At 63.5% G+C, this 56,583-nt stretch carries 54 protein-coding genes (1 of these 54 cut by a window edge); 16 read left to right on the top strand and 38 right to left on the bottom strand.

What is annotated here, in order from left to right:
* The 3 genes from C8K18_RS24345 to C8K18_RS24335 all read right to left on the bottom strand — a co-directional run.
* On the bottom strand, positions 1 to 803 hold the 5' portion of the coding sequence (locus C8K18_RS24345) for an ABC transporter ATP-binding protein (protein WP_006048304.1). It extends 316 nt beyond the left edge of the window; only the first 803 of its 1,119 coding nucleotides appear in the window; its start codon is at positions 801 to 803; the stop codon falls past the left edge of the window.
* Between the two features lie 2 nt (positions 804 to 805).
* Complete coding sequence (locus C8K18_RS24340) at positions 806 to 1,531, bottom strand: ABC transporter permease (RefSeq protein ID WP_029969901.1); 726 nt, start codon at positions 1,529 to 1,531, stop codon at positions 806 to 808.
* 315 nt (positions 1,532 to 1,846) lie between these two features.
* A complete protein-coding gene (locus C8K18_RS24335; RefSeq protein ID WP_244230973.1) occupies positions 1,847 to 3,013 on the bottom strand; it encodes an MFS transporter in 1,167 nt (388 codons plus the stop codon).
* A 541-nt stretch (positions 3,014 to 3,554) separates the two neighbouring features.
* Between C8K18_RS24335 and C8K18_RS24330 the strand changes: the two genes are divergently transcribed.
* Entirely contained in the window at positions 3,555 to 4,322 is a 768-nt protein-coding gene (locus tag C8K18_RS24330; RefSeq protein WP_107710214.1) for a transposase, read from the top strand.
* A 59-nt stretch (positions 4,323 to 4,381) separates the two neighbouring features.
* Here the strand turns inward: C8K18_RS24330 and C8K18_RS24325 are convergent, their stop codons facing one another.
* Together C8K18_RS24325 and C8K18_RS24320 are read right to left on the bottom strand one after the other, a co-directional pair.
* Positions 4,382 to 4,669 carry a DUF1330 domain-containing protein gene (locus C8K18_RS24325; RefSeq protein WP_107710216.1) on the bottom strand — a complete coding sequence of 96 codons (288 nt, stop codon included), beginning with the start codon at positions 4,667 to 4,669 and terminating at the stop codon, positions 4,382 to 4,384.
* Positions 4,670 to 5,445: 776 nt separating this feature from the next.
* Positions 5,446 to 5,727 carry a hypothetical protein gene (locus tag C8K18_RS24320; RefSeq protein ID WP_006047326.1) on the bottom strand — a complete coding sequence of 94 codons (282 nt, stop codon included), beginning with the start codon at positions 5,725 to 5,727 and terminating at the stop codon, positions 5,446 to 5,448.
* A gap of 375 nt (positions 5,728 to 6,102) precedes the next feature.
* On the opposite strand from C8K18_RS24320, the gene C8K18_RS24315 reads away from it, so the two are divergent.
* The 3 genes from C8K18_RS24315 (at position 6,103) to C8K18_RS24300 (ending at position 8,301) form a co-directional block, all read left to right on the top strand.
* Positions 6,103 to 6,351, top strand: coding sequence for a hypothetical protein (locus C8K18_RS24315; protein WP_044020269.1), 249 nt, complete (start codon positions 6,103 to 6,105; stop codon positions 6,349 to 6,351).
* Between the two features lie 107 nt (positions 6,352 to 6,458).
* Entirely contained in the window at positions 6,459 to 6,770 is a 312-nt protein-coding gene (locus C8K18_RS24310) for a hypothetical protein (protein ID WP_006047327.1), read from the top strand.
* A 790-nt stretch (positions 6,771 to 7,560) separates the two neighbouring features.
* Positions 7,561 to 8,301 carry an ABC transporter substrate-binding protein gene (locus tag C8K18_RS24300; protein ID WP_107710218.1) on the top strand — a complete coding sequence of 247 codons (741 nt, stop codon included), beginning with the start codon at positions 7,561 to 7,563 and terminating at the stop codon, positions 8,299 to 8,301.
* A 32-nt stretch (positions 8,302 to 8,333) separates the two neighbouring features.
* Here the strand turns inward: C8K18_RS24300 and C8K18_RS24295 are convergent, their stop codons facing one another.
* Positions 8,334 to 9,308, bottom strand: a complete 975-nt coding sequence (locus C8K18_RS24295) for a LysR substrate-binding domain-containing protein (RefSeq protein ID WP_006048313.1) — start codon at positions 9,306 to 9,308, stop codon at positions 8,334 to 8,336.
* A gap of 136 nt (positions 9,309 to 9,444) precedes the next feature.
* Between C8K18_RS24295 and C8K18_RS24290 the strand changes: the two genes are divergently transcribed.
* Complete coding sequence (locus C8K18_RS24290) at positions 9,445 to 10,659, top strand: MFS transporter (RefSeq protein WP_181324944.1); 1,215 nt, start codon at positions 9,445 to 9,447, stop codon at positions 10,657 to 10,659.
* Positions 10,660 to 10,673: 14 nt separating this feature from the next.
* Here the strand turns inward: C8K18_RS24290 and C8K18_RS24285 are convergent, their stop codons facing one another.
* Positions 10,674 to 10,856 (bottom strand): hypothetical protein, encoded by a 183-nt coding sequence (locus tag C8K18_RS24285; protein ID WP_107710222.1) that lies wholly within the window; start codon positions 10,854 to 10,856, stop codon positions 10,674 to 10,676.
* A gap of 169 nt (positions 10,857 to 11,025) precedes the next feature.
* Here C8K18_RS24285 and C8K18_RS24280 point away from each other — a divergent pair, with 169 nt between their 5' ends.
* Positions 11,026 to 11,928 carry a LysR family transcriptional regulator gene (locus tag C8K18_RS24280; RefSeq protein ID WP_107710224.1) on the top strand — a complete coding sequence of 301 codons (903 nt, stop codon included), beginning with the start codon at positions 11,026 to 11,028 and terminating at the stop codon, positions 11,926 to 11,928.
* On the opposite strand, the gene C8K18_RS24275 is transcribed toward C8K18_RS24280, so the two are convergent.
* Positions 11,894 to 12,292, bottom strand: a complete 399-nt coding sequence (locus tag C8K18_RS24275) for a RidA family protein (protein ID WP_006048317.1) — start codon at positions 12,290 to 12,292, stop codon at positions 11,894 to 11,896. The two genes, C8K18_RS24280 and C8K18_RS24275, sit on opposite strands and share 35 nt — an antisense overlap.
* Positions 12,293 to 12,421: 129 nt before the next feature.
* On the opposite strand from C8K18_RS24275, the gene C8K18_RS24270 reads away from it, so the two are divergent.
* A complete protein-coding gene (locus C8K18_RS24270; RefSeq protein WP_029969921.1) occupies positions 12,422 to 13,327 on the top strand; it encodes a LysR family transcriptional regulator in 906 nt (301 codons plus the stop codon).
* Positions 13,328 to 13,413: 86 nt separating this feature from the next.
* On the opposite strand, the gene C8K18_RS24265 is transcribed toward C8K18_RS24270, so the two are convergent.
* From C8K18_RS24265 to C8K18_RS24245, 4 genes are all read right to left on the bottom strand, one after another.
* Positions 13,414 to 13,866, bottom strand: coding sequence for a helix-turn-helix domain-containing protein (locus tag C8K18_RS24265; RefSeq protein ID WP_107710225.1), 453 nt, complete (start codon positions 13,864 to 13,866; stop codon positions 13,414 to 13,416).
* A gap of 71 nt (positions 13,867 to 13,937) precedes the next feature.
* Positions 13,938 to 14,333: a hypothetical protein gene (locus C8K18_RS24260; RefSeq protein ID WP_181324945.1), complete on the bottom strand. Its 396-nt coding sequence runs from the start codon at positions 14,331 to 14,333 to the stop codon at positions 13,938 to 13,940.
* Between the two features lie 157 nt (positions 14,334 to 14,490).
* Entirely contained in the window at positions 14,491 to 15,003 is a 513-nt protein-coding gene (locus tag C8K18_RS24250; protein ID WP_107710229.1) for a GNAT family N-acetyltransferase, read from the bottom strand.
* Between the two features lie 24 nt (positions 15,004 to 15,027).
* Positions 15,028 to 15,927: a LysR family transcriptional regulator gene (locus C8K18_RS24245; RefSeq protein WP_006048322.1), complete on the bottom strand. Its 900-nt coding sequence runs from the start codon at positions 15,925 to 15,927 to the stop codon at positions 15,028 to 15,030.
* Positions 15,928 to 16,047: 120 nt separating this feature from the next.
* Between C8K18_RS24245 and C8K18_RS24240 the strand changes: the two genes are divergently transcribed.
* Positions 16,048 to 17,634 (top strand): MFS transporter, encoded by a 1,587-nt coding sequence (locus C8K18_RS24240; RefSeq protein WP_258196189.1) that lies wholly within the window; start codon positions 16,048 to 16,050, stop codon positions 17,632 to 17,634.
* Positions 17,635 to 17,657: 23 nt separating this feature from the next.
* Here the strand turns inward: C8K18_RS24240 and C8K18_RS24235 are convergent, their stop codons facing one another.
* On the bottom strand, positions 17,658 to 17,864 hold the full coding sequence (locus C8K18_RS24235) for a hypothetical protein (protein ID WP_132384614.1): 207 nt from the start codon (positions 17,862 to 17,864) through the stop codon (positions 17,658 to 17,660).
* Positions 17,865 to 18,173: 309 nt separating this feature from the next.
* On the opposite strand from C8K18_RS24235, the gene C8K18_RS24230 reads away from it, so the two are divergent.
* Positions 18,174 to 18,368, top strand: coding sequence for a hypothetical protein (locus C8K18_RS24230; RefSeq protein ID WP_107710236.1), 195 nt, complete (start codon positions 18,174 to 18,176; stop codon positions 18,366 to 18,368).
* A 115-nt stretch (positions 18,369 to 18,483) separates the two neighbouring features.
* Positions 18,484 to 18,954 carry a YaiI/YqxD family protein gene (locus C8K18_RS24225; RefSeq protein WP_006048326.1) on the top strand — a complete coding sequence of 157 codons (471 nt, stop codon included), beginning with the start codon at positions 18,484 to 18,486 and terminating at the stop codon, positions 18,952 to 18,954.
* Between the two features lie 21 nt (positions 18,955 to 18,975).
* Here C8K18_RS24225 and C8K18_RS24220 read toward each other — a convergent pair whose 3' ends face one another.
* From C8K18_RS24220 to C8K18_RS24145, 16 genes are all read right to left on the bottom strand, one after another.
* On the bottom strand, positions 18,976 to 19,851 hold the full coding sequence (locus C8K18_RS24220) for a lipid A biosynthesis lauroyl acyltransferase (protein ID WP_006048327.1): 876 nt from the start codon (positions 19,849 to 19,851) through the stop codon (positions 18,976 to 18,978).
* A gap of 285 nt (positions 19,852 to 20,136) precedes the next feature.
* Complete coding sequence (locus C8K18_RS24215; protein WP_258196190.1) at positions 20,137 to 20,583, bottom strand: cytochrome c family protein; 447 nt, start codon at positions 20,581 to 20,583, stop codon at positions 20,137 to 20,139.
* Positions 20,580 to 20,909: a hypothetical protein gene (locus C8K18_RS24210; protein ID WP_006048329.1), complete on the bottom strand. Its 330-nt coding sequence runs from the start codon at positions 20,907 to 20,909 to the stop codon at positions 20,580 to 20,582. The genes C8K18_RS24215 and C8K18_RS24210 overlap by 4 nt, the downstream gene beginning before the upstream one ends.
* A gap of 10 nt (positions 20,910 to 20,919) precedes the next feature.
* Positions 20,920 to 21,558 (bottom strand): cytochrome c oxidase subunit 3, encoded by a 639-nt coding sequence (locus C8K18_RS24205; RefSeq protein ID WP_181324946.1) that lies wholly within the window; start codon positions 21,556 to 21,558, stop codon positions 20,920 to 20,922.
* Positions 21,555 to 23,480, bottom strand: a complete 1,926-nt coding sequence (ctaD, locus tag C8K18_RS24200) for a cytochrome c oxidase subunit I (RefSeq protein ID WP_053858979.1) — start codon at positions 23,478 to 23,480, stop codon at positions 21,555 to 21,557. Before ctaD ends, C8K18_RS24205 begins: the two co-directional genes overlap by 4 nt.
* Positions 23,481 to 23,491: 11 nt before the next feature.
* Positions 23,492 to 24,559, bottom strand: a complete 1,068-nt coding sequence (gene coxB / locus C8K18_RS24195) for a cytochrome c oxidase subunit II (protein ID WP_181324947.1) — start codon at positions 24,557 to 24,559, stop codon at positions 23,492 to 23,494.
* 1 nt (position 24,560) lies between these two features.
* On the bottom strand, positions 24,561 to 25,181 hold the full coding sequence (locus C8K18_RS24190) for a c-type cytochrome (RefSeq protein ID WP_053857758.1): 621 nt from the start codon (positions 25,179 to 25,181) through the stop codon (positions 24,561 to 24,563).
* Positions 25,178 to 26,005, bottom strand: a complete 828-nt coding sequence (locus C8K18_RS24185; protein WP_258196191.1) for a substrate-binding domain-containing protein — start codon at positions 26,003 to 26,005, stop codon at positions 25,178 to 25,180. The genes C8K18_RS24190 and C8K18_RS24185 overlap by 4 nt, the downstream gene beginning before the upstream one ends.
* 52 nt (positions 26,006 to 26,057) lie before the next feature.
* Positions 26,058 to 27,833 carry a methanol/ethanol family PQQ-dependent dehydrogenase gene (locus C8K18_RS24180; protein ID WP_029969950.1) on the bottom strand — a complete coding sequence of 592 codons (1,776 nt, stop codon included), beginning with the start codon at positions 27,831 to 27,833 and terminating at the stop codon, positions 26,058 to 26,060.
* 194 nt (positions 27,834 to 28,027) lie between these two features.
* Entirely contained in the window at positions 28,028 to 29,047 is a 1,020-nt protein-coding gene (locus C8K18_RS24175) for a chemotaxis protein CheB (protein ID WP_053857755.1), read from the bottom strand.
* A 189-nt stretch (positions 29,048 to 29,236) separates the two neighbouring features.
* Entirely contained in the window at positions 29,237 to 29,614 is a 378-nt protein-coding gene (locus tag C8K18_RS24170) for a response regulator (RefSeq protein WP_006048337.1), read from the bottom strand.
* A gap of 2 nt (positions 29,615 to 29,616) precedes the next feature.
* On the bottom strand, positions 29,617 to 32,763 hold the full coding sequence (locus C8K18_RS24165; RefSeq protein WP_107710245.1) for a CheR family methyltransferase: 3,147 nt from the start codon (positions 32,761 to 32,763) through the stop codon (positions 29,617 to 29,619).
* The gene (locus C8K18_RS24160; protein WP_029969953.1) at positions 32,760 to 32,999 is read right to left on the bottom strand and encodes a type II toxin-antitoxin system ParD family antitoxin; all 240 of its coding nucleotides are present in this window, start codon (positions 32,997 to 32,999) and stop codon (positions 32,760 to 32,762) included. The genes C8K18_RS24165 and C8K18_RS24160 overlap by 4 nt, the downstream gene beginning before the upstream one ends.
* A 103-nt stretch (positions 33,000 to 33,102) precedes the next feature.
* Entirely contained in the window at positions 33,103 to 34,833 is a 1,731-nt protein-coding gene (locus C8K18_RS24155; protein ID WP_107710247.1) for a bifunctional diguanylate cyclase/phosphodiesterase, read from the bottom strand.
* A gap of 21 nt (positions 34,834 to 34,854) precedes the next feature.
* Positions 34,855 to 35,355 carry a GAF domain-containing protein gene (locus C8K18_RS24150; RefSeq protein WP_107710249.1) on the bottom strand — a complete coding sequence of 167 codons (501 nt, stop codon included), beginning with the start codon at positions 35,353 to 35,355 and terminating at the stop codon, positions 34,855 to 34,857.
* A gap of 87 nt (positions 35,356 to 35,442) precedes the next feature.
* Positions 35,443 to 35,868 (bottom strand): molybdopterin-binding protein, encoded by a 426-nt coding sequence (locus C8K18_RS24145; protein ID WP_107710251.1) that lies wholly within the window; start codon positions 35,866 to 35,868, stop codon positions 35,443 to 35,445.
* Between the two features lie 204 nt (positions 35,869 to 36,072).
* Between C8K18_RS24145 and C8K18_RS24140 the strand changes: the two genes are divergently transcribed.
* Together C8K18_RS24140 and C8K18_RS24135 are read left to right on the top strand one after the other, a co-directional pair.
* Positions 36,073 to 37,749 (top strand): SH3 domain-containing C40 family peptidase, encoded by a 1,677-nt coding sequence (locus C8K18_RS24140; RefSeq protein WP_107710253.1) that lies wholly within the window; start codon positions 36,073 to 36,075, stop codon positions 37,747 to 37,749.
* Positions 37,750 to 37,938: 189 nt separating this feature from the next.
* Entirely contained in the window at positions 37,939 to 38,403 is a 465-nt protein-coding gene (locus tag C8K18_RS24135) for a VOC family protein (protein WP_006048344.1), read from the top strand.
* Positions 38,404 to 38,595: 192 nt separating this feature from the next.
* On the opposite strand, the gene C8K18_RS24130 is transcribed toward C8K18_RS24135, so the two are convergent.
* A complete protein-coding gene (locus C8K18_RS24130) occupies positions 38,596 to 39,513 on the bottom strand; it encodes a recombination-associated protein RdgC (protein ID WP_029969958.1) in 918 nt (305 codons plus the stop codon).
* Between the two features lie 249 nt (positions 39,514 to 39,762).
* Here C8K18_RS24130 and C8K18_RS24125 point away from each other — a divergent pair, with 249 nt between their 5' ends.
* A complete protein-coding gene (locus C8K18_RS24125; protein WP_006048346.1) occupies positions 39,763 to 40,095 on the top strand; it encodes a hypothetical protein in 333 nt (110 codons plus the stop codon).
* A 147-nt stretch (positions 40,096 to 40,242) separates the two neighbouring features.
* Here the strand turns inward: C8K18_RS24125 and msbA are convergent, their stop codons facing one another.
* The gene (msbA, locus tag C8K18_RS24120) at positions 40,243 to 42,036 is read right to left on the bottom strand and encodes a lipid A export permease/ATP-binding protein MsbA (protein WP_006048347.1); all 1,794 of its coding nucleotides are present in this window, start codon (positions 42,034 to 42,036) and stop codon (positions 40,243 to 40,245) included.
* A gap of 237 nt (positions 42,037 to 42,273) precedes the next feature.
* Between msbA and C8K18_RS24115 the strand changes: the two genes are divergently transcribed.
* Positions 42,274 to 43,059, top strand: a complete 786-nt coding sequence (locus C8K18_RS24115; protein ID WP_006048348.1) for a glycosyltransferase family 2 protein — start codon at positions 42,274 to 42,276, stop codon at positions 43,057 to 43,059.
* Positions 43,060 to 43,072: 13 nt separating this feature from the next.
* On the opposite strand, the gene dnaE is transcribed toward C8K18_RS24115, so the two are convergent.
* Entirely contained in the window at positions 43,073 to 46,663 is a 3,591-nt protein-coding gene (gene dnaE, locus C8K18_RS24110) for a DNA polymerase III subunit alpha (protein ID WP_006048349.1), read from the bottom strand.
* A 402-nt stretch (positions 46,664 to 47,065) separates the two neighbouring features.
* On the opposite strand from dnaE, the gene C8K18_RS24105 reads away from it, so the two are divergent.
* Positions 47,066 to 47,929, top strand: coding sequence for a sulfurtransferase (locus tag C8K18_RS24105; protein WP_107710319.1), 864 nt, complete (start codon positions 47,066 to 47,068; stop codon positions 47,927 to 47,929).
* Positions 47,930 to 48,003: 74 nt separating this feature from the next.
* Positions 48,004 to 48,903, top strand: coding sequence for a tRNA glutamyl-Q(34) synthetase GluQRS (gene gluQRS / locus C8K18_RS24100; RefSeq protein ID WP_107710255.1), 900 nt, complete (start codon positions 48,004 to 48,006; stop codon positions 48,901 to 48,903).
* 132 nt (positions 48,904 to 49,035) lie between these two features.
* Here gluQRS and C8K18_RS24095 read toward each other — a convergent pair whose 3' ends face one another.
* The 6 genes from C8K18_RS24095 to purT all read right to left on the bottom strand — a co-directional run bounded on the left by C8K18_RS24095 (position 49,036) and on the right by purT (position 56,422).
* Complete coding sequence (locus tag C8K18_RS24095) at positions 49,036 to 50,517, bottom strand: DEAD/DEAH box helicase (protein WP_006048352.1); 1,482 nt, start codon at positions 50,515 to 50,517, stop codon at positions 49,036 to 49,038.
* Positions 50,518 to 51,027: 510 nt separating this feature from the next.
* Complete coding sequence (locus tag C8K18_RS24085) at positions 51,028 to 52,464, bottom strand: aldehyde dehydrogenase family protein (RefSeq protein ID WP_107710257.1); 1,437 nt, start codon at positions 52,462 to 52,464, stop codon at positions 51,028 to 51,030.
* Positions 52,465 to 52,540: 76 nt separating this feature from the next.
* A complete protein-coding gene (locus C8K18_RS24080; protein ID WP_053857748.1) occupies positions 52,541 to 54,193 on the bottom strand; it encodes an acetolactate synthase large subunit in 1,653 nt (550 codons plus the stop codon).
* A gap of 291 nt (positions 54,194 to 54,484) precedes the next feature.
* Entirely contained in the window at positions 54,485 to 54,841 is a 357-nt protein-coding gene (locus tag C8K18_RS24075; protein WP_029969966.1) for an MliC family protein, read from the bottom strand.
* Between the two features lie 22 nt (positions 54,842 to 54,863).
* Positions 54,864 to 55,112, bottom strand: coding sequence for a DUF6726 family protein (locus C8K18_RS24070; RefSeq protein ID WP_258196192.1), 249 nt, complete (start codon positions 55,110 to 55,112; stop codon positions 54,864 to 54,866).
* 86 nt (positions 55,113 to 55,198) lie between these two features.
* The gene (gene purT, locus C8K18_RS24065) at positions 55,199 to 56,422 is read right to left on the bottom strand and encodes a formate-dependent phosphoribosylglycinamide formyltransferase (protein WP_107710259.1); all 1,224 of its coding nucleotides are present in this window, start codon (positions 56,420 to 56,422) and stop codon (positions 55,199 to 55,201) included.
* Positions 56,423 to 56,583: the final 161 nt, after the last annotated feature.

Here is a 56,583-nt window from a genome sequence, read left to right as displayed (position 1 = left end):
CTGTCGCCTACCCGCGCGGCGCACTCGCAGGCCGACAAAGCGTCTTTTGCACGCACGAGGCGCAGCCGCTTCAATGCCCGGTCCGCGCCGACGAAGCCGGCGACGAACGGACTAGCGGGCCTCGCGAGAATCGTGTCCGGCGTATCGAACTGTTCGAGCCGGCCTGCGCGAAAGATCGCGATGCGGTCGGCCATCTTCACGGCTTCGTCGATGTCGTGGCTCACGAACATGATCGTCTTCTTGACCTGCTGCTGGATGCGCAGAAACTCGTCCTGGATCAGCTCCCGATTGATCGGGTCGATCGCGCCGAACGGTTCGTCCATCAGCATGACGGGCGGATCGGTTGCCAGTGCGCGCGCGACGCCGACGCGCTGCTGCTGCCCGCCGGACAGATCCTTCGGATAGCGCGACAAATAGATCGACGGATCGAGTGCGACGATCTCCAGCAATTCGGCCGCGCGGCGCTTCGCTTTCGTCTTGTCCCAGCCGAGCAGACGCGGCACCACGCTGATGTTTTCCTCGACCGTCATGTTGGGAAAGAGCCCGATCTGCTGGATCACATAGCCGATCTGACGGCGCAATTCGACGACTTCGAACTCGTCCGTATCGCGGCCGTCGATGAAAATCTTTCCCGACGTCGGCTGGATCAGACGGTTGATCATTTTCAGCGTGGTCGTCTTGCCGCAGCCCGACGGGCCGAGCAAAACGCAGATTTCACCCGCGCCGACTTCCATGTCGATGCCGTCGACCACCGGGGCGCTGGCGCCTTCATAGCGCTTCGAGATGCTGGAGAGCTTGATCATGGTTATTGCGCGTGATGAGGAGATTTACGGAACGACGCCCACGCGCCGAGACGCACTGCAAGCCTGCCGGTACGCGACGGGCTGCGAAGGCCCTTCGGCGTCAACAGGCGCTGCACCCAGCCGAGGCCATAGTCGGCGGCGATCGCCAGAACGCTCACGAGAATCGCGCCGGCAATCAGCTGACGCGGGTCCGACTGCGAGATGCCGCGACTGATCAGCTTGCCGAGGCCGCCCGCGCCGATATAGGCGGCGACGGCGGCAATGCCCACATTGATCACCACGGCCATGCGCACGCCCGCCATGATGATGGGCAGCGCAATCGGGATCTCGACTTTCCACAGACGCTGGCGCGTGGTCATGCCGATGCCGCGCGCCGCTTCGCGCAGCGCCGGATCGATGTTAGTGATCGCCGTGTACGTGTTGCGCACGATCGGCAGTTGCGAATAAAGGAAGAGCGCGATGACCGTCGGCAGAAAGCCGATGCCCTGGCCGATCAACGACAGGACCGGAATCATCAGACCGAATAGCGCGACTGACGGAATAGTCATCAGGATCGCCGCGAGGTACAACACCACTCTCGCGGCGCGCTCATTGGCCGTGATCGCGATGCCGAGCGGCACGCCGGTGAGGATGGCAAAACCGACGCCCACCCCGACGATCTCGATGTGCTCAACGGTGAGCCTGATGATCGACGCAAGGTTGTCGATCATGAAAGCAAGGGTATCCACGTTGTCTCCGTTCCGCTGTTGCGTGTCCGTGTGCTTCGCCACCGGGCAAAGATATCCGGACAAAACCCGGAACCCTTCATCTGCATTCGACGTCGTTTGTCACGGAAGCGACATCGCGATTGAGCCGTGGTGCGTTTCCCTTGCGGCACGGGGAACGGGCTATGCATCGCTAAGGGTTATCCCCGTCCTTTAAGCGACAGGTCGGTGCGGTGACTGAATCAGGAAGAAGCGAGAAGAGGCGCTGGCGGCGGGCAAATCGGCGGGCAACTAAGCGCATGGTTGGCGAGGTCGCCCATGACCAGGCGCGGCTTTGCGTTACCTTCCCTGCTGGCGCCAGACGCTGCGCAGCGTGAACGTGGCAAGCGCGCCTGTGACGAGCGCGGTGAACAGATAAAGCCCCGCCGGACCCGCGAGCGCCATCGTCGCGGAAGCGAGAGTCGGGCCGGCGCTCGCGCCGACGGAGAAGATCAGCAGAAGGCCGGCGCTCACGGCGATGCGCTGATCGGCGGGAATGCAGTCGTTCACATACGAGGTCACGACGCCGTACATGGAAAAAGCCACCGCGACATAGAGGTAGCCGAAGGCCCGGACCAGAGCGCCGTCGCGCAGCAGAAACAACAGCACGCTCAGCAATCCGGCGATGACCGCGAGACACAACAACACCTTGCGCCGATCGAAGCGGTCGGCGAGCCGTGCGACGGGCCATTGCGGCACCAGCGCGGCCAGCAGCGCGAAGCCCATGAAATGCGACACCTCCGGCACCGGATAGCCGAGGCGCCGCATGAACACCGGCTGCATCGTATAGAACGCGCTATTGAGCACACCCGCCGACAGGCACGCGAGCACGCCGAGCGGCGCCCAACGGTAGATGGTCTGCAGCCCCGACAGTCCGCGCGCGAGGCGAGAGCCGCAGGACGCAGCGGCCGCCTCGAGCGCGTGGCCGGGTGCGGGCGCGGTGCCTGCCAGCGCGACGGGAATCAGGGACGCCGCGAACAACGCGGCGACCGCGCTGAAGAGTTCGAAGCCGCCGGGGTCCGCGAGTCCGATCAGGAACTGTCCGGTGCCGACGCCGAGATAATTGGTGATCAGATAAGCCGAAAATACGCGGCCGCGTTGAGCGTTCGTCGCGACCTGATGCAACCAGCTTTCGACGATCGTAAAGATGCCGACGAGACAGAAGCCCGTTACGAAGCGCAAGGCCACCCACATCGAGGCCGCGCTCCACACCGCATAGCCGAGCGCGCAGCATGCCGACGACGCAGCCAATGTCACGAATGCGCGGTGATGACCGACCCGCGCGATGAGCGCGCCACCGTACAGCGCGCCGAACAGGAAGCCGACGTAATACGCCGACTGCACCACGCCCATCACGATCGACGGCGCCTGCTGCTGCGAGAGGCGCAGCGAGATGAGCGTGCCCAGCAGGCCGTTGCCGGTGATGAGAATCGCGTAGCCGAGAAGCAGGACCGCGGTGGAGCGCAAGCTTCCAAAGGCCGGCTCGCGTGACTCGACAGCGGCAGCGAGGGGCGCGGCCCTTTCTCCGCAATCGGCGAGCGGTAGCAAGTCCGTTAAAGAGGACGTGCCCGTTGGTTGACACACAGCCGGTTCCGGTGCCTGTTTCATTCGTGCTGAGTCTCGTTCGTCCTGCGCGGCACCGTTTAGCGACGTTGGGGCTTTCGAGTTCCGAATGTAGCGGTCCGCCGCCTCGCCGGCATATCGCGAATGCGACGTCGGTTAGCAGCATAACGACATTATGTTTTGCGCTTCATCGCGCTGCGCGCCTTCGGGTCCAAACACCGGAGCGTCAAGCGGTGTGAAACGCGGCGCCGCTCTTCCGCGGTGGCACAAAAGGGACACCGGCTGCGATCGGCAAATCAATGAAAAGAGGCCGGAAAAAAGGCCTGTTCGCCACGTAACGCGCGCACACCGCCGATAGAATTTCGTCCTATAGGCAGTTACACACCGCCACACGTTCGACTCCGGTCGGATCGCTTTTTCACATCGGATTTCCGGTTAATTCAGCATGACACGGCTTGCACGGCACTACGTCCCAGAACAACCGCAGCACGTTATCTTGCAGGGGTTCACGGGGCACGCGTTTTTGGATGAAGGCGACTATCTGTACTTCATCGCCTGCCTCGCAGACGCAGCGCGCGTCGCCGGTCTGGCCGTCCACGCGTGGGTCCTGATGCCCGACGCGGTACAGCTGCTCGTCACGCCTTCCTATGAGTCGAGCCTGGCGATGGCGATGCAAGCGGTCAGCCGCCGCTATGCCGAGACCTTCAACCGACGCCACGGACGCCGCGGCATGATCTGGCGTGGCGGGTACTCGGCGACAGTGATCGAGCCCGAGCGATACTTTCTGCTCGCGAGCCACGTCATCGATCATGCGCCGGTGCGCAACCGCCTTGCGGCTGAGCCAGGACAATACCCGTGGTCGAGCTATGCGCACCACGTCGGGCTGCGCATCGACAGGTTCATCAAGGAGCATCCGGTCTACCGGGCGCTCGGCGATACGCCGATCGAGCGCCACGAGGCTTACCGCAATCTGGCCGCGCAGCGTCTTGACGATCACGACGTCGATAACCTGATGCAGTCGACCCTCGAAGGCTGGGTGCTCGGCGGCGCCGCGTACTGCGAATGGGCGGCGCAGACCGCGAATCGGCGTTTGATGCCGCTGTTGCTACGCGACCGGCAGCCGAAGGTGCGCGCGACGCGCGCCGTCGCGCATCGGACGAATGAAAAGAAACAGGAGCGAGGAGCGAGCGTCGAACTATCGCAGCCAACGTGAGGCCGCGATTGTGGTGATCGCCCGCTGAGGTCCACGACCCCGCGCGTCGCCGCCCTTTCTTACACGCCTTCCACTAGAACGGCGCGATACTTGGCGCCCTTGAATCGATGCTGTGCGACTTCCTGATACGCAGGGCTGTCGTACCACGCACGCGCGGTCTCAGTCGACGGAAACTCGACAATCACGACGCCCTCCGGCGCGTCACCCTCGAGGACCTGCTGAGGTCCGTATGCGGCGAGAATCTTCACGGGATGACCTTTGAAGGTCTCGCCCACCTTGCTTTGGTAGATGTCGAGCTCGTCCTGAGCCTGCGTGCTTTCCCTCGTGAAGACAATATAAGTCGTCATGGCTACGCTCCTGAGCGTGGAATAGAGGCGGATACGATGATGCCATGGAATTGTGGCGGGGCTCGGGGCGCGGGGCGCGGCGGGGGTGGTGGCGGTGGCGGTGGTTGGGGTGGAGGGATGCCGGGGGTTCGCAGACGGATGGTCGTGTGGCGGTAGGAGGCGAGGCGTCATACGATGTCTGTGCTGGCGGCGGACGCATATCGACCCACTCCGGTCAGACGATTCTCTCTAAAGCGGTCAGTCAGTCTAGCCAGCGTTTTGCAGACCGGAGCACTATGAAGCGGACGTTGACGAGCTCACCCGATCGGCCAGTTCCGGACGCTCGACATCTCCTTCAAGATCGTCAACAATCAATCGAACCGACACTCCAGCGCATGCACAGTCCTTACTGTTCCGCACCGCTCGTTGAAGCCACTGGGGGAGAGCTCCAATGCTCATCGGCGGGCTCATTATTTAGCATCTCCGTTCGAGAGCAATTCGAGAAGCTCAGGTTGGAGGTCCCCGTTTTACCTTGCGAGTTGACACGGTTCAATCTGGGTAGATGGTTTTGTCCTTGCTGCGGGAAGGCAACCAACAACGGAGTCTGCGCCAAATGCGGTCCGGTGATCACCAGTCGGCTAGCACGCCAACTGCTGGAATTGAATCCGCACGAGCGCAACCAAATCTCTCGACAAAATGACGATAGACAGTCCGGACCGGCGTCAGCCAGTTTCGGCCGTTCGAGGTCGATACGCGAACTGCCAACAATTGTCTCGACCTATGCGGTATGGACGGCGTTATTTCCATTCGAACGATGCTGCCCGCACAAACTGCGCGCGTGCCTTCTCGGGGAGCCATGAAAATCGATTTTTGAGCTCGCGATCGCACGAATCGCAGCATTCAGCTAGTTCGACGTGTTCCCAGTGTTCCAGACGACACGCTTCGGCCCAGATTTGCTCGAAGATGGCTCGGTCGTCGGAATCGTGACAAATCTGGTCCAATGCAGTCGGATAGAACGTCCATGGCTGTTCCCAATCCGTGAACTTAATCGCAACCGCAATGAGGTCCGGCTTGGCCATGATGCTGATGATCCTGATGGATTCGAATTGTGGAGTGGAACGATATCACGTCGAATGGCCGCTATCGGTCGACCCGACGGTCGGCTGTGGGTCGGGCTGAGTCCATCGGCGCTTCGAGTTCATCGCCGCGAAGCGGTCATTGGTGTTTCGCATCCCGAAAGCGGCCGGTCGTCAACGCGTATTTCCGACCCAAACCGGTCCTCCGCAGCCTGGCGGACGGGACGGCGGCTATCGACCGCTGAGCGGTCATCCGTTGGCTGATCCTGGCGACTGGCTAACATCACGAACCGCCCGCGATTCTGCATACTTGCAAACGGTCATTCGAGATGGGGCATCATTGATGCTTCATCGACTATACCGGCCGAAGACTAACCGATGACCGCTGACGACATCAACGCTGGATGCGCGCAACTGTTCGATATTTGGTGCGAACGCCGCTCTGCACGCCCTTTACGGCATCTACTGAGCGCATGGCCGCTAACCAACGGGTTGACGGACGACTGGGGTAACCTGTACGAAGCCTTACGCGGACTCCGAGCAAACTGTCGAGAGGACATTTCGGAAGCCGAACTGGTCCACGTTGAAGACCTGATTCGCGCCATCGCGGCCTTCCTTCAGCAATGAGCGGCGACCGTCACCCCGCTCCACCGGAATCACAAGCCACGTTTATCGCGGAGCTGCAATCTCGCTATGCTGAGACCGGCCCGGGTCGACTTGTTTCGGAAGCTGACATGGAGCGCTGGACCGAGATCGTCGGAGCGACAAGGCGTGACGCATATGACGTGCTAGCTCGGCATCTCGCGATCGGCTTTCACAAAGGTCAATTCTCCTTCGGGTTTTGCGACGCGCTCGCGATCGCCGTAGTCGGCTTTGTGTACGACGATTTCATCTCACTGGGCGAGGAATCGTGGCCCTCGTTCTTTAATGAAGTCTATCTAGCCTTTGACGCAGGTGAGGTCGGTCAACCTGGCACGGATGCGGTTGAGGCCTTTGCGCGCCCCATGATTGCGAAAATCGTTGAAGATTTGGCCGATGACGCTTGAATGTCGCGGCCGAGATTCCGGCGAGTCGCTCATGCTGGCCGAACAACGCCCCATGAGTGTTCAAGGTATCAATTGTTGATATTCTTGCGGACCGATGCGGAGTCTCTAGGCTCCCAGTTACCACCGCTGCCGTGATACGTTTCCGCGTGCAGCCAAAAAGCTTCATTGCAATGCATGCAGCGAAAATGGTATTCGACATAGTCGTCCCACGCTGCGCTTTTCGCTAGCTCGACAAACGGAACGAAGACGCAATGGTCGTCCGGGACCACCTCAACGAGCGTTCTATCGGCAATATTCTCTGCCGCGATCTGTATCGCCTTGCGCAATTCACGAGGGGATCTGATTGCATAGCGAACGCACAGGTCCGCACATCGATCGCATGCCACAGAAATCCTTCACCGGGAGAGTGGATTCGGTGCATTGATGATATCAGGCGAGCGGCCGCTTTCAGGCTACTGCCGTCGCCAGAACGACCGAGAGAGGTTTCCCGCGACCGTCCCATGATGGCCGCCTTGAGGCAATACCGCTGTCAATTCGCTCGCCCGAAACCGGCCATTGCGCGGGGGCGGACGAGAGCTCGGCCATGCAAATTGGATCGACACCTCGACCGGCGGCTACTGGCCGATCTCAGCCTAAGACGTCAACCCACCTGACCCTCTTCCAACAATCACCCGCCAACCTTCGTCCGACAGCGACTACAGTGCCCAAAACCAAACAGTACGATATTGTGCTGATGTAGTTCAAACCGAACGACTTCACGCCGGCGCTCATCTTCCCGCGAGACAACACCATGACCCTCACCCAACCCGTCATTTCCGCATTCACCCCGACCGGCAAACTACGCGCGTCGATCAACCTAGGCAATCCGATCCTCGCCAACAAGGACCCGCAAACCGGCGAGCCGTTCGGCGTTTCCGTCGATCTCGCGCGAGCGTTCGCGAGGCAACTCGGCGTCGAACTCGAACTGGTGGTGTTCGACGCCGCGGGCAAATCGGTGCAGGCCGTCAGCGAAGAGCGCGCCGACTTCGGCTTTTTCGCCGTCGATCCGTTGCGTGGCGAGACCATCGCATTCACGGCGCCGTATGTGCTGATCGAAGGCTTCTATCTGGTGCGCGACGACTCGCCTGTGCGGACCAACGCGGACGTCGATCAGCCGCATAACCGCGTCGCGGTCGGCAAAGGCAGCGCTTACGATCTCTTTCTCACGCGAGAGTTGAAGGCCGCGCAAATCGTTCGCGCGCCGACGTCGCCGACGGTCGTGCAAACGTTCCTCGAACAGGGGCTGGAAGTCGCCGCGGGCGTGAAGCAGCAACTTGAAGCCGATGCGCGAGCCGCTTCCGGCCTGCGCCTGCTCGACGAGCGCTTCATGGTGATTCAACAGGCGATGGGCACGCCGAAAAGCCGCGGCGAAGCGGCCGCAGCCGCGCTGCGCAGCTTCGTCGAGGAAATGAAAGCGTCCGGGTTCGTCGCCGAAGCACTGGCGCGACATCGGATTGCGGGAGCGTCGGTCGCGCCGGCATCGCCGGATTGATCGATAAGTCGGGGCGTCGCGTGGCGAAGTAACTAGCGCCGCGCCCCTTTCCTGCGCGATGTGCGTCGAGCCGGCACCACCGAACTGCGCGCCGCGGCCGCGAGAATCCATTTCTCGAATGCGATGACCGCGTCGTCGCGGGCCCGGTCGGTGTTCACGACCAGGGTGTAATCGGGTCCGCGCCCCGCGGGCTCGGATATCGGACACACAAGACGCCCGGTCGCGATGTCGCGCTCGATCAGCGGCAGCGATGCCAACGTCACGCCGAGCCCTTCCGCCGCCGCGCCGAGTTGCAGAAAGACATGATCGAAGTCGAGATGGCCCGCGCCCTGCAAGCCCGGCGCGCCGGCCTCGCGTAACCAGTCGGACCATGCCGTGCGCGTGCTCATCGAGTGAAGCAGCGTGTGATTTCGCAAATCGGCAACCGTCCTGATCGGATGGCTTTGCAGCACCGCTGGACTACAGGCGGGCAGGCGCAGGTCGGGCATCAGCGGCGTCGACGTGAGGCCCGCTGCGTCCTCGGGCCCCGAACGCACGCCGATGTCGAATGCGCCGCCGACATAACGCAGCTTGCGTGAGGTTGTCGAAAGCCGGACATCGATGTCCGGATAAAGAGCGCGGAAATCGGTCAGGCGCGGTATGAGCCAGCACAACGCGAAGCTCGCCAGCGTATTCACGCGCACGACGCCCGTTACGCGACGCGTAATCGATTCGTGGCGCAGCCGCGTGACCGAACTGCTCAGCCGCGAAAACGCACCTTTGACATCATTGAGCAGAGCGGCGCCCTCGTCGGTCGGGACGACGCCGCGCGAGCGGCGCTCAAAGAGAGGCACGCCGAACCAGTCTTCCAGCATTCGGATCTGTTTGCCGACCGCCCAGTGCGTGACGTGCAGATCGCTCGCCGCCGCGGCGAAACTGCCCAACCGCGCGACCGCCTCGAAGTGCCGCAATGCATTCAACGGAGGCAGGTTTCCGGCGTGTTTACCCGTGCGTTCGTCTGTGTCCATGTGGTGACTTTTTCTCCCGGCTGACGCTATTTTACGTCAGTTGTGCGCCGCTCCCGACGACCCATAGACTATGGGTGCGCTTCAACAAACGCTCGAACTGTCGCCAGGCCGCGCGCTTTCACCACTCGATTGAACCATGAGACCTTTCTCTTCCTCGTTGCCAACGACGGCGGCGGCCAACGCATCCGGTAACTCGTCCTCCGTGTCACGCACGCGCGTGCTCTGGCTGTCATGCACGGCGCACGCGCTGCACGACGGCTACACCGACATGATCTACGCGTTGCTGCCGGTCTGGCAGACGGACTTCGGACTGGGTTATGGCGCGCTCGCTATCGTGCGCGGCGTCTATGCGGGCACGATGGCGACGCTTCAATTGCCCGCTGGGCGCCTCGCGCGCGCTTGGGGCACGCCTCTGACGCTCGCGTTGGGTACGTTGCTGGCCGCGCTGGGCTACGCCGTCGCCGGGATGTCGGGAACGCTCTTGGGTTTGTGCGTCGCGCTCGCCATCTCGGGAAGCGGTTCGAGCACGCAACATCCACTGGCTTCGGGAGCAGTTGCGCGCGCGTATGGGCGCAACGCTCGCGGGCCGCTGAGCGTCTACAACTTTGCAGGCGACCTTGGAAAATCCGCGCTTCCTGCGGCTATCTCGCTTCTGATCACCGTCATGCCGTGGCGCCATGCGCTCTGGGCAATGTCGACCATCGGAATTTTAGTCGCGGCCGTGATTGCACTTTTTCTCCCTTCGATACCAGCAAGCGAGCCGTCCGCAGCCGAAGCGCCGAGCCAGAACAGCAACGGTTCGCGCTCGGGCTTCTCACTGCTGTTCACGATCGGCGTACTCGACACCGCCGTGCGCATGGGCTTGTTGACCTTTCTGCCATTCCTGCTGAAAGCGAAAGGCATCTCGCCGCCGATGATGGGCACCGCGCTCGCGCTCGTCTTCATCGGAGGCGCGGCGGGCAAGTTCGTGTGCGGCTGGCTCGGCGCACGCATGGGCGTCATCGGCACTGTGTTTGCAACCGAAGGCGGCACGGCCGCGCTGATTCTTGCCGTGCTTTACCTGCCATTGACGCCCGCCCTCGTCTTGTTGCCGTTGCTCGGCGCGATGCTCAACGGCACATCGTCGGTGCTTTATGGAACGGTGCCCGAACTGACTTCGGTCGAGCGGACAGAGAGGGCATTTGCGCTCTTCTATACCGGCACTATCGCTTCTGGCGCGCTGTCTCCGGTGGCTTATGGTTTTCTCGGCGACGGCATCGGCGCACACGGCGCCACGCTTGCAACCGCGGCCACGGCGCTGGCGGTCTTGCCACTCGCGCTTGCGCTCCGTCCGCATTTGCGCAAGACGTGAGCTTGCGCGCGGTCTCACAGCAAATGCATTACCTCGCACACCACTGCGGTCGTCGCGAGAATGATCAATGCGCCGCAACACAAACCCGTTAGGTACGCGAACAATGCCTGCTGCGCGTCGAACGTAACGGGGTCGCCATCCGGCGGAATCCGCGGATAAATAGCGTCGTCATAGTAAGCCTGTTCAATGTCGGACATGGCGTCTCTTCGTGATCGATCCATCGTGGACCATGCATCGAACGGCAGACGCCGGGAAGCCGCACGTCTGCTTGCGCAATGCAACGGATGACGTTAGCGTGTCACGAAACGTGCTGCTTTCAAACCGGCTGCCGCGTATTTCTGTGATGACATAATCGAATGGATCGTCATGAAAACACTCGATTTCGAAGCGGTACAAGCTTTCGTGCTGGTCGCCGATCTACGCAGCTTCACGCGCGCGGCCGATGCGCTGAACAGCACGCAATCGGCAATCAGCATCAAGCTCAAACGGCTCGAAGAACGGCTCGGCCACCGCCTGATCGAACGCACGCCGCGCATGGTGCGTCTGTCGCCGAAGGGCGAAATCTTTCTGCAGGCCGCGCGCAATCTGCTCGGCGCGCACGACGACGCGCTCAGCGCGCTGGCGCGCGAGCGCATCACGCTCAAAGTCGGCATTAGTCATCACATCGTCGGCAGCGAATTGCCGCTGCTGCTGCGGCATATGCATCGCGCCGATCCGGGTCTGCTGGTTGAGATGCGCGTATCGAGTTCGCGCGATATCGAAGCGCAATTCGACAGCGGCGCACTGGATGCCGCGCTCGTCCTGCGGCATGACGACAGCCGGCGCGACGGCGAAACGCTGCTCGACGAACCGTTCGGCTGGATAGCGACACCCGACTGGGTTCATCACGCAGGGCAGCCGCTGCGGCTCGCGACTCAGGCTCACCCGTGCCGTGTGCGGGCAATGGCCGTGAGCGCGCTCGATGAAGCACGCGTGCCGTGGGTCGAAGTATTCGTCGGCGGCGGCATTGGGACGATCGGCGCGGCTACGCAAGCCGGGCTCGCGGTCGCCGCGCTCGCGTTGCGCGTCGCGCCGCCGGGCACGGTCGATGTCGGCCCGCGCCTCGGCTTGCCGCCGCTGCCGTCGCGCGAAGTCGTGTTGTATTCGTCGACGTCTGACGCGCAGGTCCGCGCGGCGTTGCGCACGCTGGTCAGCGCTTTCCGCTCGACGCCGGCCAACGCGCCTGACCGGCACATCAGTCGTTCAGAGGAAGCTTCGCAATTACCTTGATCTCGAAGTCGAAGCCGTAAAGCCATGTCACTCCGACGGCGGTGAGCGCCGGATGCGGCGCGTCGCCCCAGAATTCGGGAACGACCTGCCACACGCGCTCGAATGTCGATTGCGGGTCGACCATGAACACGGTCACGTCGACCACATCGTCGAATGTGCATCCGGCCTCGTGCAGGATCGCATTCAGGTTTCTAAACGCGAGACGCACCTGCTCCTGCAGGTCCGGTTCAGGCGTCCCGTCGTCGCGGCTGCCGACCTGACCCGATACGAACAGCAACCCGTTCGCCCTCACGGCCGGTGAATACCGGTTACGCTCGTAAAGCGCCCGACGTCCCGGCGGAAATACCACATCGCGCTTCGCCACGTTTGCCTCCGTTGATCAATCGCTGGTTTCGATCAGCCACTCTACCGATCGACGCGTGCACGATAAACCGTCAACGCTGTCCATGACTATTTGTAGAATGCAAACAATCTGATCACGAGGCAAACGTTCATGGACCGCTTCGACGCAATGCGCGCTTTCGTCCGGGTCGTCGAGGCAGGCAGCTTCACGAAAGCGGCCGAAACGCTGCATATGAGCAAGACCACGGTGACGCATCTGGTCCAGCAACTGGAAGCGCGCTTACGCGTCCGTCTGCTGAACCGGACGACGCGCAGGATCAACGTCACGCCGGACGGCATCGCGTATTACGAACGGGTGACGCGGCTGCTCGCCGACATGGACGACGCCGAGACGAGTCTCTCGAGCGCATCGGCGGCACCGCGAGGCCGCCTTCGCGTGGACGTGCCGAGTCCGCTCGCCCGCCTGATCCTCATCCCGGCGCTTCCGGCATTTCTCGCCCGCTATCCGGACATTCAACTCGACATGGGCGTCAGCGACCGCACCGTCGATATGATCGGCGAGAACGTGGATTGCGTCGTGCGTGGCGGCGAGCCGAACGACCAGTCGATGGTGGCGCGGCGCGTGGCGGATCTTGCGCTCGGCGTGTTCGCTTCGCCTGGATATCTTGCGTTGGCGGGTGTGCCTTCGCATCCCGCGGAGCTTGAAAACTCGCATCACCGTATTGTCGGGTTTTCGTGGGGACGCGCGGGCAATCTCTATCCGGCCGTCATGCGTCGTGCAGGGGAAACGGCAAAGGTGCAAGGCCGCTACGCGCTCGCGGTGGATGACGGCAACGCCTATCTCGCGGCCGGAGTCGCGGGGCTCGGCATCATGTGGCTGCCGCGTTATATGTCGAAAGCGCATCTGAAACGACGCGAACTGGTCGCACTATTCGAGGACTGGCAGCTCGATCCGATGCCGCTTTACATCGCGTATCCGCCGAACCGCCACGTCAGCGCGAAGCTGCGCGTGTTTATTGATTGGGTGGTGGAACTGATGAATGAACGGGACGTGTGATGGGAAGCTATCTGAGCACCGTCGATGCGATAGTGAATGATGGACGCAACGATGCCGTCACTGTCCCGTCGCGGACTGCCTCCCGCTCACTCCCTACTCTCAGGAAAAATACATCCGCCATTGCGGACCAGTTCCTTCACTTCTTCGCTCACCTGCACCGGGCTTGCCTTCAAACGTGCAACGAAGTCCTTGCGGCGCCTCACGTACGACTTCGAATCGTGCCTGGCGCTCCAAACGACTATGCTAAGCACGATCGGAATCAGGTCGAGACCCTTCTCGGTCAGCGTGTAGAAGTCCTTGCGCCTGTCCTCGGGGCTGGGCGCCTTCGAGAGAATGCCTTGCTCTTCAAGAAACGCAAGGCGCGTAGCCAGCACGTTGGTCGCGATTCCCTCTTCCGATTTCAGGAATTCGCCATACGTCTTCTTGCCGGCAAACACGATGTCGCGAATGATCAGCAGCGACCACCGGTCGCCGAAGATCTCCACGCCGTAATTGACCGCGCAATGGGACCGAAGGTCTTCTGTACACGTCGTCTTCATGGCTGGATTCTAACATCGCTTGCATGTCGCAAGTTAATTTCGGTCGTTGACTTCCAGGTTGAGGGGACCGGTTATCGACTGATCTGCGTATCGACGTGGCCGGAGATGCGTTTCTGACGAACCGTCCATTGATATCGCTCCACCAGCTTTTCCGCAGCGGCGACCGCCTTCTCATTCCACAATTTCTCGGCAGCATCAATACGGACGTCCTCACGTTCCAGCGCATCTGCCGCCCAGTACGCACGGACGCTGCCAACCGGAAGATCATCGGTCGCCGATGCAATCGCGCGGAACAGTAGAAACTCCGGCTCGCCCTCAACCTTGGTCCAATACGCCAATTGAAGCATGGCGCGAGCGGCTTCAATGACGCCGAGGCGACCTTCGAGCAAGTCCAGCGCTCGGGCGCGAATCTTCCGGCAATGCTTGCGCCAAAGCTCTTCGTTCGTGACTCCAGGCGGGATCTTCATTTTTTTATGCATCGCGTGTGCTGACGCCGAATCGTGCAAATGTCAGTTTTCAAGTCGAGGAGCAGTCCGGCCGCAGGGCATTGCTAAGGTCGGCGATGAGTTCATCGGCGTCTTCCTGGCCAACTGAAACTCTGACAAGGCCAACTGAACACGTCGATCACAACTTTTCCATCGACGCATACCGAACCATCTTCCTTCCGTGCCCCACGACATCCCCTCGCCGCACCAACCCAAGCTTCTCCGCAACGCGAATAGACGCCAGGTTCAACGGATCGATTTCAGCCACCACTTCCGCCAAACGCAGCGTTGCGAAAGCATGCTGCAGCACCGCTGTTGCAGCCTCCGTCGCTATGCCCGAGCCCCACGCTTTTCGCGGCAAGCGCCACCCAATTTCAATCTCCGGTCCAACAGCATCCGCGGGAATCAGGAGAACCCACCCAAGAAAATCCGCCGCATCATTCCGGCTTCTGATCGTCCAATAGCCCATGCCCGCCGGGTACGGGCCGAGCGTGCGCGCTTCGACGAATGCGCGATGCTTCCGTGCGTCCGACCAGGGCCCATCGACGAAGCGCGTGACCAGCGGATCTCGATCCATCGCAAGACATTCATCCGTATCCGCTAGCGTCCGCGGTCGCAATATCAAGCGAGGCGTTGCGAAAACAGGTTGCATATAAGAGCCTTCCTCCGGTTGCCGCTAACCCTCGCGACCGCCAAACAGCCGTTCAGCAAGGAAATCGACGAACACGCGCAGCTTCGGCGACAGTTGCCTGCTCGACGGCCACAGCACCGAGAACTGGCCTTCGTGTTTCAGATGCGCGTCGAGTACGGTTCGCAGCGTGCCGGCGGCGAGATCGTCGCGCACGAGGAAGTCGGGCATATAGCCGATGCCGAGTCCGAGCACAGTCGCGCCGCGCAGCGCCTCCATGTTATTGCAGGTGAGCACCGTCGGAAACGACGCCACGAAGTTCGCGGGCTGGTCGCGGAACTGCCAGTCGTGCAGCTTGCCGGTGGTCGGAAAGCGAAAGCGGATGCAAGCGTGCCGCGCGAGATCGGCGGGCACGCGCGGCACGCCGTGTTGCGCAAAGTAAGCGGGCGTCGCGCACAACACGAAGCGAAAAGGTCCGAGACGGCGCGCGGTCAACTGTGAATCGGCGAGATCGCCGCTGCGGATGGCCGCGTCGAAGCCGCCTGCGATCACGTCGACGATGCGGTCGTTGAAATCCAGTTCCAGCTCGACGTCGGGATAACGCTGCATGAACTCGGGGACGACCGGCAGCAGGAAGCGATAGCCGATGGTCGGCAACGTCACGCGCAGGCGGCCGCGCGGCGCGGCGTTGGCCTGCAGCATCATCGTCTCCGCATCGGTGAGCGCGTCGAGGATACGACGGCAGCGTTCATAGAAGCGCTCGCCGTCTTCGGTCACGCTGACGCGCCGCGTGCTCCGCTGCAGCAGACGCACGCCGAGCCGCGTTTCCAGCCGAACCACGCTCTTGCCGACCGCCGACGCGGACAGCCCGAGCCGCCGCGCAGCGCCGACGAAGCTCTGCGCTTCGACCGTATGAACGAACGCCACGATACCGGTGAGATTTTCCATGGAAGGCGCTCAGCAGATTACGGAATTAAAGTCCGCATTGATTGTACCTGTCGGGCATTTATCGATTGCATGTCCGCAACTAGACTGCCCGGCATCACGTCACGCCTGGATGGACACATCATGACTTCTTCAATCGATCGATCCGCGTCAGCGCGCTGGATGGTGCTGCTCGGAGTGTGCTCGGCAGCCGTCGTGCTGCCGCTCAGTTTCTCGGCGGGAGCGATAGCAACGCCCGCGATCGGCCGCGCGATCGGCGGCGGCCCTGTCGCGCTGAACTGGATCACGAACGCGTTCATGCTGTCGTTCGGCAGTTGCCTGATGGCAGCCGGCGCGCTGTCGGATCAGTTCGGCCGGCGCCGCGTGTTCCTCGCGGGCATCGCCGCGTTCGCGCTTTTTTCGCTGCTGCTGACGATCGCGCCAGACATCGTCTGGATCGACGTGCTGCGCGGCGCGCAAGGCATCGCGGCAGCCGGCGCGCTCGCGGGCGGCTCGGCCGCGCTCGCGCAGGAGTTCGACGGCCACGCGCAAACGCGCGCGTTCAGCCTGCTCGGGACGACCTTCGGCGTGGGACTCGCATTCGGCCCGGTACTCGCGGGCGGCTTGATCGAAGCAGCGGGTTGGCGTGCGGTGTTTGCGTCGACGGCGGTCATCGGCGTGATCGCCCTGCTACTCGCGGCGCCGTGGATGCGCGAGACGCGCAATCCATCGGCGGGCCGGATCGACTGGCCGGGCATCGTCAGCTTCACCGCGATGCTGTGCCTGTTCACGGTTGCCATTCTCGAAGCGCCCGCGCGCGGCTGGTCGGACCCGGCGATCCGCGCGTTGTTCGTGGCGGCAGCGTTCGCGCTCGCGGCATTCGTCGCGATCGAGCGGCGCAGCGCCCATCCGATGCTCGACCTGTCGCTGCTCCGCTATCGCCGCTTTATCGGCGTGCAGATGCTGCCGATCGCGACCTGCTATTGCTTCGTTGTGCTGCTGGTGCTGCTGCCGATCCGCTTCGTCGGCATCGACGGTCATACGCCGTTGATCTCCGGCCTGATGATGCTCGCGCTGTGCGGTCCGATGCTGTTCGTTCCTTCACTCGCGGTGTGGCTCACGCGTCACGCGTCGCCGGGCGTCGTGTCGGCGGCGGGCTTGCTGGTGTCGGCGGCGGCGCTTGTGTGGCTCGGCAGACTGCCCGCCGACGCCACGCCGTTCGCGATGCTCGCGCCGATGGCCGCGATCGGCATCGGCGCGGGACTGCCGTGGGGCTTGATGGATGGACTGTCGGTGAGCGTCGTGCCGAAGGAGCGCGCGGGCATGGCCACAGGCATCTTCAGCACGACACGCGTGGCCGGCGAAGGGCTCGCGCTCGCGATGGTCAGTGCGGCGCTCTCGGCGTTGGTCAGTGCACGGTTGCGCGCGGCGCTGTCGTCGTTGTCGTCGTTGTCGTCATTGCCGTCGTTGCCCGGCATCGACCGGGACCGGCTTGCGGCCGCCGCTCAGCAGCTCGCGACCGGCGATCTCGCCGGCGCCGCGGCGCGACTGCCAGGCGTTCACGCAGCGTTCTTACGCGAACAATACGTCGACGCGTTCTCGTTGCTCGCAGATGGACTCGCCATCGTGACCGTGCTCGCCGCGCTCGCGACGCTGCATTACCTTCGGCCCGATCCGCAGACCGCAACGCGCATCACGAACGCACCAGTGCCGGAAGCCGCAGACCGATAGACGCCTCGCTAAAAAGCACGCACTCAACTGCGTCCTTTCGCCTGACTGGTTCCCGGTCCGAGCGAGTTGCCGCTGCCGCTCGTCGGGGACTTTCCGGACACCTCCGTTTGCTGCCGCTCGCGTCGTGCGTCTTCGCGCGCCTGCTCGGAGGGCTCGCGGCGAACGCCGCTTGCCTGTTGCCTATCGGCTTCGCCGCGGCTCGGCATGGATGATTGCTTGGTTCGATTCATTGCGCCTCCTTTTTTGCGCCGGACTACAAAATACCGCTACGCCGCAAGCGCGATACCCGAGCGCGATTTCCGCGGCACATGCAGGGGCAGTCAGCGTAATAGCGGCGGCAATCAGCACTGTTGAACCGCGCAATTGAAGGATTTACGAGTCGACGTGTACTTGCTACACCGCATCGGTTGCGTCATCCAGCAAGCGTCGGCGTGCGCGTGGCATACCGGTTGCGACGACAAATCAGCCGGAAGCGCTCGCTGCAATTCGACGGCGAACCGGCAACGCCAAGTCATCCACGATCCAGCCTGGAGATTTTCATGAGCACAGGAAGACACGCCAATAGCCCGTCGGGGCCGGGGAAACCGACCGCGGTTGAAACGTCGATCGTCAAGGAAGAGGAAGGAATAGTCGAACTAACGAACGAGGACGATGCGCCTGGCGGCGCCGAAGGTGTCCAGCCACAGCAGCAAGATGAGCAACGCCGCGACGACGATTCCGCCGCCAGGCCGTAGACCACGACAGCCGACCGAAGTACACCGAAGCAACACCGAAGCAACACCGACACAACAACAGGACCGCTGCCACCGTTGATATATGATCGCGTTTTAACCTGCTGGAATGGCCTTCATGCAAGTCCTGGTCGACGCCGACGCTTGTCCCGCCGTCATCAAAGACATGTTGTTTCGGGCCGCGCGGCGTGCCGAAATACTCGTGACGCTGGTCGCAAACCAATATCTGCGCACGCCGCCGTCGCCGTTTATCAGGTCGATCCAGGTGCCGGCCGGTTTCGACGTGGCCGATGCGCGCATCGTCGAACTCGCCGCGTCAGGCGATCTCGTGATTACCGCTGACATACCGCTCGCCGCCGCGGTACTCGACAAGGGCGCGCATGTGCTTGATCCGCGCGGCAACCGGTTCACACGCGAAAACATCCAGGAGCGTCTGACGATGCGCGACGTGATGGATCAATTGCGCAATACGGGTATCGATACGGGCGGCCCTGCGCCCTTCACCGCACGCGACAGCAAAGCGTTTGCCGGCGAACTCGACCGCTTCCTCGCGCGTCACGGCACGCCGCCTCGCGCGCCAGGTGGATAGGCCGCAAGCGAGTCAAACGCTTCAATACACCGGTGCCATGCCCGGCGGCCGGTGCTTGAAGCGCCGGTGCACCCAGTAATATTGCTCCGGAAACCTAACGACCTGCTCCTCGAGAAACGCGTTCATCCGACGCGCATCGACCTCATCGCTGTCCGAGGGAAAGTCGGCGAGCGGCTCGAAGATCGTCAGCTTGTAGCCTTCGTAATCCGGCAGCACCTCGGTCACGAACGGCACGACGCGCGCGCGCCCAAGTCGCGCGAGACGCGAAACAGCCGTCAGCGTGCAGGCGGGAACGCCGAAGAAAGGCACGAAAACAGAGTTGTCGACGCCGTGGTCCATATCCGCCGCGAGCATCACGTCTTTGCCCGAACGCAATAACGCGACGATCCTTTTGGCGCTCGACCCGCGCTCGATCATCTCGGCGCCGAACCGGCCGCGTTGCCGCTTTGCCAGCTCACATAGACCTGCGTTCGACATGCGCGTGTACAGCGACGCAATCGGCAGGCGCGTCGAGTACAGCATGCAGCCGACCTCAATGCCCACGAAGTGAAAGCCCATGAAAATAGTAGGCGGCGCGGACTCGTCGTCGAGATCGATTCTGCTTTCGATCTGCACGATGTCCCGGATCGATTGCGCACTGCCGAACCACTGAATGCCTCGCTCGAGATAGCTTCGGACAACGTGGCGAAAGTGCGCTTTCGCAAGCTGTTGATGTTCGTGCGCCGTCTTCTCGGGGAAGCAAAGCCGCAAGTTCACCAGCACGATGTGCTTGCGGCGGCCGGGAAGCGCATACAGCAGCGTGCCGATAACGATTCCAAGCCGTGCGACGAATTTATAAGGAAGTACGGAAAGCGTGCGTAGCAACGCCACGATGAGCGCAAGGCTGAGGCGTTTCAAAGGTTGTCCCCTACCGGTGGTAAGTGTTGGAAAGCGAAGTGCAGCAGCGGCCGTCCGACCGTTGCGACGGCCGCCGATTGCCTAAGAACAGGAATGTCTTCGCTCGAAATACCAACCGTGGACCGCACAGCCCAAGCGTGATTACCGAATGACTGGGACGACTCGCGAATCCCGGCAGTGTAACAGGCGGCTCAGTGGCGACTCACTTCACGATCGAGCCCCGAATCTTTGCGAGCGCATCGACGCCGGCGCGCCACGATGCAAACCGGCGCACCTGTAGCCCCTTCAATGCAGATAGAGATAAGCGGCAATGTCGCGCGCCTGATCCTCGGTGAGGCCGAGATCGGGCATCGCGGTGCGCGGGCTGAACGCTTGCGGATGCATCAGCCAGCGCTCGAGGTTGGTCGCCGAATTGGCCGCGACTCCGCCGATATATGTCCGTTGACGAAGGCCCATGAGCGGCGGCCCGACCAGGCTGTTGGCGCCTTCCACGCCCTCGATCGTGTGGCACGAGCCGCAACCGGCGTGCACGATCAAGGCCTGGCCTCGAGCCGGATCGCCGCCGGTCAACGGCTCGCGTTGCGGCGTCTGTTGTCCGCACGCGCTCAGCGTGAGGACGGCGAGACCCGTCATCGTGTAAGCGACGACCGCTTTAGTGACCGTGGCTCGCCGCGCCGCCAGCCCGCTCGCGCATCCACCGATGCGTGCGAATGGAAACCGCCGAGTCATCATTGCGCGCATGGCTGAAGCACCCATTGCGGCACATACTGCGCGAACAGCACGAAGGTCGACAGCAGACCGACCAGCGTCGCGACCTGCGCGAGAAAATGCGCGCGCGCGGTGCTTTCCGCGGTGGCATCCGGTGGAAACAGGCCGCCCATCCAATGCCGCCACGCGCCGACCGTCGCCGCCGCGCTCAACACCGCACTCGCAAGCGTCACGGCGTGCAGCATCCAGGTCGTGCCGGCATCGCACGATCGCGGCACCAGCGCATAGGTCAGCGACAGATTCGAGAGCGTCAGGAAAGGCGCGAGCAATAGCGCGGACCATACTGCCATGTCGATCTCCTCACAAACGCGGCGCCCAGTAGACGACTGCATAAATCGGCAGCCAGCTAAGCACGACGAAGTACCAGTAGGCGGCGTTCTCGCTGACGTCGACATAGCGCTTGCCTTCCACTGGCCCCGTGAACAGCAGGACGTCGAGCACGGCTGTGTCGAACGTATCGGTGATCAGGTGAACGGTATGCAAGCCCATCAGCATCCACAGCACGGACCCATAAGCGTTGTCGTACCAGGTCACGTTGAGCGCCTTGAACTCCAGCGCCCGCACGCCGAGAAAGGCGAGCGAAAACGCGAGGCACACCAGCAGCCAGAGCCGCGAGGCTGCGCGATCCTCCCGCTCGGCCGCGCGCTTCGCGAGATGATTCGGCAGCATGCTCACGACGAGGATCGCCGTATTCACGCTGCCCCATAGCAGGCCGGGGCCTGGCGCGTTCATCGGCCAGACGGAGGCGAGCGTGCGCAGATAGAAGTACATCATGACGGCGATGGCGAACACCGTCCCTTCTATCACCATCAGTCCCATCGTTCCCCACCACATCAGGCTGCGATGGCTGAAGCCATACGTCGGCAGCTCTCCGACGTGGATCGCCTTGCGGGCCGCGCGCGGCCGACCCTCGGCATAGCGCTCGTCAACGGTAGTCACGGGCGTTTCTCCAGCGCGAGATGCTGATCGGTTTCGCGCCGCCGCGGCCAGAACCACGCGGTCATCGCGATAGCGACGGGCACCGTGCCCCACACCACCGCCCACGGCGTGAAGATTGAGCCAATGAACAACACGGTCGTCGCCACGGCGCTCACGAACGGCCAGATGTTGGGCATCGGAAAGACCGGCCGATGATCCGGCATCGCGTCGAGAACGCTCGTCACCAGCACCTGCCGGCTATTCGAATCCAGTCCGCTGACGGTGGAAGGTTCGCGCGGCGCGTCCCACAGCGGATAGCCGCTATGCACGACCGGCACCTTCACGAAATTGCCCGCGTGCGGCGGCGACGCGGTGCTCCATTCGAGCGTTCCGGCGCCCCACGGATCGTCGCCGGCAACGAGTCCTCGTCGACGGCTATGCAGCACGTTGACGATAAACAGCAGCACGCTCACGGCGATAATCGACGCGCCGATCGTCGCGGTCAGATTCATCGTGTCCCATCCCATTCCGGACGGATACGTGTACACCCTGCGCGGCATGCCATGCAGCCCGAGCAGATGCATCGGAAAGAATGCGACGTTAAAGCCGATGAAGAACAGCCAGAAATTCCAGCGCCCGAGCGTCTCGTCGAGCAGGCGTCCGGTGAACTTCGGAAACCAGTAGTAGAACGCGCCGAATAGCGGAAACACCGCGCCGCCGATCAGCACGTAATGCAGATGCGCGACGACGAAATACGTGTCATGCACCTGATAATCGAGCGACACCGACGCGAGCATGATGCCCGTCAGCCCGCCCAGCACCAGAATGAAAAAGAACGCGAGGACGAACAGCATCGGCGTCTTGAAGCTGAGGCGTCCGGTCCATAGTGTCGCGATCCAGCAGAAAATCTGGATCGCCGAAGGCACCGCGATCATAATGCTCGCCGCCGTAAAAAAGCTCTTGCCGAGATCGGGCAGATTCGTCGCGAACATGTGGTGAACCCACAGTCCGAACGATAGAAACGCCGTCGCGATCAGCGCGAGCACCATCGCCGGATAGCCGAATACGGGCCGTCGCGAGAAAGTGGGAATGATGCTGGAGATAAAGCCGAGCGGCGGCACGAAGATCAGATATACCTCCGGGTGCCCGAAGAACCAGAAGAGATGCTGCCAGAGCACCACGTCGCCGCCCTCGCCGGGGTTATAGAAATGCGTGCCGACAAGCCGGTCGAGAATCAGCGCAGTACTGCCAAGCATCACCGACGGCATCGCGAACAGCACCATGAACGACGTCACGAGCACGCTCCAGACGAAGAGCGGCATGCGGTTGAGCGTCATGCCCGGCGCGCGCATCTTGAAGATCGTGGTGATCAGCACGATGGCCTCCAGCAGCGCGGACAACTCGGTGAAGGTGATCATCTGCGCCCAGAAGTCGATGCGCTTGCCCGGCGAATAGTCCGGACCCGAGAGCGGCACATAGGCGAACCATCCGGCGTCGGGACCGATGTCGAGTGCGAAGGCCACATACAGCATCAGTCCGCCGAACAGGAACACCCAGTACGCGTATGCGTTCATGCGCGGAAACGCGACGCTGCGCGCACCGATCATCAGCGGCACGAGGTAGACGGCGACCGCCTGCATGACCGGCACGGCGAACAGGAACATCATCGTGGTGCCGTGCATCGTGAACAACTGGTTGTACATGTCGGGGCCGACAAGCCGGTTGCCCGGACGCGCAAGCTGCAGGCGCATCACCAGCGCGAGGATGCCGCCCGCGACGAAAAAGCCGAACGTCGTGGTCATGAAGCGGCGGCTGATCGTCTTGTGATTGATCGCGGCGAACACGCCCAGGAAGCCCGGCGGGTCGCGCCAGGTTGCTTCGAGCCTGTCGGCTTCCTGCGGGTCGGTTTGCGGTTCGTCGATCACGTCGAACCGGTCCGTCATCGAGGCATGATTCATCTGAGCGTCGCCATGTAGGCCAGCAGCGCGTGCAGTTCATCGGGCGCCAGCGGGTTGGGAGGCATCACGGTGCCGGGCTTGATGCGCTGTGCGTCGACGATCCAGCCGGCGAGGTGTCCTGGTGTATTCGGCAGCGTGCCCGCAGCCAGCGTCTGCCTGCTTGCAACATGAGTCAGGTCCGGCCCGAGCACCGCGTTCGCACCGATGCCTTGCACCGTGTGGCACATCGCGCAACTGTGCGTGAGGAAAATCTGCTCGCCGCGCGTTTCGAGTTCGTTCGACGGCGGCGGCGCATCCTGGCGCTGATGCGCGAGCCAGGCCGCGTATTTGTCGGGTGTCTCGGCGATCACGAGGAACGACATCAACGCATGTTCGTAACCGCAGAACTCGGCGCACTGACCGCGGTACTCGCCCGCGTGGTCCGCGCGAAAACGGATCGTCGCGGTGCGGCCGGGAATCAGATCTTTTTTGCCGTGCAGATTCGGCACCCAGAACGAGTGAATCACATCCGACGATTTGAGCGTGACGAGCACGGGCTGGCCGACCGGAATGTGCATCTCGTTGGCCGTAATGAACACGTTCGACGCTTGCGGGTCGTTGTACCGTATCTCCCACCACCATTGATGCGCGGTCACTTCGATCTGCACGGCATCGCGCATCGAAAGCCGCGCGAGCGCGCGGTCGGTCAGCACGTCGGCGAAAATGAGGCCGAACAGCAATACCGTCGACACGATTGTCGCGACGATGACCGCCCTTCTCAGGCCAGGTTCCGCGACCGCTTTCGGACCCACGGCGGAGTCCGCCTCGGTCGACATATCGGCGGGCGTTTCGCGCGTGCCTCGCGGCGCGCGCCACAGCGCCCAGAAGAAGGCGATCAGCACGGCGGCGAAGACTGCCGTGCAGACAATCACCGTCAGATTCAACAGATCGAGGATGGTCCTCGCCTGGACACCGGCCGGTCGCAGCGCATCCTGCAATGGCGCGGCCCACGCCGACTGAACGGTTGCCGTTGCGGTTGCGATGGCGGCAGCGCCGGATAGCGGAAGAACGACTCGCGCAGTCATGTCAGTGCTCCGCGGCGGGCGGCGCCGAAGAGCGCTTCGGCTCTTCCGGCGGGCGCCGTTGTTCGGGCTTGCCGGCCTGCAGACTGTCGCTGCGCGGCGGTTCGATATCGGAGCGCAACTGGCCGCTCATCGAACGGACGTAGGCCACGATTTGCCAGATCTGATCGTCGGAAACGTGGCCGCCGAACGCCGGCATGCCGTTCGGCCTGCCTTGCTTGATGGTCGTGAACACGCTGGCCGGGTCCGCGCCGTAAATCCATTTATCGTCCATCAGCGCCGGACCCGAATCGCCGCTGCCTTGCGCGTGACAACCACTGCAGTTGTACGCGCGAAACAGGCGCTTGCCTTGCGAGACCGCGTACGCGTTATTTTCATAGGGATTGCTAACGGTAGCGCTCACAGCGGCGGCCACGGGTTGAGTCGAGCTCGTCGTCACGGCGGAAGCGACCGGTTGTATCGAACTCATGGTCACCGCGGACGCCGCCGATGCAGCCGGAGGCGGCGTGTGCAATTGCCGCTGCTCGCGTTCGCAGCCCGCGAGGCACGCGACGCTCGCGATCACGACCGGCGCGATGAGCCAGAGCGCCCGAGGCATCTGTCGACGAAAGCGGGCGGCTGTCATCGCGCACTCTCCCTCGCAGCCGACGACACTGCGCGCGGCGCGTCCACGCGAACCACGTTGTAGTCCGCGAGAATAGCATCGATCTCCGCGTGCCGACGATCGAGCGCCGCTTGCAGTTCATCGCGCAACGCCGGCTTCGCGCGGTTCACGCCGACCGCCACGGAGAACTCGAACGGCAGCGCCGAGCCAGCCGGCGGGCGGGCTCGCTCGACCGTCAACGGCACAGCGGCGCGAGTCGCGAAATAGGCAAGTTGCGGGCCCCAGCCGAGTGCGACGTCGATGCGGCCCGCCGCAATGTCGTTCACCATGCGCTCGCTCGCGGGACCGTCGCCGTAGACGGTATAGCCGGTCACGTTGTCGGTCGCGCCCGCACGCGCGAGCGCGTAAGCGGGCGGCGTCGCCGCGAGGTCGTCGCCGATCAGTTGCACGCCGATGCGGCGCTGCGACAGCGCACGCGGTTCAAAGCCGTCGAGTGGCGGGTCCGCCGCGCGTTGCACGAACACATAACTCGACCGATAGTAAGGCCGCGTCAACAACAGACGCTCAAAGCCGTCGGGCACGCCGATGAACACATCGCATAAGCCCGCGCCGACCGTCTTGCGCACGAACCCGCGGCGTTGCGGAAGCCACGCGTAAGTGAGGCGCAGATGCAGGTCGCTTGCGAGCACCTGCGCGATGCGGTTTTCGAAGCCGCTGCCGTCTTCTTTCGAATAGGGCAGATTGTCGGGATCGGCGCAGACGCGCAGTTCGGTCGCGCCGGACGCGGCTTCGTCGACAGGTCGATGAGCGCATGCGCCAAGCGCAACGGCGAGCAAACCCAGCACACCGAAAATAACCGCACGCGGCAGCCCACCGCAACGCCGCACAACACACATTTCAAGGAAGCGCGAACACATAGAGCGTGCCCCCCTTGGTCGTGCGCTGCGGCAGATCGCGCATCGCGTTGACGAAGCCCTTCGCCCCGGTGCCGTCGCGCGGATCGAGATTGTTCGAGACGATCGCGCCGGCCCATCCGCCGACGCCCGCGAGGATCGCGATGTATTCCTTGCCGTCCGGGCCGCGATACGCAACCGGCTGGCCGATGATCCCGGAGCCTGTCTTGAACTGCCACAAGAGCGCACCGCTGCGCGCGTCGACGGCTTTGAACCAGCCGTCCATCGTGCCGTAGAAAACGACGTCGCCGGCCGTGGCAAGCGCCCCGCTCCACACGGGAAAGTCTTCCTTGATCGACCACGCCTTCTTGCCCGCGATCGGGTCCCACGCCGAGAACTCGCCGCGATTGCCTCCGGGCCCGGCGTACATTTTCGTATCGACGCCCACGTACGGCGTACCCGCGATGTAGCTCGTCGCGTAAGCCTCGGCGTCCTCGCACAGATTCTGGTGCGGGATATACAGCAGGCCCGTGCGCGGCGACCACGCGGACGGCTGCCAGTCCTTGCCGCCAGGCGACACCGGACAGATGTTGCGCACCGAATGGCCGACCTTCGGTTCGGTTGCCGGGTTGTATTTCAACAGCCCCGTCCTGAGATCGACGCCCTCGCTCGTCGTGATGTGAACAAACGGTTTCGCCGACAACACTTCGCCGGTCAACCGGTCGAGCATATACACGTAGCCGTTGCGATCCGGATGCACGAGCACTTGCCTCGGCTTGCCGCCGACGGTGAGCGTCAACAGCACGTTTTCGTTGACGCCGTCGTAGTCGTGCAGATCGTGCGGACTCCATTGATAGAACCAGCGCGCCTGCCCCGTGTCGGGATCGCGCGCGAAAATGCCGGCCGTCCATTTGTTGTCGCCGGGACGCTGCTCGGGATTCCACGGGCCGGGGTTCGCGGTGCCGTAATAGATCAGGTTGGCGTCGGGGTCGTAGGAAATCCAACCCCACACGTTGCCGCCGCCGATCTTCCACGCACCGGATGGCCAGGTCGTGACGCCGAGATCCTTGCCCTTGTCCTGTCCGTACCAGGGCTTGAACTGATCGCCGATCAGCACGTCGCTGTCGGGCCCCGTGCTATACGCGCGCCAGACGATGCGGCCGGTCGCGGCGTCGAGCGCGGTCAGCCATCCGCGCACGCCGAGTTCGCCGCCGCTATTGCCGACCAGCACCTTGCCCTTGACGACGAGCGGCGCCATCGTCGTCGTTTCGCCGCGGCTGATGTCGCCGAGCCGCGTGCGCCACAATTCCTTGCCGCTTGCGGCATCGAGCGCGATGGTTTGTGCGTCGAGCGTGTTGATGAAGATTCGACCGTCCGCATACGCGGCGCCGCGGTTCACCACGTCGCAACACGCGACGCCCTGCGCGCTCGCGTTGGGCGCCGGGTCGAACTGCCATTTGACGGGAGCGCCGGGTTTCGTCAGATCGAGCGCATACACGCGATTGGGATACGGCGTGACGATGAACATCGTATTCGACACGACGAGCGGCGCCGCTTCCTGGCCGCGCAGCACGCCGGTCGAGAAGGTGAACGCGGGCTTTAACCGGCTCACATTCGATGTGTTGATTTCAGCGAGTTCGCTGTAGCGCGTGTTCTGGTAATTCTTCGCCGCCATCGGCCAGTCGCCGTCGCTGGTCTGAGCGCAGGCCGTCGAACCATAGGCGAGCGACGCCGCCGCTAACGCCGCCATCAGGTTCCGTACCGGTCTGGCCCACGCCATGATGCGCTCCTGTTGCAAGGCACTCGAGGCGCATCCAGCAAAATTCGTGCATGAGGGTGAGATCGAAGCGGCAGCGGCGTGTGCGTCGAACTGGCGGCGTCGATCACGCTACTTTAGTGGCAGCAATAGCAACTGGTCCCGGACTATTTTTCAACGCATACCGGGCTGGAATGGTGTCGCAGGCTTAGCCGCGCTTAGCCGACCTTTTGACTGCTCGTCGACTTGGCCGACTCGAGCGCCAGGCGCCTGACGGCCTCGACCGCTGCCTCGAGCGGAGCTATCTCGTCGCGCAGCGCTTCGGCGTCGTCGCTGTGCGTCGCTTCCGCGAGCGAAAGCCGGTCACGTACCAGCAGCAGTTCTTCTTCGAGGCGCCGCACCGCGGACCACAGCGCGTCTTCGGCGCCGGAGCGCTGGCGCGACTCGAGCGACATCGCGGAAAACGCATGCCCCGTATGGCAGCGATACCTCAGCGGATACCCTTCGCCGATACGCCAGATCACGCCGCCGCACTCCGGGCAGGTCAGGCTCGTTCGGTGGCCGATCCGCTCCATTTCCGCAGGCGAAGAATAGCCGGTCGCTGCAATCTTCAGTTCCAGCGCGGCGCGCTCGCTTTCGTCCATGTCGATGCGCCTCGGTGTGCGGTCTGTCAAGGCCCTGACGATGGCCGGACCGATGTCGTCAATCGGCGCGACCACGTCGGGGGGAACAGCTTTAAGCGCAGCGTCGGGCATATCGGGCGCCGCGCAAGTCGACGGGTCCTGCACGATGGTGAAGCCGCCACACGCGTGAATCGCCTTCAGTCCCGCCGCGCCGTCGTCCAGTTTGCCGGTCAGCACGACGCCGATCGCGCGAGCGCCATAATTGACCGCCGCCGAACGAAACAGCGGATCGGCGGCCGGGCGCGCGAAGTTTTCCTTGGGTCCGGTCGACAGCACCACCGTATCGTCGCGCAGCAACATGTGGCGGTCGGGTGGCGCGACGTAGATCGTGCCCTTCTCTATTGCTTCGCCGTCCGATGCATGGACTACCGGTAGCCGGCTGTCCGACGCAAGCAGATGTGGCAACTGGCTCGGCCACGTGCCGACGTGCATGACGATGAACACGCTCGCCGGAAGATCGGCCGGCAGCACGCCGACGATCTTCTTCAGCACCTGAAGGCCGCCGAGCGACGCTGCAACGACGACGATGTCCCGCCCATTCGAAATCTTTGCCATGAATGCCCTCCGCTGGAGAGGAGCAGCAAATGGCAAGCCTGTCGTCCGGCGCGCGCGGCCTTCGTGGCTGCGCACGCGCGCAATCGCCATCAGCTCAGCTTAAAACCAGTGTCATGACCGCCTGACGGATTGTCCTTGCCTCGATGATTCAACCCATTGCCTGCGGCACTACGGCTACGGGATCGCCCGTTATCGCGTGCCGACTGTCAGCGCCCTGAAAAGCATCTGATGGTCGAACGGCTTCTGACAACGCTCGTACTGACGATACTCTCCATCGACGGCGTCCGCGCCATAACCGGTCACGAATACAAAGCGGATATTGCGCGACACAAGCGCATCTGCGACCCGATATGACTTCTCGCCGTTCAGATCGACGTCGAGAACTGCGACGTCGACCTGCTCCTTGCCTTCTTCGATCATGGCCACCGCTTCCTGCGCGCCCGAGATGGGACCGACGACACTGGCTCCCGCGTCCTCGAGCGCACTCGACAGCGCCAGCGCAACCAGGTAGTCGTCTTCGACCACCATGACTCGCCGGCCCTGCAGCAATTTGGCGACACTGCCCATTTCTATCCCTCCTGCGAACCGCTGCGCACGCGTGGCGATGGCAGCGGTATCTCAATGTGACATGAGACGCCGTCGGTCTTGAACGCGAGTTCAGTTGTTGCATGCAGCGTGAACTTCAGCGCTTTCTCGATCAGCCGCCGGCCAAAGCCCGTTCTCGACGAGTCGGGCACTGAGCGCAGACCGCTCTCGGTCCAGTCGATCACGAGCGAGGCGGCACCGGACGCCGTATTGCGCACGTCCCATGTGACTTCGAGCCGCGCCTCGCAATCCTTGAGCGCGCCGTACTTGACGGCATTCGTCGCCAGTTCGTGCAACACCAGCGCGACCGTCTGCACGTTGCGGAATCCGAGCGGCACAGGCGGACCGGCCACGGCGATCCGCTCGCTGTCCGCGACCCCCAATGCCTCCAGTTCCAGCCGCACGATGTCGGTCAGATTGATGAGATCGCCGTTCGCTTCGCCGATAAGTCCCTGCAAACGTCCAAGCGCCGCGAGACGGCTGATGAACGTTTCGAGCGAGGGAGCGGCCGGAAGCGTCTGCTGGGCGATCGACTGGATGACAGCCAGCAGATTGCGGGGGCGATGCTGCAACTCGGCAATGAGGACACTCTGCCTTTCTTCAGCATGGACCATTCCCGTGACGTCCACGAACGCCACCACCACGCCGTCCGTTGCGCGGTCGCCGTTGCGGTACGGCGCGAGGCGGATCAGAAAGTGCGTCAGCCCGTCGTTGCTGCTCACGTGCCGTTCGCGCGGCGCATTGGTGCGAAAGACGGTCGCAATGTCCTTCTCGAGCCCCGGCAAATCGAGGCGGCTCGCGAGTTCGGTGATCGGCCGGCCGCGATCCGTCGGGCGAATGTGGAAGATGCCGTTCATCGCCGGCGTGAACGAACGGATCACCAGGTCGCGATCGAGAAACACGGTCGCAACCGACGTGCTTTCAAAGAGATTCTGCAGATCGGTGTTCGCCCGGTCGAGCGCTTCGATCTTGCCGTTCAGTTCGAGATTGACGGTATGCAGTTCCTCGTTCAGCGAAACGAGTTCTTCTTTCGACGCCTCCAGTTCTTCATTGGACGACTGCAGTTCCTCGTTGACCGACACGAGTTCCTCGTTCGACGACTTCAGTTCCTCGAGCGCGGTTTCGTATTCCTCGATCATCGACTGCAAGCGTTCGCGCGTGTCGCGCAGTTCTTTTTCGGCTTCGGCCACCGTGCCGTCGCGCGGCAACTGCGCGCGTGCGATGGCTTCTTCGCGGCTCAGACCCGGGCCTTGATCCGCGAACACGACGAGGTACATCCGCTCGTTCTGCGGGTTTCCGTTCAGCGGCTCGACCGTCAGACTGAGAATCTGCACGCGGCCGTCTTCTCCCTCGACCGCGACGCCGTCGCGCGTCACCGCTCTGCCCGATTCGACCGCTTCGCGGAACACCGAGCGCAGGTCGAGGCCGAGACCCTTGCGCGCCATCGCAAAGAGCTGGCGCGACGGGACGCCGGGCGCGGCTTCCAGATACTTGCCGGTGCGGCTCGAAAAGTAGACGACGTCGCCGTCGCGCGTGGCAAGCACGTGCGGCGGCGTGAACCGCTCGAGCATGTGTGTATCGACCGTATGACGCATTGCGCCGCTGCCGAGCACGGGCCGGCCGGGCGCGAGCGCGGCCGGATGCCCGACGCGCAGCGCAGAGACGGTCATGGGCAAACGGATCTGCGGCGACACGTCGGCGCGACGGCGGAAGATCCGGTGCTTCTTCTCGACAGCCACGAACAGTTCGTCGAACTGACTGACGTTCTCCGACGTACCGAGAAAAAGGTAGCCGCCCGGACGCAACGCATAGTGAAACGTCGGGATCACCTGGTTCTGCACGTCGGCGCCGAGATAGATCAGCAGGTTGCGGCACGACACGAGGTCGATACGCGAAAAAGGCGGGTCGCGAATCACGCTATGCGGCGAGAAGATGCAGAGATCGCGTACGTCCTTGGCCAGTACATAACTGCTGCCCTCGAGCCGGAAAAAGCGCTGCCGGCGTTCCTCGGAAACGCCGTCGAGCAGCGCTAACGGATAACGCGCCGCGCGTGCCACGGCGAGCGCGCCGTCGTCGATGTCGGTTGCGAAAATCTGCACGCGCGGCGTATCGGCCTGGCCGTCGAAATGCTCGCGCATCAGAATCGCGATCGAATAGACTTCTTCGCCGGTCGCACAGCCGGGCACCCACACGCGAACCGTGTCGGCCGAACTGCGCCCCTCGAACAGCTTGGGAATCACGACGCTCGCGAGCGTCTCGAACGCCTGCGCATCGCGAAAGAAACTCGTCACGTTGATGAGCAGGTCGCGGAACAAAGCGGTGACTTCCTGCGAGTCCGTGGAGAGCCGCGCCACGTAGGCGTCGGGCGTGCCGATCTCGAGGACCTGCATGCGCCGCTGCACGCGGCGCACGAAAGTCTTGACCTTGTAGCCGCTGAAATCGTGTCCGACCTGGTTGCGCAAAATCGCATAGATCGCTTCGCGCGCCACGTCGAACTCCGACGTTTGAGCTTGCGCGGTCGCGTTTCCGGCCAGCCCGTCGAGCATGAAGGCGCCCGTTGCGAAGGTGGCGAGCTTTTCGCCCATCTGTCCGACCGGCACGGCGAAATCGACGAGTCCAGTGGCGATTGCGCTGCCCGGCATGTCGGAATGCTGCGGGCCGAAGCCGTCCGCCGCCTGGGCGAGCGTCAGTCCGCCGCGCTCCTTGATGGCCTTGATGCCCAGCGTTCCGTCCGAATCCCCGCCGGACAGCACGACGCCGGCAGACAGTTCGCCGAACTCCGCGGCGAGGCTGCTGAACAGAACGTCGATCAGCTTCCGTTCCCGCCGATGACTATCCTGCGGCTGAACATGAAGCGCGCGTTTCTCGACGCTCAGCACCGCGTCGGTCGGTAACAGGTACACGTTATCGACTTCGATCTGCATACCATCGGTAATGACGTGCACCGGCAACGACGTAAATCGCGCGATGATTTCCGGAAGCAGGCTTTCGCGGTCCGGACTCAAATGCGTGACGATCACGAATGCAAGGCCGGGGGCTTGCGGCATGCCGCGGAAAAATCCTTCGAGTGCTTCGACAGCCCCCGCTGAAGCGCCCACGCCCACTACTGGAAAGTTATTTGCTGGCATCATGACTTCTCCGCCAGCAGAGCGCGTTCCCGCGCACGGGCGCGCTGCTTGCGCTTGAGGCTCGCGGCGTCGCCGCTATTGTCCGCAACCGCGCGGCCGGGGGTTCGTTCCTGCAGCAGGCGCAGGCCCGCGCGCACGACCTCGCTGGCCGTGCCATAACGGCCAGAGGCGATTTCTGTTTTGATAAACGAAGCGAGATGCTCCGTCAGGCTAATGCTTATTGCGTACTTGGCCGGCATGGCGTTTCGAATCGCGAGGGTGGTTGTTTATACTACCCTTGCGATTCCCACCTGGCATGAATTTTTGCAGACGTTTCCGACTTGGCGGCGCTTGAACGCGGTTCTACGGCCCGAGCAAATTCCGCAGTCCCGATGCCGTCACCGGTCGCGAAAACCAGAAGCCTTGCGCCTCGTCGCAACCGAGCGCCTGCAATTGCGCCGCCTGCTCCGGTGTTTCGACGCCTTCGGCCGTGACGCGCAGCTCGAGCGCATGCGCCATCGCGATGATCGCGCCGACCAGCGCAAGACTTTGCGGATCGTTGCCCATGCGCGCGACGAACGAGCGGTCTATCTTCAGGCGGTTCAACGGAAAACGCGTCAAATACGCGAGGCTGGAATAGCCCGTGCCGAAGTCGTCGACGGCAATTTCGACGCCGAGTTCGCGTAATGCGTGCAAGGTTTCCAGCGCCTGGTCCACATCGCCGAGCAACGCGCCTTCGGTGATCTCCACTTCCAGGTAAGACGGATCGAGCGCGGCCTGGTCGAGCGCGTCGCGAATCGTGTCGAACAGGTCCGGCCGCCGGAACTGCTGCGGCGACACGTTGACCGCCACGCGCGGCAAGTTGCCGGTCAGCCGCAGCAGCCTGCCCGCTTCGCGGCACGCGGTGCGGATCACCCACTCGCCGATCTGCTCGATCAAGCCGGACTCTTCGGCGACCGGCACGAATTCCGCGGGGCTGATCATGCCCCGCTGCGGATGATTCCAGCGCAGCAGCGTTTCGACTTGCGCGATGCGTCCGTTGGCGAGCGTCACCTGCGGCTGATACACGAGATGCAATTGCCGGCGCTCCAACGCTTCGCGCAGCATCGTCTCGATCTGGAAGCGGCGCGCGGCCTGTCCTTCGAGCGCCGTCGAAAAACGCCGGACCGCATTGCCGTTCACCGCCGACGCCGCCGACAGCGCAACGCCCGCGCGCCGCATGAGCGTGGCCGCGTCGCCGCCGTCGTCCGGATACGCGGCGATGCCGATGCTCGCCGCGATGTTGAGCGCCGTGCCGCCATAGTCGATCGGCTCGGCGATGCGCGCGAGCGCCTCCGCGGCGAATGCGTCGGCGGCGGCGCCGGTTTCGTTGATCAGCAGCGCGAACTGCGTGCCGCCGATCGACGCAATCGTGCCGTCGTTCGGAAAAAGTCCGCGCAAGCGTTCGCCGACAATCTGCAGCACCAGTTCGGCCGCATGCAGGCCGAGCGCGTCGCGGAGCTTGCGCAGATGATCGAGTTCGGCGATCAGCACGGTAAAGGATGTTTGGCTGCGTGCGCAGCGCGAGATCGTCAGTTCGAGGCGTTCGGTAAAGAGCGTCTGATTCGGAAGACGCGTGACGCCGTCGTGATGCGAGACGTACCAGAGGCGCGCTTCGGACTGCGCATAGCGCGTCATGTCGACGACCACGCCGACGTAACGCGCGTCGGACGCGTGGCACGCTGACGCGTCGGACGCCGGCGGCAGCGGCGACAGCGCGAGCACGACGCGCACCGATGTGCCGCTGCGTCGCAGGTACGTCCATTCACCCTCGTAGCGAGCGCCGATGTCCGCGAGCAACGGCAGTTCGGCGCGGCGTCTCGCGAGTTCGGCGGGATCGTGCAGCGATTCGAAGCTGCGCCGGCCGATCAGTTCGTCGGCGCTCCATCCGGTCAGCTTTTCTAGCGCCGCGTTGACGAACTGAAAGGTGCCGCGCTCGTCGCAAATGAACATGCCGAAGGGAGCGGCGGTTAGTGCGGCGGCTAGTGCCGAGGCCGGCGCTTCATCTGCAAGACGCGACTCAGCTTGCGTCCCGCCGGCGTGGGTCGTGTTCAAAACGCGGTGTCTGTGCGGTGACTACGACGCGCGCGGCAATGCCGCTTCGATGAACACCGCGCACAGCGCCTCCATGCCCTTCGCGTCTTCTTCGTCGAAGCGCGCGAGGACCGGACTATCGACGTCCCATACGCCGATCAGCGTGCCGTCGGGCGCAACGAGTGGCACGACAACTTCCGATTGCGACGCCGAATCGCACGCGATGTGGCCGGGGAATTCGTGGACGTCGCGCACGACCTGCGTCTCGCGCGTTTGCGCGGCCGTGCCGCAGACGCCTTTGCCGAGCGCAATGCGCACGCACGCCGGCTTGCCCTGGAAAGGCCCGACCACCAGCTCGCGGCCGTCATGAAAGTAAAAGCCGGCCCAGTTCAGATCGCTCAACGAATGGAACACGAACGACGAGAAGTTCGCGGCGTTGGCGATCCAGTCGGTTTCGCCGGCGAGAAGCGCGCGCGCCTGCGCGACGAGTTCTTCGTATTGCGCGGCCTTGGGCAAGTGCGATGCGGAGGAGACTTCGAACATGACGGGTCCGTGATGAAGGCGGGAAACGATGCAACGTGGCGCTCCAGTGTAAAGCAAGCAGCTTGCTCGATCACTGGAACGCGGCCACTACGACTCGACGCCGACGATCACGCTCGACGCCTTGAAGATGGCCGTCGCCGCCTGGCCGACCGCGAGGCCGAGGCGCTCGACGCTCTCGTTGGTCACGATCGCGGCGATCTGCGCGCTGCCCGCGCCGATCGTCACTTCGGAATTCACCGCGCCGGTCGTCACGGCGGTCACCGTGCCCGCGATGCAATTGCGCGCCGACACCTGATCCTTCGATACGTCGACCATCACGATCACCGACGATGCCTTCACCAGCGCAAACGCCTGCTTGCCCGCGGCGAGCCCAAGCGTTTTAGCGCTGCCGTGCGTGATGATGGCGACGATGTCGAGGCCGTCGACGGTTCGCAGCGTGACCTCGTCGTTGACTGCGCCGTGCGTGAGCTGAACTACTTCGCCTTCGAACTGATTGCGTGCGCTCGTTTTCATGTTGGGCTCCTTTGGAGTTTGGGAAGCGCTGATGTGTTGCTTTGGCTGGCGGTCAAGTGTAATGGAAGGCGCAACGCCGTATCATCGTGCCCTTGCAGTCTCCCTTGCACTCTCTTTGCCGAACTCATGTCTTTAGCCGTTCCTTTTCGCGTTGCGCGCGTTGTTTATTTTGGGCGCGTTGTTTATGTTGTGAGCGCTGTTCGCATGGTCCGCGTTGTCCGCATTGCGCACGCGTTGCCGCATGCCTGGCGCCGTGTGGCGTCGTTCATGGCGCTCGCTTCGCTCGCGGCTCTGGCCGCTTGCAGCAATCCGTCCCAGACCCATGACGCGCGCGTTGCCGCCGATAACCTCACGCTCTTTCCGCTCGCCGCCTACGACCAGAACGTCGATCACTGGCTCGAGCCCGACAGCGCCGGCTACGACAAGCCGTTCCTGAGCCCCGCCGATCAGCAGGCGCATTTCCAGGCGCTTTACGCCCGCTACTTCGGCACCGGGACGAGCGCGCCGTCGCCGTGGAATTCCGCGTATGTGACGATGCGCGTCTACCGTCAGGAAGGCGCGGATGTCGCCGCGCTGCAGCAGCGCCGCATCGCCCGCTTCGACAATACCGGCAAGAGCGGCGCGGGCATCGGCTATGGCGAGAACTTTCGTCCGCACGACAAGGCGTGGATCGACGCCATCGCGCGCAATATGAACGTCGCGCAATTCACCGAGGCGCCGGTCTACCAGCCGGCGCGGCGCGCGATCGCGACCACCAATCTGATGGTGCGCGAACTGCCGACGACCGATCCGTCGTTCTACGATCACCGTCTGGCCGGCGAAGGCTATCCGTTCGACAACCTGCAAATCTCCGCCGTGCGGCCGGGCACGCCGCTGTATGTGCTCGGTATGAGCGTCGACGGCGCATGGCATTACGTGCAGACGCCCGATGTGCAAGGCTGGGTGCGCAGCGACGGCGTCGGCATGGCGAGCGAGCGTTTCGTCGATAGCTGGCGCGCCGCGAGTGCGAAATCGCTCGGTGCGGTGATCGGTGCTTTTACGCCGGTGCGCGATAGCCGCGGCGTGTTCCGCTTCGAGGCGCCCGCAGGCACGCTGCTGCCGTTGGTGGCGGCGTCGGCGGATCGTGCGGTGCGGGGGAAGATGCGGGCTTCCGCGCCAGCGTCCGATGTGAGTTCGAACGACAATGAGACGGGCATGGACGCCAATGCCGCGCCTCCACCGCCGACGCCTCGCACAGTCCTCGTGCCCGCGCGCGGCGCGGAAGGCGAGGCGTTGATCCGCACGGCCGAACTCGACGACACGCAGATTGCGCCGATGCCGCTCGCCGCCACGCCGCGCCATCTCGCGACGCTGATGAAAGCGCTGATCGGCCGGCCTTATGGCTGGGGCAACAGCGGACTCTACAACGATTGTTCGTCGGAACTGCAAAGCATCTTCGCGACCTTTGGCGTGTGGCTGCCGCGCCATTCGTCCACGCAGATGAGCGCCGGGCGCATGATCGACCTGTCCGCGTCGACACCCGCGCAACGCCTCGATTATCTGGCCGCGCATGGCGTGCCGCTGCGCACGCTGATCTACATCGGCGGGCATGTGATGCTTTACATCGGCAATACGACTCGCAACGGCGTCACCGTGCCGGTGGTTTATCAGGACATCTGGGGATTGCGTCCGTCCGACAACAGCCGGCGCGCGGTGATCGGCGGCTCGGTGATTCTGCCGCTCCTCGAGCACATTCCCGAGGACGCAACGCTGCAATCGCTCGCGGGCACGCCGACGTTCCAGATCAGCATACTCGGTGCGCCGACCGGCGCGACTGCGCCTTCGCCAGGGTCCGCGCCGACGCCCGCCGCACCGGCTGATGAGGACAATCCGGCGGGCTAACGTCGTCTAACGATCCGTAGGACTAATAGCCGGGGCGCAGACGTGCGCACGTGCGTACGTGCGTACGTGCGCGAAATATTTTTTTCGGAGTGTCGATTCGGTGGCGACCCGTTCGTCGTAACGTTGAAAGGCTCGCTGAAACAGTCGGACTTTCAATCCACGAACCAGTTACTTCAAGGAGTCGCCGTCATGAGCAGCCCCGCTGTCAAACCGATCCCGGACGGGATGCACTCGCTCACGCCGTATCTGATTTGCGCCAACGCCGCCGAAGCCATCGCGTTTTATACAAAAGCCTTCAACGCCGTCGAGCAGTTCCGCTTGCCAGGGCCGGGCGGCAAGGTGATGCACGCGTGCCTGAAAATCGGCGATTCGATGCTGATGCTCACCGACGAATGGCCGGAGCACCAGGCGTTCGGCCCGAATCATCTGCAAGGCACGCCGGTGACGATTCACCACTATGTCGAAGATGTCGACGCAAGTTTTCAGCAAGCTGTCAATGCCGGCGCGACCGTGAAGATGCCGGTCACCGACATGTTCTGGGGCGACCGCTACGGCCAGTTGAAAGACCCGTTCGGGCATAGCTGGTCGCTGGCCACGCACAAGCGCGATCTGAGCAAGGAAGAGATCGAGCAGGCGATGGCGGCAATGAAGTAACGTCTTTTGCCGTTTGGCGACGATGGTCGGTGTGGGCCGTTATAAAGCCGGGCGCGCGCAAGCGTGCCCAACTTCGATGTCTCTGCAAAAACGGCCAGCGCGTCAATGAGTTGCGGAGATTGCGGGGTAGTTATGCACAGCCTTGCAAACAGAAACTGTGGGTAACTTTCCCCGCTGCAAACCACCCCTCTCTCAAGCCGCCCGCGCCATCGCATCGCCCTCTTCACCACCCAACGCATCGACGAGATCGCCCAGCATGCGCTCGAGTTCCGCGGTCATCAGCGTGAAGTCGGAATCGAACAGCTCGTCGTCGCCTTGAGCGGTTGGGTCGCTCGCCTCCTTCAGCACGTCGAGCGGTGCAATGCGCTTGATCGTCAGCGAAGGCGTCAGCACGAACGACACGCGGTCCTTCCACGTCATCGCGAGCCGCATGCATTGCTTGCCCGCTTCGATGTGACGGCGCATATCTTCCGCGTCCAACGTATGGCCGACGTAACGGACCGTCGCGTTGCCTTCGGTCGGCGAGCGCAGTTCGGTATCCTGATCGACGGTGAAGCCGCTCGGCCCCTCACCGGAAAGCAGCCACTCGGTCATGGCCGCGACCGGCGATTGCGTGACGCGCACCGTGCCGAGCGGCAACTGATCAATCGACTTCACCAGCAGGCCGCGCACTTCGTCGGCGACCGTCTGTGACGCCGCGTCGATCACCAGCCAGCCGTTGCGGCAATCGATCCACACGCGCGTATCGCGGCGAATGCTAAAGGCGCGCGGCAGCAGTTCGTCGGTGACCTGCTCCTTGAGTTCGCGCATCTGCTTGCGGCCAGGTTTGAAGCCCTGCTGCTCTTCGAGTTCGGCGGCACGCGCTTTCGTCACTTGCGTGACGACCGAAGCCGGCAGCAGCTTCTTCTCCGTGCGGAACGTGAGCAGCAACTGGCCGTTCAGCGCATAAACGAGCGAGTCGTTATCGCGCGGCGACGCCCAGCCGTGGCTTTGCATTTCGACGCTATTGCCGGGCGCGAACGCGTGCGGCGCGAGCCACTTTTCCATTTGTTCCGCCGTGACGGACCACGGAGCGGGAAGACGGTGAAGCTGTAGGTTTTTGAACCACATAGGCGAGATGTCCGACGGGCAAAGCGCGTCATTCTATATGACGGCGCTGGTCAAGCAACTGTGGTGGCCAATTGGCCGATGTCCGCTCGGGCTTCATGAAAAGTCCGCAATGTGCTGCGTCGGTGGCCATTCGACTGAGGCGCGGTCAAGCCGTAATCGTTTAATGGTTTTGCCGTAGTCGTCGAGGCCCGCGCTTCGCCGCTAAATCGCCTAGACTTTCCGATATGCGCGACGAAGACGGAGGCGGCCATGGCCGACGAAACCGCACCTTGGCAAATGGTCGAATACGAGGGCTTCGAGATTCACGTGGCGCTCATGCCAAAGAATGAGCCGGACGAAGGCAACGCGTCGTACGCGCCGCCGAATGAGGCGAATAACCGCTACACGTATGTCGGCTACGTCTGTCATCCGGGCGCGGACCCGTCGATTCCCGGTCACGCGGTCCCGTTTCATGCGGACGGCGAGGAAAGCTTCGCCAGCAAGGACGACGCGCTGTACGAAGGCGTGCACGTGGGGCGGAGCATTGTCGATGGCACGCACCCGGATTTGACCGTGCTGCCGCTGGTCACGGGCGGTGTTTGAGCGTCTGTCGTCAATCACCCGGCAACGGCACGCCGACCGGCACTAGCAAGCCAGCGTTGCCATCTTCCAGCAAGTCCCGCGGCGCGGTCGGACAACCAGAACCGTGGAACGGAGACGCCGCTGGCAGGCGACGCAACTGCCGGACACTTATGCCGCACTCTGCTGAAACTGAATCCGATGCAGATGCGCGTACAACCCGTTCTGTGCCAGCAGTTCCCGATGACTGCCGCACTCGACGATATGCCCCGCCTCCATCACGAGGATGCGGTTCGCGCGCTCGATGGTGGACAGCCGGTGCGCGATGACGAGCGTGGTGCGGCCTTTCATCAGCGTTTCGAGCGCGGCCTGCACGTGGCGCTCTGACTCGGAATCCAGCGCCGACGTGGCTTCGTCGAGAATCAGGATCGGCGCGTCCTTGTAGATGGCGCGCGCGATCGCGAGACGCTGGCGCTGGCCGCCGGACAGCATCATGCCGTTGTCGCCGACGAGCGTGTCGATGCCGTTGGGCATCGCGTCGACCGTGTCCCACAGGTTGGCCGCGCGTAGCGCCGCGGTCACCCTGTCGCGATCGGCTGTCTGGCCGTAAGCGACGTTGTTGGCCACCGTGTCGTTGAAGAGCACGACGTCCTGGCTCACCATCGCGATCTGGCTGCGCAGCGCGTGCAGGTCGTATTCGGGAAGCGCGACGCCGTCGACGAGAATCTCGCCGCCGGTCGGATCGAAAAAGCGCGGCAGCAGGTTCACCAGCGTGGTCTTGCCGCTGCCCGACGGACCCGCGAGCGCGACCATTTCACCCGGCGCCACCTTGAACGAAACCTTGTCCAGCGTGTGGCGATTGTGCGTCGCGTTGGCGCTGTACATGAACGAGACGTCGCGGAACTCCACTTCGCCGCGCGCGCGCTCGAGCGGCTTGCCGCCGCCCGCTGGCTCCGCCGGTTCGTCGATCAGGCCGAAGATCAGCTCGGCCGCCGTCATGCCCCGCTGCAGCGGCTGGTTCACATCCATCAGATGCTTGAGCGGCGAGATGATCAGCAGCATTGACGTGACGAAGGCGACGAAGCCGCCGACCGTGGTCTGATCCGACGACGACTGCACCACCGCGATCGTGATCACGACGGCAAGCGCGATGGACGCGAGGAACTGCGTCAGCGGTTGGGCGAGGCCGCCCGAGACCGTCATGCGCATCGCGTAGCCGCGCAGACGCTTGCTCATCGACGAGAAGCGGTCCATCTCGTACTTCTCGCCGTTATGAACCTTGACGACCTTGTAGCCGCCCACGGTTTCCTCGACGATGTAGGACAGCTCGTTGGTCAGCAGTTGATGCTCGCGGTTCAGCCGCCGCAGCCGGCGATTGATCTTGCCGACTAGCCAGCCGATGCCCGGCAGCAGCACCGCGACGATCAGCGTGAGCCGCCAGTTCAGATAGAACAGATAGCCGAGCAGGAAGACGACCGTGAGCGAGTCGCGCACCAGCGTGACCAACACGCTCAACAGCACGTTGAGAATCTGGTTGACCTCGAAGACGATCGCGTTGATCACCGTGCTCGCGGTTTCGCGCTGAAAAAACGCGACGCTCGTGTGAATCATGCGGTCGAACATGCGCAGCCGCAGTTCGAGCAGGATCTTGTTGGAGACGTATGCGAGCAGATAACCGGACGCATATTGCGACACGCCTCGAATCAGCGCGAGGCCGATCACGGCGACGGGCACGAACCATTTCGCGTTATCGCTTGCATGCGCGCCGAAACCTTTGTCGAGCAGCGGCTTGAGCAACGCGGGAATGGCGGCGTCGGTGGCGGCGCTTGCGGCCATCGCGATAATGGCCCCGATGATCACCCACAAGAGCGGCTTGACGAACGGCCACAGGCGCCGGAAAACGACGGCGGGCGACGACGCTTCGCCTTCACCGATGGGTTTGCTTAACGTTGGCTTCGCGCTCAAGGAATCCTCTGGGAATGCGGAACGAGATTCGCGCCGGCGACCGGCTGCCCGCGGCGCGAAGATCGAAAAGCAGCATTGTAAACGGTTGGTGTGGACGCTCGGCCGACGTTTTTGGGGGGTTGCGCCGCTTGCCGAAGCATCGTATTGCCCGGGTATACTTGCGCGGCCCGTTGCGCCTCACCGCGCGATCCCTTGCGTCGCTCCGCCTTCACGCCACTCGCCATCACCACTTCAGGTATGCAAGAAACTACCCTCGGCGTCGCCATCATCACTAAAAACGCGGCGGCGCGGCTCGCCGAATGCCTGCGGTCCGTGGCCTTTGCGGACCAGATTGTCGTGATCGACGGCGGCAGCGTCGACGGCACTGCCGACATTGCCCGCGCGCACGGCGCCCAGGTGATCGAACAGACCGACTGGCCAGGCTTCGGCCCGCAAAAGAACCGCGCGGTGAACGCGCTCAACACCGCCTGGATTCTCTCGCTCGACGCCGACGAGATCGTTTCGCCGGAGCTTGCCGCGTCGATCCGCGCGGCGCTCGCGGCACCCGCCGCCGACGTCTATGCGGTAGACCGTTTGTCGAGTTTTTGCGGGCACTGGATTCATCACAGCGGCTGGTATCCGGACTGGATTCCGCGCCTCTTCAAGCGCGGCGCCGCGCGTTTCTCGGACGACCTCGTTCACGAACGGCTTGTCTTCGACACGCCCGCGCAACGCCTCACCGGCAAGCTGATGCACTACTCGTACGAGGACTTCGAGTCCGTGCTGCGCAAACTCGATGCCTATTCGAGCGCCGGCGCGCTGCAGCGTCATGCGGCGGGCCAGCGCGGCAGCTTCGGCAAGGCGCTTGGCCGCGGCGCGTGGGCCTTTGTGCGGACTTACCTGTTGCGCCGAGGCTTTCTGGACGGCCGCGCCGGCTTCATGATCGCGATGTTCAACGCGGAGACGGTGTACTACCGGTTTCTGAAGCTTGCGCGACTCGGGGAAGCGTCGCGCTCGAAGCCGGGCTCACAGCAACGCCCGTAGCAGCGACACACCCTTAATACACAATCTCGATCGCGCTGCCGGCGAACTGGCCGCGCAGATCGGCCAGCAATTCGTCGGTCGGCTTCACGCGCCAGGCGTCGCCAAGACGCATTTCGCCCTCGGCATTCTCGCTTCGATACACGATCTGAACCGCGAGCCCGTTCGGGATTTGCACCGGCTGACGCTGGCGTCCGTTGTCGCCGCCGTAGCCGCCACCGAAGCCGCCGCTACCGCCATTGCGCCCGCCGCCGTTGCCGCGCGCCGAAGCCGCGGGTGCCGGCGCCGCCTGCGGCTCATCCTTGCCCGCGCTATGCGCTTCGAGCACGCGCCGCAGCGCCAGCGCGTCGGCGTTGCCGTTCATCTTCACTTTCACGGCCTCTGCGTAACGGCAGCGTGCGCGGCCGAGGTCCATGACCGTATCCACCGTGAAGCGGATGCCGCCCGTGAACGCGTCGTTGCGCGCCTGGCCCTGCACGACCAGCAACTCGTCTTCCTTGAAGAGTTGCTTGTTCGCCTCGAAAGTCTCGTTGAACACCGTCACTTCGCATTGACCGGTGCCGTCGTCGAGCAGCGCGATCAGCATCTTGCCGCGCTGGGTCATCTGCGTGCGCAGCGACGCGATGATGCCCGCGACCAGCTTGTCGCGTCCTTCTTTCAATTCGCCGATCTTCTGACGCACGAAGCGCCGCACTTCGTCCTTGTAGGCGTCGAACAGATGGCCCGACAGATAAAAGCCGAGTGCGGCCTTCTCTTCCTGGAGCTTCTTCTTTTCCGGCCACTCGGGTTCGTCGACGAGTTCGTGGCCTTGCGACGGCGCATCGCCCATATCGAACAAACCGGCCTGCAACGCATTCGCGCTCGCCTGCTCGGCGGCTTCCATCGCGAGCGAAACGGACGCGATGAGTTGCGCGCGATTCTGATGCAGAGTATCGAACGCGCCGGCGCGAATCAGCGCTTCGACCGTGCGGCGATTAACCACGCGACGGTCGATCCGGTTGCAGAAATCGAAGATGTCGATAAACGGACCGTCTTCGCGCGCACGCAAAATTTCTTCGATCGCATTCTGCCCGCTGCCCTTGATTGCGCCCAGGCCGTAGCGGATGGTTTTCGAGCGCTTGCCGTCAGGCTCCGCAACCGGCTCGAAGCGATACGCCGACAGGTTGATGTCCGGCGGCAGCACCGTCATTTTGTTCGTGATGCAGTCTTCGAACAGGATCTTGACCTTGTCCGTGTCGTCCATCGCGAGCGACATATTCGCCGCCATGAATTCCGCCGGATGATGCGCCTTGAGCCACGCGGTGTAATACGCGAGCAACGCATACGCGGCCGCGTGCGACTTGTTGAAGCCGTAGCCCGCGAACTTCTCCATCAAGTCGAAAATTTCGTCGGCCTTCTCGCCGGTCAGGCCATTCTTCGCGGCGCCCTGGCGGAACAACTCGCGATGCTGGGCCATTTCCTCGGCCTTCTTCTTGCCCATCGCGCGACGCAGCAAGTCCGCGCCGCCGAGCGAGTAACCGCCGATGATCTGCGCCATCTGCATCACCTGCTCCTGGTAGACCATGATGCCGTAGGTCTCTTTCAGAACAGGTTCGACGCGCGGATCCGGATACTCGACGACTTCGCGCCCATGCTTACGCGCGCAGAAGCTCGGGATCAGGTCCATCGGCCCCGGACGATACAACGCGACGAGCGCGATGATGTCTTCGAAACGGTCGGGCTGCGCGTCCTTCAGCATGCCCTGCATGCCGCGGCTTTCCAGCTGGAACACGGCGACCGTATTCGCTTTCTTGAGAATCGAGAACGACGCGGGATCGTCGAGCGGCACTTGCGCGAGCGACCAGTCTTTCTTCGACGGATCGAGACGGCGGATATAGCGCTCGGCCCAGTCGAGAATCGTGAGCGTGGTCAGGCCCAAAAAGTCGAACTTGACGAGGCCGACGGCTTCGACGTCGTCCTTGTCGTACTGGCTCACGACGCCGCTTTCGTCGCCCTGTGTGTACAGCGGACAAAAATCGGTCAGCTTGCCGGGCGCAATCAGCACGCCGCCCGCGTGCATGCCGACGTTACGGGTGAGACCTTCGACGCGTTGCGCGAGCTCGAGCAACTGATGCACCTCGTCTTCGTTGTCGAAGCGCTCCTGCAAGAGCGGCTCTTCCTTCATCGCGTCGGCAATCGTGACGTGCTTGCCCGGCTTGAACGGAATCAGCTTGGCGATGCCGTCCGTGAACATATAGCCGAGATCGAGCACGCGGCCGATGTCGCGCACCGCCGCCTTCGCCGCCATCGTGCCGAAGGTCGCGATCTGCGAGACGGCGTCCGCGCCGTACTTTTCCTTCACGTACTGGATCACGCGGTCGCGGCCGTGCTGGCAGAAGTCGATGTCGAAGTCGGGCATCGACACACGTTCCGGGTTCAGGAAACGTTCGAACAGCAGGTTGTAGCGCAGCGGATCGAGGTCGGTCACGCCGAGCGCGTACGCGACGAGCGAGCCCGCGCCCGAACCCCGGCCCGGCCCCACCGGCACGCCGTTGTTCTTTGCCCAGTTGATGAAGTCCGCGACGATCAGGAAGTAGCCCGGAAAGCCCATCTTGATGATCGTGCCGCACTCGAATTCGAGCCGCTGGTAATACGTGTCGCGCTGCGCGGCGCGCTCGGCTTCATCGGGGTACAACTGCTCGAGACGCTTTTCCAGGCCCTCTTTCGACAGATGCACGAGGTAGTCGTCGAGCGACATGCCGTCGGGCGTCGGAAAGAGCGGCAGTTTCGGCTTGCCGAGTTCGAGTGTGAGATTGCAGCGCTTGGCGATCTCCACCGTATTGGCAAGCGCCGACGGAATGTCCGCGAAGAGCGCGGTCATTTCGTCTTGCGTGCGGAAATACTGCTCGGGCGTAAAGCGCTTCTGACGCCGCGGATTCGCGAGAATGTCGCCTTCGGAAATACACACGCGCGCTTCGTGCGCGGTGAAATCGTCGGGCGTCATGAACTGCATCGGGTGCGTGGCGACCACCGGCAGTTTCAGCGACGCCGCGAGCGCGACCGCCTGCTGCACGTACTGCTCGCCGCCCGGCTGACCGCAGCGCTGCAACTCGATGTAGAAGCCGCCCGGAAACACCTTCGCCCAGTGCAGCGCGTTGCGCTTGGCCGCCTCCTGATTGCCGGCGGCAAGTGCCAAGCCGATGTCGCCCTGCTGCGCGCCCGACAAAGCAAGCAAGCCTTCGCCGAGGCCGGATTCCAACCAGCCGGCCTCGATTTCCGCGCGTCCGCGATACTGGTTCGTGAGCGAAGCCTTGCTTAGCAACTCGCACAGATTCAGATAGCCGCGCCGGTCTTTCACCAGTAGCAACAGGCGCGAAGGCTTGTCGCGGTCGTCGGGATTCGTGATCCAGACGTCGCAGCCGGCAATGGGTTTGACCCCTTTGCCGCGCGCTTCCTTGTAGAAACGAACGAGACCGAACGCGTTGCCGAGGTCGGTGAGAGCGAGCGCGCCCTGACCGTCTTTGGCGGCCGCCTTGACGACGTCGTCAAGACGCACGATGCCGTCGGCGATCGAGAATTCGGAGTGGACGCGGAGATGGACGAAGCGGGGATCTGACATGGGCGACATTGTAACCCCAGCCTCCCGGAGATTTCAGCCGCAAAACCGCGCGTTAGCCATCCGGCCTAAGACGCTGCCGCGAGAGCCGCGGGCGTCGACAGTTTCCAGGCTTTTCTGCGCGTCGCTTTGTTCGCGCGGCGGCATCGTGCGGCGACATACAGGCGCGTAAGTTTGGCCGTGGTTTGCGCTAACGCAAGCGGCTGGCCGTTTGGCCGAATCGGGGAAAGCGCCGGCTTGAGGGATAATATGGGTTTCGCCTATCCGACGTGGCTGCGGCGCAAGGCATTCAAACGCTCTGACGCGTTCGAGTGCATCCAACAGGCTTTCGGGCTCGCGAGGCATGCGCGCCGCCCGCGGTCGCACCGCGCGCCCGCCTGGCCCCACGCCGCCACTTATTACCGCTGGACACCCATGAGTATCGTCAATCTCGCCGCGTATCATTTCGCGACCATCGAAGACACCGCCGCCTGGCGCCCGCACGTCACCGAGCGCTGCAACACGCTCGGCTTGCGCGGCACTATTCTGCTCGCGCCCGAAGGCATCAACCTGTTCGTCGCGGGCACGCGCGAGAACACGGACGCTTTTATCGACTACATCCGTCACGATCCGCTGTTCGAAGGCAAGTTCGCGAACCTGCAGTTCAAGGAAAGCCTGTCGGACAAGCAGCCGTTCACGCGCATGCTCGTCAAGCTCAAGCGCGAAATCATCACGATGAAGAAGCCGGCCATTCGCCCGGAACTCGGCCGCGCGCCATTCGTCGACGCCTCCACGCTGAAGACATGGCTCGACCGCGGTCACGACGACCAGGGCCGTCCCGTCGTCATGCTCGACACGCGTAACGCGTTCGAAGTGGATGTCGGCACCTTCGACAATGCGCTCGACTATCGCATCACCAAGTTCAGCGAATTCCCGGAAGTGATCGAGCAGAATCGCGCGGACCTGGAAGGCAAGACGGTCGTATCGTTCTGCACGGGCGGCATTCGCTGCGAGAAGGCCGCTATCCATATGAAAGAGGTCGGCATCGAGCACGTGTATCAACTCGAAGGCGGCATCCTCAAATATTTCGAGGAAGTGGGCGGCGCGCATTATCACGGCGACTGCTTTGTGTTCGATTACCGCACGGCCCTCAATCCGCAGCTCGAGCCGACCGCGACTGCGCAGTGCTTCGGCTGCCGTGCGGTGGTGACGCCCGAAGAGCAAAAATCGCCGATGTATGTGGCGGGCAAGACGTGCCCGCACTGCCATCCGGACAGCAAGGCGGCTCGCGCGGCTTAGGCGGCTTGGCGCGGCGGCGTTTTTCGCCGGCCGCTTCTCACCGCGCACGGAATCAATCTCCAACGCATCGATTCATGACCTATCGCGGACGCTTCGCGCCCTCGCCTACCGGACCACTGCACTTCGGCTCGCTGGTGAGCGCGCTCGCAAGCTGGCTCGACGCGCGCGCGCATCGCGGCGCATGGCTCGTTCGCGTCGAAGATATTGACGGCCCGCGCACGGTGCCGGGCGCCGCGCAGGACATTCTCGCCACACTCGAGCGCTTCGGCATGCGCGCCGACGAGCCGCCTGCCTGGCAAAGCACCCGCGTCGAGCGTTACAGCCAAGCGCTGGAACAGTTGAAGGCGGACGGCTTCGTCTATCCGTGCGGCTGTACCCGCAAGGAAATCGCCGACTCGCTGCTGCATGCGCATGCGCGCAACACGACGCTCGCCTATCCCGGCACGTGCCGCAACGGCCTGCACGGCAAGCCGGCGCGCGCGTGGCGGCTGCGCGTGCCGGACGGCAATGCGGCTGTCATCACATTCGAAGATCGCTGGCAGGGCAGGCAGACGCAGAATCTCGCCACCGAAGTGGGCGATTTCGTGCTGAGACGCGCGGACGACCAGTGGGCGTATCAATTGGCCGTGGTTGTCGACGACGCCGACGCGGGCATCACGCACATTGTGCGAGGCGCGGATCTGATGGATTCCACGGCGCGGCAGATTTACCTTCAGCAATGCCTCGGCGTGCCGACGCCCCGCTACCTGCATGTACCGGTGGTAACGAACGAGCACGGTGAAAAGCTGAGCAAGCAGAACGGAGCGACCGCGCTCGACTGCGACAAGCCGCTCGAAGCGCTTAACGCGGCGGCAACGCACCTGGGATTGAATCTGGAGGATGGCGGCGCGAGCGGCTCAGTGCACGCCACGCTGGATGATTTCTACGCCGCGGCCACCGCGGCATGGTCGAAGAAAATGCGCTTGGCCGTGTGATATGCGCTTGGCCGTTTCACGGCTAACTAACGCGCCTGGCAATGCGTGCACCGCGGTTAAGCGGCTTGGCGCGAAATCTTGGGACGGTGCGGCTCGGGGCGAGCCCGCACGACGAGCCCGCAACAACCAACCTTACGACGACGACTTCCGCGGCATGCCAAACCCGCCCAGCAACGCCGCGAGCGGCTGCTTCGAAGACGGCTTCTGCGGCGCGGACCCTGCGGCCTCGGCCTCTTCCACCTTGCGAACCGAAGCGGGCGACGGCTCGTAAGGCTTCAGGAAAAAATCGTCCACGGGCTGCGCGCGGTGATGATGCGGCCGGTCGTACGAACCCGACGGCGCACCCGAACGGCGGCGAGCGCCCCGCTCTTCACGACCCTCACGGCCCTCGCGACCTTCGCTGCGCTCACGGCGCGGCGCGCGCTCTTCGTGATGATGACGCACAGGCGTGTCCACGGTCAGACGCAGCACCTCCAGCGGACGCTTGATGAGCTTCTCGATGTCCGCCAGTTGCTTGCGCTCGTTCGGGCTGCACAGCGACAACGCGTCGCCGGAAGCGCCCGCGCGGCCCGTGCGGCCGATACGGTGCACATAGTCTTCCGCGTTGAACGGCAGATCGAAGTTGATCACGGCCGGCAATTCGGCGATGTCCAGACCGCGCGCGGCGACGTCCGTTGCGACCAGCGCCTCGATCTCGCCGCGCTTGAACGCGTCGAGCGCCTGCATACGCTCGTTCTGCGTTCGGTCGCCGTGAATCGCGGTCGCGACCACGCCGTCGCGCTCCAGGCTGCGCGCAAGACGGCTCGCGCCGATCTTGCTGTTGCAGAACACGATCACCTGCTTGAGGCTGCGCTCGCGGATCAACTGGACGACGGCGCCGGTCTTGTCGCCCTCGGCCACTTCATAGACGATCTGCGTGACATTGGTCGCCGTCGAGTTGCTGCGCGCGACTTCGATGGTTTGCGGATCGCGCAGATACGTGGCCGCGAGCTTCTTGATTTCGCCGGAGAATGTGGCCGAAAACAGCAGCGTCTGACGCTCTTTCGGCAGCAGATTCAGAATGCGCTGCAAGTCCGGCAGGAAGCCCATGTCGAGCATCCGGTCGGCTTCGTCGAGCACGAGGATCTGCACCTGACCCAGATTCGCGGTTTTCTGCTGCACGTGATCGAGCAGACGGCCCGGCGTGGCGATCAGAATTTCGACGCCGCGGCGCAACTGCTCTGACTGCGGGTTCATGTCCACGCCGCCGAACACCACGGCGCTGCGCAGCGCCGTGTGCTTCGCATACGACTGGACGTTCGCGGCAACCTGGTCGGCCAGTTCGCGGGTCGGCGTGAGGATCAGCGCGCGCACCGGATGGCGCGCGGGCGACGCGCTCGTGCTTGCCTGCGGCAACAGCCGCTGGATGATCGGCAGCGAAAAACTCGCGGTCTTGCCGGTGCCGGTTTGCGCGGCGCCCATGACGTCGCGGCCTGCCAGCACGACAGGAATGGCCTGCGCCTGAATCGGCGTGGGCGTGGTGTAGCCCGATTCCTTGACTGCTTTCAGGATGTCGGGCGCGAGACCGAATTGGTCAAAAGTCGCAGTGCTGGGCGTGACGGCTGTGTCGGACATGGTGGCTTTCGCTAAAAATGCGCTTGGCGCGTGCGCGCGGCAGCGGTCGGAACCGCAGAAGGCATCAGGATGAAGGCGGAGCCACGGCGTTCCGCACGGACCCGTCGCTATTGCGGGAAAGGATGCGGCCGGCTCCGGCCGGCGGAAATACCCGCCGGAAAGGCCGGTATTGTAGCACTTCAGCAAAAACACTCATGGCGCATGCGCCGGCTTTCTGCTTGTGCGGCGACGGCACGGCGCCGCATCCCGGCGCGCGCCGCCGTGCGCCTCGCCCGGCGAGCGTAGTGCGTTGAAACGACAGTCGCATGACAGAGCGGAAAAGCGGTTTTGCGGGACCGTGCTGCTGTCGTCGCAGCAGGTCCCGGCAGACGCAGCGTCGAGCGACACCTTGGCCGCCGCTATTCGGCCCATTTTGCGGCCGCTACAGGCAATCGCGTGCATTGCCGCTGCGCGCGCCGCCCGTGAATCTCGCCGCCTCGCCAACTCGCGTGCCTCACCAACTCTTATGCCTCACCACGTCTCGCGCATCACCATCAGACGCAGCTCGGTCATGTCCTCGATCGCGTAGCGCACGCCCTCGCGCCCGAGCCCCGAGTCCTTCACGCCGCCATAAGGCATGTTGTCGACGCGGAACGACGGCACGTCGTTGATCACGACGCCGCCCACTTCCAGTTCGTCCCACGCGCGGTGCGCGTGCGCGAGCGAATCGGTGAAGACGCCCGCCTGCAGGCCGAAGTCGCTGTCGTTGACGGTCGCGAGCGCCGCGCCGAAATCGTCGAACCGCTCCAGAATGGCGACCGGCCCGAACGCTTCCTTGCGATACAGGTCGGTGTCGCGCTTCACGCCTTCGAGCAGCGTCGCCTCGAACATCGCGCCTTCCACCTTTCCGCCCGCGACGATTTTCGCTCCCGCCTGCACCGCGCTTTCCATCCAGCCGGCGAGGCGCTTCGATTCGGATTCGGAGATCATCGGCCCGACGAAGGTCTTTTCGTCCTTCGGATCGCCCATCACGAGCGACTTGGTTTTAGCGATCAGCTTCTCGCGCAGCGCGTCGTAGAGGCTCGCGTGCACGAGAATGCGCTGCACGCCGATACAGCTTTGCCCCGACTGATAGAACGCGCCGAACGCGAGCCGGTCGACCACGTAGTCGAGCTTGCCGCCCTGATCGCCGTCGACGATCGCGGCCGCATTGCCGCCCAGTTCGAGAATCACCTTCTTCTTGCCGGCTTTTTTCTTCAGCTCCCAGCCCACCGCCGGCGAGCCGGTGAACGACAGCAGCTTGAAGCGTTCGTCGGTGGTGAAGAGATCGGCGCCGTCGCGATGCGCGGGAAGAATCGAGAACGCGCCCTTCGGCAGGTCCGTTTCCGCAAGAATCTCACCCATGATCAGCGCGCCGACCGGCGTGCGGCTTGCCGGCTTCAGCACGAACGGCACGCCCGCGGCGATGGCCGGCGCGACCTTGTGCGCGGTCAGATTCAGCGGAAAATTGAACGGCGAGATAAACGAGCACGGGCCGATCGGCACGCGCTTTACATAGCCGTGATAGCCGTTCGCGCGCGGCGAAATCTGCAGATTCACGATCTCGCCGTCGATGCGCACGGCTTCCTCGGCCGCGACCTTGAACGTGTCGATTAGCCGCGTGACTTCACCCTTCGAATCGTTGATCGGCTTGCCCGCCTCGATGCACAGCGCGAGCGCCAGTTCGTCGTAACGTTCGCGAAAGCGCTTCACGCAATGTTCGAGCACCGCCTGGCGCTTGAACGGCTGGAACGCGCGCAGCGCGGGCATCGCATCGACCGCGAAGCCGATCGCCTTGTCGATCGCGGCCGCATCGGCCATCGCGACGCGCGTCGCTACTTCGCCGCTGAATTTGTCGGTGACTTCGAGATCCGTATTCGCAGCCACCGCTTCGTTCGCGAGGTAGTACGGGTAGGTCTTGTTCAACATTACGCGTTCTCCTTCCGATAGATGACAGCGGCAACTCGGGCCTTCTTGCACGAGCAGGAAGCCGAACCGGCGCCGCTCACAATTGCGCGGACAGCCGCTTGATCTCGCGGTTCAGCACGCGCTCGTTATCCGAATAGTCAATGGGCAGGTCGATCACATGCACGCCCGGCGTCGCGAAACACTCGCGCAGCAATGGCGCGAACTGCTCCGCCGATTCGATCCGATGCCCCTTCGCGCCATAGCTCTGCGCATACGCGACGAAGTCCGGATTCGCCAGCGTCATGCCGTAGTCGGGGAAGTTCATGTTCTCCTGCTTCCAGCGGATCATGCCGAACGCGTCGTCGCGCAAAATCAGGATCACAAGATCGAGCTTCAGACGCACGGCCGTTTCGAGTTCCTGCGAATTCATCATGAAGCCGCCGTCGCCGCACACGGCCATGACCTTGCGCTCCGGATGCACGATCTTGGTGGCGATGGCCGACGGCAAGCCCGCGCCCATCGAGGCCAGCGCGTTATCGAGCAGCAGCGAATTCGGTTCGTGCGCGCGGTAATAGCGCGCGAACCAGATCTTGTACATGCCGTTGTCCAGACACACGATGCCGTCCACCGGCGTGGTCTCGTACACGTCGTTGACCACGCGCACCGGATACATGGGAAAGCGGTCGTCGTGCTGGCCTTTCACCAGATGCGCCTCGAAATGCTCCTTGATCTCCTTGAAGCGCGTGAAGTCCCAATGCTCCTGACGCTCCTTGAGGCTTTCCTTCAGTTGCCACACCGCGTTGGCGATGTCGCCGACCACCTCGATCTGCGGGAAGTACACCGTGTCCACTTCCGCGCCGAGGAAGTTCACATGAATCACCGTTTTCTCGCCGGCCTCGCCGCTGCGCATGAAGAACGGCGGCTTCTCGATCACGTCGTGTCCGACATTGATGATGCAGTCGGCGTGATCGATCGCGCGATGCACGAAGTCGCCGTCGGACAAGGTCGCGTTGCCGAGCCACATCGGATGCGATTCGTCGATCACGCCCTTGCCCATCTGCGTGGTGAAAAACGGAATGCCGGTCTGGTCGACGAATTCGCGCAGCATCTTCGTCGTGGTCTTGCGATTGCCGCCCGCGCCGATCATCAGCAACGGATGCTTCGCTTTCGTGATCGCCTCGACCGCGCGCGCGACCGCTTTTTCTTCCGCGACGGGACGCCGGCTGTAGCTCTTCGGGATCGGCTTGCCGTCGCCTTCCTCATGCGCGACGTCCTCGGGCAGTTCGAGATGCGTGGCGCCGGGGCGTTCTTCTTCCGCCTGCCGCACGGCTTCGCGCACGGCCGCCGGAATATTCGCGATCGACACGATCTGGCGTGTGTATTTGGTGAGCGGCTCCATCATCCGCACGACGTCGACGATCTGAAAATGGCCCTGCTTGCTCGACTTGATCGGCTTCTGGCCGGTGACCATCAGCATCGGCATGCCGCCCAGTTGCGCGTACGCGGCCGCGGTCACGAAGTTGGTGGCGCCAGGGCCGAGCGTCGCGAGACAGACGCCCGTGCGGCCCGTCAGGCGTCCATAGGTCGCGGCCATGAAGCCCGCCGCCTGTTCGTGACGTGTCAGGATCAAACGGATTTTCGAGCGGCGCAGCGATTCTAGAAGATCGAGATTCTCTTCACCGGGGATGCCGAACACGTACTCGACACCTTCGGCTTCCAGCGATTTGACGAACAGGTCCGATGCTTTCATGGAGGGTCTCGCTTGATGGTATGGACGCGGACGTGAAGCCGGGCCGTGGGTGAGCGGAAACGGACTTTCGGAGACTCGGGCGACTGCAGAGACGGTGATGATCGCGACGACGGCGACCGTCGCGGCGACGCGCCGAAGGTCACGCCGGACAGCTTACTACTCAGGGGGAAATGATGCGCGCACGCTGGCAATGCTGCGTGGCTGAAGAAAGAAACAGGCGGCTTCGACGCGCCGCTCGATGATGTCGAGCGGGCGCGTTCGGTCGAAGTTCAGCCGAAGCTCACCCTAAGCTCAGCGATTGAGCGTAATACAGTCGGACAAAACCGGCGTTGCGTCCTCGCCGGCCATGACGTCGTAGAGATCGGCGCGCGGGCCCTTGGTCCACCACGTATAGCTGCCGGCCTGATATTTCACGCCCGACGCCGCTATCGTATTGACGAACAGCAGTTGCTTGCCCTTCACCGGCACGAGCGCGAAGCTCTGGCCATTGGCCGTGTTCCAGTAAGTGACGTGCAGAATCTTGCCGGTCGCGCACGTGTATTTGCGCGTCTGGCGGCTTTTGGCCTGAACCTCGTCGAGCTGCGAGGGCGCGGCGAAGGTATAGCCGCAGATCGCCGCGAGGCTCACTGCAAGCAGCGTTTTTTTCATTGGATGCCCCGGTCGTTGCGGATCAAGGGTCGATGACATCGGCGCAGGCGTCGGTCGGTGCGGCGGCTACGTGTCCGACCACCGGCACGATCTTCAGCCCCGCCGACGCAATGCGGCACGGCGCGGCCGCGAGTCCGCAGCCCGTCAATCCGGCGCACAGCGCGAGCAGCACGCCGAGAGAACCAAGCGTGCCGACAGAGCCGGCCGCGGTGCGCCGCGTTGCCACGCGCGCCGCTTCGTAACTGGATTCCTGCGGGGATTCCTGCGACATACCTACCTCGACTTCAATGAACCCGCGATTTGTTCGATGGGCTCGGATCATTCAGACCAGCTTTGCGGACATAAGCCCGACGCAGATCATCGCGCGGATTTCGCGGACACCGGATGCACCGCCGCCGCAGCCTCTTTCGCACGCGAGCGTGCGTCGCCGATGTTCTCGCCGGTCGCAAGCGCAACGCCCATGCGGCGCTTGACGAAACTCTCCGGCTTGCCGAAAAGACGCAGATCTGCATTCGGCACGGCAAGCGCGGCGGCGACGCCTTCGAATGCAATGCCGGCCTCGTCGAGTCCGCCGTAAATCACGGCCGACGCACCCGGCGCACGCAACGACGTGTCCACCGGCAAACCGAGAATCGCGCGCGCGTGCAGTTCGAATTCCGAAAAGCGTTGCGAGCACAACGTGACGAGGCCTGTGTCGTGCGGACGCGGACTGACTTCCGAGAACCATACGTCATCGCCGCGCACGAAAAGTTCCACGCCGAAGAGTCCACGCCCGCCGAGCGCGGCCGTGACCTTGTGCGCGACTTCGCGCGAACGCTCGAGCGCGAGCGGGCTCATCGGCTGCGGCTGCCACGATTCGACGTAATCGCCCGCGACCTGCACATGGCCGATCGGATCGCAGAAATACGTGGCGACTTCGCCGTTCGACGGATCGACCGCGCGCACCGTCAACTGCGTGATCTCGTACTCGAAGTCGATAAAGCCTTCGACGATCACGCGCCCGTGATTCACGCGGCCGCCGGCCATCGCGTATTGCCAGGCCGGTTCGACGTCCGCGTCGCTGCGCAGTACCGACTGCCCTTTACCCGACGACGACATGACCGGCTTCACCACGCACGGATAGCCGACTTTCGCGATGCCCGCGCGCAGTTCATCGAGCGAATCGGCAAATGCATACGGCGAGGTCGGCAAGCCGAGTTCCTCGGCGGCGAGGCGCCGGATGCCTTCGCGGTTCATCGTGAGTTGCGTGGCGCGCGCGGTCGGGATCACTTCGGCGATGCCGTCGCTTTCGATTGCGGCCAGCGCGTCTGTCGCGATCGCCTCGATTTCCGGCACGATCAGATGCGGACGCTCCTGTTCGACAAGTGCGCGCAGCGCGGCGCGGTCGGTCATGTCGATCACGTGCGAGCGATGCGCGACCTGATGCCCCGGCGCATTCGGATAACGGTCGACGGCAATCACTTCGACGCCCAGCCGTTGCAGCGCGATGATCACCTCCTTGCCGAGTTCGCCCGCGCCGAGCAGCATGACGCGCGTGGCGGATTCAGAAAGGGGCGTGCCGATCCGTTGGCCGATCTGCATGAGGTCTCCAGATAAAAGTCGGATGAGGGTGGGATTGGGTGGAACACGATGTTAACATGCGGACCCCTCGCCGCGGCTTGCTCGCGGCGCCCGGTTTTAATCCGCACGCGAAGCGCAACGGGTCGCTACATGACGCCGCACGGCGCGGCGCACGCAGGCAG

This window comes from Paraburkholderia sp. GV068 (assembly GCF_003058125.1).
Lineage (GTDB): Bacteria > Pseudomonadota > Gammaproteobacteria > Burkholderiales > Burkholderiaceae > Paraburkholderia > Paraburkholderia graminis.
Note: the sequence above shows the minus strand (reverse complement) of the source record. Positions and strands in the feature narration are given on the sequence as shown.

What these genes read in the sequence shown, in the direction of transcription:
- C8K18_RS24245 (WP_006048322.1), bottom strand. Translation starts at nt 15,927, where the DNA reads ATGGAAAATCTCACCGGTATCGTGGCGTTCGTTCATACGGTCGAAGCG.
- C8K18_RS24295 (WP_006048313.1), bottom strand. Translation starts at nt 9,308, where the DNA reads ATGGACACAGACGAACGCACGGGTAAACACGCCGGAAACCTGCCTCCG.
- coxB (WP_181324947.1), bottom strand. Translation starts at nt 24,559, where the DNA reads ATGACTGCGCGAGTCGTTCTTCCGCTATCCGGCGCTGCCGCCATCGCA.
- C8K18_RS24235 (WP_132384614.1), bottom strand. Translation starts at nt 17,864, where the DNA reads ATGAATCGAACCAAGCAATCATCCATGCCGAGCCGCGGCGAAGCCGAT.
- C8K18_RS24085 (WP_107710257.1), bottom strand. Translation starts at nt 52,464, where the DNA reads ATGTTGAACAAGACCTACCCGTACTACCTCGCGAACGAAGCGGTGGCT.
- C8K18_RS24125 (WP_006048346.1), top strand. Translation starts at nt 39,763, where the DNA reads ATGGCCGACGAAACCGCACCTTGGCAAATGGTCGAATACGAGGGCTTC.
- C8K18_RS24115 (WP_006048348.1), top strand. Translation starts at nt 42,274, where the DNA reads ATGCAAGAAACTACCCTCGGCGTCGCCATCATCACTAAAAACGCGGCG.
- C8K18_RS24330 (WP_107710214.1), top strand. Translation starts at nt 3,555, where the DNA reads ATGACACGGCTTGCACGGCACTACGTCCCAGAACAACCGCAGCACGTT.
- C8K18_RS24190 (WP_053857758.1), bottom strand. Translation starts at nt 25,181, where the DNA reads ATGACAGCCGCCCGCTTTCGTCGACAGATGCCTCGGGCGCTCTGGCTC.
- C8K18_RS24140 (WP_107710253.1), top strand. Translation starts at nt 36,073, where the DNA reads ATGGTCCGCGTTGTCCGCATTGCGCACGCGTTGCCGCATGCCTGGCGC.
- C8K18_RS24180 (WP_029969950.1), bottom strand. Translation starts at nt 27,833, where the DNA reads ATGGCGTGGGCCAGACCGGTACGGAACCTGATGGCGGCGTTAGCGGCG.
- C8K18_RS24230 (WP_107710236.1), top strand. Translation starts at nt 18,174, where the DNA reads ATGAGCACAGGAAGACACGCCAATAGCCCGTCGGGGCCGGGGAAACCG.
- C8K18_RS24285 (WP_107710222.1), bottom strand. Translation starts at nt 10,856, where the DNA reads ATGTCCGACATTGAACAGGCTTACTATGACGACGCTATTTATCCGCGG.
- C8K18_RS24150 (WP_107710249.1), bottom strand. Translation starts at nt 35,355, where the DNA reads ATGTTCGAAGTCTCCTCCGCATCGCACTTGCCCAAGGCCGCGCAATAC.
- C8K18_RS24165 (WP_107710245.1), bottom strand. Translation starts at nt 32,763, where the DNA reads ATGATGCCAGCAAATAACTTTCCAGTAGTGGGCGTGGGCGCTTCAGCG.
- C8K18_RS24075 (WP_029969966.1), bottom strand. Translation starts at nt 54,841, where the DNA reads ATGAAAAAAACGCTGCTTGCAGTGAGCCTCGCGGCGATCTGCGGCTAT.
- C8K18_RS24300 (WP_107710218.1), top strand. Translation starts at nt 7,561, where the DNA reads ATGACCCTCACCCAACCCGTCATTTCCGCATTCACCCCGACCGGCAAA.
- C8K18_RS24260 (WP_181324945.1), bottom strand. Translation starts at nt 14,333, where the DNA reads ATGAAGATCCCGCCTGGAGTCACGAACGAAGAGCTTTGGCGCAAGCAT.
- C8K18_RS24105 (WP_107710319.1), top strand. Translation starts at nt 47,066, where the DNA reads ATGAGTATCGTCAATCTCGCCGCGTATCATTTCGCGACCATCGAAGAC.
- C8K18_RS24325 (WP_107710216.1), bottom strand. Translation starts at nt 4,669, where the DNA reads ATGACGACTTATATTGTCTTCACGAGGGAAAGCACGCAGGCTCAGGAC.
- C8K18_RS24080 (WP_053857748.1), bottom strand. Translation starts at nt 54,193, where the DNA reads ATGAAAGCATCGGACCTGTTCGTCAAATCGCTGGAAGCCGAAGGTGTC.
- gluQRS (WP_107710255.1), top strand. Translation starts at nt 48,004, where the DNA reads ATGACCTATCGCGGACGCTTCGCGCCCTCGCCTACCGGACCACTGCAC.
- C8K18_RS24215 (WP_258196190.1), bottom strand. Translation starts at nt 20,583, where the DNA reads ATGATGACTCGGCGGTTTCCATTCGCACGCATCGGTGGATGCGCGAGC.
- ctaD (WP_053858979.1), bottom strand. Translation starts at nt 23,480, where the DNA reads ATGACGGACCGGTTCGACGTGATCGACGAACCGCAAACCGACCCGCAG.
- C8K18_RS24160 (WP_029969953.1), bottom strand. Translation starts at nt 32,999, where the DNA reads ATGCCGGCCAAGTACGCAATAAGCATTAGCCTGACGGAGCATCTCGCT.
- C8K18_RS24170 (WP_006048337.1), bottom strand. Translation starts at nt 29,614, where the DNA reads ATGGGCAGTGTCGCCAAATTGCTGCAGGGCCGGCGAGTCATGGTGGTC.
- dnaE (WP_006048349.1), bottom strand. Translation starts at nt 46,663, where the DNA reads ATGTCGCCCATGTCAGATCCCCGCTTCGTCCATCTCCGCGTCCACTCC.
- C8K18_RS24250 (WP_107710229.1), bottom strand. Translation starts at nt 15,003, where the DNA reads ATGCAACCTGTTTTCGCAACGCCTCGCTTGATATTGCGACCGCGGACG.
- purT (WP_107710259.1), bottom strand. Translation starts at nt 56,422, where the DNA reads ATGCAGATCGGCCAACGGATCGGCACGCCCCTTTCTGAATCCGCCACG.
- C8K18_RS24175 (WP_053857755.1), bottom strand. Translation starts at nt 29,047, where the DNA reads ATGGCAAAGATTTCGAATGGGCGGGACATCGTCGTCGTTGCAGCGTCG.
- C8K18_RS24320 (WP_006047326.1), bottom strand. Translation starts at nt 5,727, where the DNA reads ATGGCCAAGCCGGACCTCATTGCGGTTGCGATTAAGTTCACGGATTGG.
- C8K18_RS24135 (WP_006048344.1), top strand. Translation starts at nt 37,939, where the DNA reads ATGAGCAGCCCCGCTGTCAAACCGATCCCGGACGGGATGCACTCGCTC.
- C8K18_RS24225 (WP_006048326.1), top strand. Translation starts at nt 18,484, where the DNA reads ATGCAAGTCCTGGTCGACGCCGACGCTTGTCCCGCCGTCATCAAAGAC.
- C8K18_RS24265 (WP_107710225.1), bottom strand. Translation starts at nt 13,866, where the DNA reads ATGAAGACGACGTGTACAGAAGACCTTCGGTCCCATTGCGCGGTCAAT.
- C8K18_RS24240 (WP_258196189.1), top strand. Translation starts at nt 16,048, where the DNA reads ATGACTTCTTCAATCGATCGATCCGCGTCAGCGCGCTGGATGGTGCTG.
- C8K18_RS24130 (WP_029969958.1), bottom strand. Translation starts at nt 39,513, where the DNA reads ATGTGGTTCAAAAACCTACAGCTTCACCGTCTTCCCGCTCCGTGGTCC.
- C8K18_RS24280 (WP_107710224.1), top strand. Translation starts at nt 11,026, where the DNA reads ATGAAAACACTCGATTTCGAAGCGGTACAAGCTTTCGTGCTGGTCGCC.
- C8K18_RS24095 (WP_006048352.1), bottom strand. Translation starts at nt 50,517, where the DNA reads ATGTCCGACACAGCCGTCACGCCCAGCACTGCGACTTTTGACCAATTC.
- C8K18_RS24145 (WP_107710251.1), bottom strand. Translation starts at nt 35,868, where the DNA reads ATGAAAACGAGCGCACGCAATCAGTTCGAAGGCGAAGTAGTTCAGCTC.
- C8K18_RS24315 (WP_044020269.1), top strand. Translation starts at nt 6,103, where the DNA reads ATGACCGCTGACGACATCAACGCTGGATGCGCGCAACTGTTCGATATT.
- C8K18_RS24270 (WP_029969921.1), top strand. Translation starts at nt 12,422, where the DNA reads ATGGACCGCTTCGACGCAATGCGCGCTTTCGTCCGGGTCGTCGAGGCA.
- C8K18_RS24210 (WP_006048329.1), bottom strand. Translation starts at nt 20,909, where the DNA reads ATGGCAGTATGGTCCGCGCTATTGCTCGCGCCTTTCCTGACGCTCTCG.
- C8K18_RS24070 (WP_258196192.1), bottom strand. Translation starts at nt 55,112, where the DNA reads ATGTCGCAGGAATCCCCGCAGGAATCCAGTTACGAAGCGGCGCGCGTG.
- C8K18_RS24310 (WP_006047327.1), top strand. Translation starts at nt 6,459, where the DNA reads ATGGAGCGCTGGACCGAGATCGTCGGAGCGACAAGGCGTGACGCATAT.
- C8K18_RS24290 (WP_181324944.1), top strand. Translation starts at nt 9,445, where the DNA reads ATGAGACCTTTCTCTTCCTCGTTGCCAACGACGGCGGCGGCCAACGCA.